Below are 57,229 nucleotides of genomic sequence, written 5' to 3'. Positions count from 1 at the left end.
ACGGTAATCGAATCCTTGCTGACCGCTGTCACCTCGCCACGCTGCGTCGCAACCGTCTGGTACCCGCCGCCGTCCTTCGGTACGACGAACTCGCCGTGCAGCGCGCCGCCCAGCCCGAACTCGCCGTGCCCGAAACCACCCCTTCCTGGTCCGCCCGGCTTCTGCTGACCCGGCGTCGACGGGCTGGACGGCGAGGCCGACGGCGACGGCGACGGCGTCGGGTCTGCGTTGCTGGCCGCCCAGGCGACCCCGCCGGCCGTGGTGGTCACGGCCACGGCGGCGACGGTGCCGAGCAGCCGCCACCGCTTCTGTGAGAGCTTCATCCTGCTGTGCCTTCCGTACTGCGTGCCGGGACGTCACCCGGCACTGCTGCTTTCCACAATGGCCGACCCAGCTTGGATCAACCTCCGGCAGGCCTAAGAAGAAGCTGGCAATCACCTAAGAACCGCTGTGCGCACGAGCTGACGGCGCGGTCGGGCCTCCTGGCAGTTCAGACGACGAAGAGGACCGCGGCCAGCCAGACGGCCGCGGCGAGCGATGTGCCGATGAGCTCGATGAGGATCGAGACACCGGTCTGGCGCAGGGCGTGCTTGGTGGAGGTCCACGCCGCGGCGTGCGTACGCTGACGCTGGAGCTCGGACAGGTACACGCCGATCGGGAAGCCGACGAACATGCCGACCACCGGGATCACGAAGAACCCGACGATGCCGAGCAGCACGCCTACGACCATCGATCGCCGCGGTACGCCGGCCTCCCGGAGCCGGCGCTCCGGTACGACGTACTTGACCACCTGACTGGCACCGATCAGCACCGCGGCGATCGCGAACACCACCCACCCGGTCGCGCTGCGCTCGACGATCGCCCACACCAGGATCGCCGCGAGGCTGAGGATCGCCCCGGGCAGGATCGGTACGACGATGCCCGCGATCCCGACGAAGATCGCGATGCCGACCAGAAGGTTCACGCCAGTCTCCACAGTCCTACTTAACCGCATCGCGGCGCCGTTTAGGGTGGAGACATGTCGTCCCCACTGCATGAACTGGTCACCGCGCTCGCTGCTCCGTGGGTGGTGCTGTCACCGCGTTCCGGGCAGCTCACCGGATCCGGCGCCGAGGGCGTGTACGCCCGGGACCGCCGGATCCTGTCCCGGCTCAGCGTGACGGTCGACGGGCACGAGCCGCTCCCGGTGCACGTCGACGAGCAGGACGCGGCCACCCATCAGTACGTCGCGATGCTCGAGGGCCTCGGCGACACCCGGCACGACCCGACCGTGATGCTGTACCGGACCCGCACCGTCGACTCCGAGGGTATGACCGAGCGGATCACGCTCGTCAACCGCTCCCGGGCGGCCGTCGACTGCCGCCTGGAGGTTGCTCTCGGCACCGATCTCGCGGGGACCGCCGCGGTGCGCAGCGGCGCGGCCGCGACCCTGCCGCAGCTCGCGCCGCTTCCCGACGGCCCCGAGCGGACGCGCTGGGAGAACGACGACACCCGCGTCGTGGTCACCGCCGACCCGGCGATCGCGGCGACGCCGCACGTCGAGCCGGGGGAGGAGTTCACGATCACCCTGCGCGTGACCGCGGACTTCCCGAAGTCCAACACCGGCTTCTCGATCGAGCCGCCGGCCGAGCGCGCGCCGTACGACGTCAGCGTCCGCTGTGACGACAAGCGCGTCGGGCGCTGGCTCGACCGTTCCCTGGACGACGTTCGCGCACTCCAACTGGCCGCGGACGACGACCGCTACCTCGGCGCCGGCCCGCCCTGGTACCTGACGCTCTTCGGCCGCGACTCGCTGATCTCGTCCGGCATGATGATTCCGGTCGATCCCACGCTCGCCGCGGGCACGCTGCGCGCGCTGGCCGCCAGGCAGGGCACGAAGGTCGACGCCGGGACCGCGGAACAGCCGGGCAAGATCCCGCACGAGTTGCGCGCCGAGGTCGCGGATCACGGCGGCGGCCTCGTCCTCCCGCCGGTGTACTACGGCACGCACGACGCCACCCAGCTGTGGGTCATGACGCTGCACAAGGCGTGGCGCTGGGGCATGCCCGCCGACGAGGTCCGTGACCTGCTGCCGAACCTGCGGCACGCCCTCGCCTGGATGAAGGAGTACGCCGACCCGGACGGCGACGGCTTCCTCGAGTACATCGACGAGTCGGGCCACGGTCTGGCGAACCAGGGCTGGAAGGACTCGAACGACGCGGTGCAGTGGCCCGACGGGACGCTGGCGGTCGCGCCGATCGCGCTCTGCGAGGTCCAGGGATATGCGTACGCGGCCGCGATCAAGGGCGCCGAGCTGCTCGAGGCGCACGGCGAGTCCGGCGACGAGTGGCGCGCCTGGGCAGCCGCGCTGCAGGAGCGCTTCCGCGCCGCGTTCTGGGTCGACGGCTACCCGGCGATCGCCCTCGACGGTGCGAAGAACCCGGTCATCGGCCGCGCGTCGAACATGGGTCACCTGCTCGGCACCGGACTGCTCGACGCGGACGAGGAGCAGACGGTCGCCGACGTCCTCGCCGGTGCCGACCTGAACAGCGGCTTCGGGTTGCGAACGTTGTCGACGGCAATGACCCGCTTCAACCCGCTCGGCTATCACACCGGCAGCGTCTGGCCGCACGACACCGCGATGACGGTGCAAGGCCTGTTCGCGAGCGGGCAGTCCGAGGTGGCGTCGTCGTACGTCGAAGGGCTGGTGCGCGCCGCCGAGGCGTTCGGGTACCGCCTGCCGGAGCTGTACGGCGGCCGCGGGACGACCGCGGAGAGCACGCCGACGCCGTACCCGCTCTCGTGCCGCCCGCAGGCCTGGGCCGCGGCCTCGGCCGTCGCGGTGCTCGTGGCCGCACTCGGTATCGAGCCCGACGTGCCGGGGGGCACGCTCGCGGTCAACCCTGCGGAGTCGGTGCCGTGGGACAAGCTCGAGCTCGACGGACTGCTGGTCGGCGGCGAGCGGTTGTCCGTGCGGTGGGAGGGCGGCGAGGCGACCGTCGTCAGAGGGCAGTGACCAGCGCGAACGCGGACAGCCCGAGGTAGATCGCCGCGACGGTCAGGTTCCGCCAGCGGCTCGTCGTACGGACCGAGCGGAAGCGCCGACCGATGGCGTCGGCGCCCACCGCGTAGCAAAGGTCGAAGACCAACCCGATCAGCAGCGCGCCGACGCCGAGCAGCAACAGCTCGGTGCGCAGCTGGTCCGCGCTCGCGCCGCGGGTCGCGAACTGCGGAAGGAATGCGAGGAAGAACAGCGCGGCCTTCGGATTGAGCAGGTTCACCACGACACCGTCACGGAACACCCGCCCGAGCGGCGCCACCTCGAGGCCGGCCGAGTGGTCGCCGACTGACGCCCTGAGCATCTTGATGCCGAGGTACGCCAGGTAGAGCGCGCCCGCGACGGTGATCGCGGCGAACGACGTCGGTGACGTCTGCACGAGGGTCGCGAGGCCGAGCGCGGTGACGACGATGTAGACCAGCGTGCCGGTCTCGATCGCCAGCGCCGAGACGACACCGGCCCGGCGGCCCTGGGTGAGACTGCGCAGCGAGATGTACAGGTTGTTCGGCCCGGGCATCCCGACCAGCACCGCCGTTGCGCCCGCGAATCCCGCCAGCTGACCGATACCCATCGTCTTCTCCTCGAACTGGACTGCCTGCCCGTACTAGCCTGGCGGCGTCGGAAGCAGTCCACCCGAGCCAATCCGAGGAGAAGTGGACCGTTCTGGAGACCCGGCCGCGCTGGCTGACCTGATCGGTCACCGGCTGAGCGGCCGCACGGGCGGCCTGTACCGGCGGCTCGCCGACGAGATCGCGGCGCTGATCGGCTCGGCCGAGCTTCCGGTCGGCGCCCGGCTCCCGGCCGAGCGGCGGCTGGCCGACGCGCTCGCGATCAGCCGCTCCACGGTCGTCGCGGCGTACGACGAACTACGCGCCCGCGGCCTGGTCGAGAGCCGGCGCGGCAGCGGCACGACGGTCGCACGCGCGGCGGGTCGTGGCCGTTCACGAGCGGACAAGCGGATGCCGGCCGGGTACGGCGAGTCGCTGTTCCACCGGATCACGGTCGGGCCGGGCGAGGTCATCTCGCTCACGTACGCCGTGGATCCCGGGCTGCCCGAGCTGGCGTCGGAGCTGATCGACCTGGCGGCCACCGACCTGCCGGACCTGCTCGGCGACGTCGGCTATCACCCGCGTGGCCTGCCCGTGCTGCGCGAGCGGATCGCGGAGCACTTCACCGAGTCCGGACTGCCGACGTCGGCGGACGAGATCGTGGTGACGACCGGCGCGCATCAGGCGATCGCGCTGGTGACGCAGATGTACCTGCGCACCGGCGCCGCGGTCGCCATCGAGCAGCCGAGCTGGCCGGGGTGCTTCGACCTGTTCGGGGCGGCCGGCGGGCGGGTGGCCGGCGTACCGCTGGACGACGCCGGGATCCGGCCGGACCTGCTGGCGACCGCGTTCGCGGAGCACCAGCCGGCGATGCTGTTCGTGATGCCGACGTTCCACAACCCGACCGGCCGGCTGATGTCGGCGAACCGGCGCCGCCAGGTCGCCGAGCTGGCCGCGCGGCACGGGGTCGTGGTGGTCGAAGACAACGCGTACTCGGCCTGGGACCCGGCGGGGCCCGACATCCCGCCGCCGCTCGCCGCGTACGCGCCGGACGACGCGGAGGTCCTGACGATCGGATCGGTGTCGAAGGCGGTCTGGGGCGGGCTGCGGATCGGATGGATCCGGGCGTCCCGGCCGGTCGCCGAGCGGCTGGCCCGGCACAAGGCGCTGGCCGACCTCGGCAGTCCGGTCATCGACCAGGCGCTCACGGCCAGGCTGCTGCCGCGGCTCGGCGAGCTGACCGCGGCCCGGGCGCGGGTCGCGACCACGCGTAAGAAGCTGATGGGGGAGTTGCTGACCGAGCGGCTACCGGAGTGGGAGTGGTCGCTGCCGACCGGTGGATCGGCGCTGTGGATCCGCCTGCCGGACACCGACGCCCGGGTCTTCGCGCAGGTGGCGTTGCGGCACGGCGTGGAGGTGGTCGCCGGACAGGCGATGGATCCGTCGGGTGCGCACGACGATTACCTACGGCTGCCGTTCGCCTACTCGGAGCAAGTCCTCGAGGATGCAGTCGGCAGGCTGTCGCGGGCCTGGCAGGAATTGCGGCGGCACGGCCCCGGCCCCGAAGTACCTGTTGTGTAAGGGACTGTCCGCGCACAAAAGGATGGCGGTCACCCTCCCGGGTGAACCGCCATCGAAGCCTGTCTGACTTTGGCGCCGCCGTTGGCGCGTTTAGAACAGCCTGTGGGTCACCGCTCGTCTTCAGTGGCGATCGCGGGGGTGGCGTCGAGCCGGCCGGTCTCGTCGTGGATCGTGATCGCGATGTCGCGCAGCTTCTCCGAGTGCTCCCGGCTGTGGTGGGCGCAGAAGAGCAGCTCCCCACCGCTGGTCAGGGTGACTCGGACGTAGGCCTGCGCACCGCAGCGGTCACAACGATCCGCGGCCGACAGGGCCGAACTCGGGGCGAGTGCTGTAGTCATTGAGGCCTCATCTCATCTAGTTCCGTACTCACCAGATAGCAACATCCTGACATGCGGATCGCTTCCCGGTGGGGACAACGTGTCCGTATGTGAGACGAACCACCTGTCCTCGTATGACGCTTGCTGACGCGGAATCGTTTCGGGTAGTGGCGGATTTCTGGTGAGTCACGCAGGAGCAGTGCTTCTTCTCTCACTGTGCGCCATGGAATCGTCACCGTCTGCTCGGGATCGGAGTGTCGTACACCACTTCGAATCGAGTCCGGATCGATACCTGCCGCGACACGTACGTCCGGTACCCAGCCGCATGTCACCGGAGGGCATGCCTGCGGCGTTTTGGGGGTGCGGCCGCATAGGCTGTACGCCGTCAGTGTGTGAACCAGTGAAGGAGCCCTGTGGCCGCCCCGACGCCTCGCAGTACCGAGATCGACCCGACGTACAACGCTCGCCACCTGCTCGTCCTCGAAGGCCTCGAGGCGGTCCGGAAGCGGCCGGGGATGTACATCGGGTCCACCGACAGTCGCGGCCTGATGCACTGCCTGTGGGAGATCATCGACAACGCCGTCGACGAGGCCCTGGCCGGGCACGGCGAGCGGATCGACGTCGTGCTCCACAACGACGGTTCGGTCGAGGTGATCGACCGGGCGCGCGGCATCCCGGTCGACGTCGAGCCGAAGACCAAGCTCAGCGGTGTCGAGGTCGTCTTCACCAAGCTGCACGCCGGCGGCAAGTTCGGCGGCGGGTCATACAACGCGTCCGGCGGTCTGCACGGCGTCGGCGCCTCGGTGGTGAACGCGCTGTCCGCGCGGCTGGATGTCGAGGTGGACCGTGGCGGCACGGTCTGGACCACTTCGTTCCGGCGCGGCGTGTCCGGCGAGTTCGACGGCGACGGGGCGAACGCGTCGTTCACGCCGGCCAAGGGCCTGCGGAAGGCCGGCCGGGCCAAGAAGGGCGTCACCGGCACCCGGATCCGCTACTGGGCGGACCGGCAGATCTTCACCAAGGACGCGACCTTCAACTACGACGAGCTGGTCACCCGCGCGCGGCAGACCTCGTTCCTGGTGCCGGGCCTGGAGCTGGTGATCCGCGACGAGCGCGGCGCCGAGGTCACCGAGGAGAAGTTCAAGCACGACGGCGGCATCTCGGAGTTCTGCGAGTTCCTGGCCACCGACCAGAAGGTGACCGACGTCGTCCGGCTGACCGGGACGGGCCACTTCACCGAGACCGTGCCGATGCTCGACGACGCCGGCCACATGACCCCGACCGACGTCGAGCGGGACCTGGACGTCGACGTCGCGGTGCGCTGGGGCGACGGGTACGAGACCGAGCTGCGCTCGTTCGTGAACATCGTCGCGACGCCCAAGGGCGGCACCCACGTCCACGGCTTCGAGCGGGCGCTGTCGAAGAGTTTCACGAGCGCGCTCGACGGCACCCGCCTGCTGAAGAGCGGCGAGGAGATCATCAAGGACGACGTCCTCGAGGGTCTGACCGCGGTCGTCACGGTGCGGCTGGCCGAGCCGCAGTTCGACGGGCAGACGAAGGAAGTGCTGGGCACGCCGGCGGCCTCGCGGATCGTCGCGAAGGTCGTGCAGACCGAGCTCGAGTCGTTCCTGACCTCGACCAAACGGGAACACAAGGCGCAGGCCCGCGCGGTGCTGGAGAAGATCGTCGCCGCGTCCCGGACGCGGGTGGCCGCGCGTCAGCACCGCGAGCTGCAGCGGCGCAAGACCGCGCTGGAGTCGTCGGCGCTGCCGGCCAAGCTCGCGGACTGCCGCAGCAACGACGTCGACCGGTCGGAGCTGTTCATCGTCGAGGGTGATTCGGCGCTCGGTACGGCGAAGCTGGCGCGCAGCTCGGAGTTCCAGGCGCTGCTGCCGATCCGCGGCAAGATCCTGAACGTGCAGAAGGCGTCCGTCGGCGACATGCTGAAGAACGCCGAGTGCGCGTCGATCATCCAGGTGGTCGGCGCCGGGTCGGGGCGGACGTTCGACCTCGAGCAGGCGCGCTACGGCAAGATCATCTTCATGGCGGACGCCGACTCCGACGGTGCGCACATCCGCTGCCTGCTCGCGACGCTGTTCTTCCGGTACATGCGGCCGCTGGTGGAGGCAGGGCGGGTCTACACCGCCGTACCGCCGCTGCACCGGTTCGAGCTGACGAACCCGAAGAAGGGCCAGGACAAGTACCTGTACACCTACAGCGACGCGGAGTACCAGCGGAAGACGGCCGAGCTGATGAAGAAGGGCGTCCGCTGGAAGGAGCCGCCGCAGCGTTACAAGGGTCTCGGTGAGATGGACGCCGACCAGCTGGCCGAAACCACCATGGACCCGCGACACCGCACCCTGCGCCGGATCACCGTCGACGACGCCGAGGCCGCCGCCCAGGTCTTCGACCTGCTGATGGGCAACGACGTGGCCCCGCGCAAGGAGTTCCTCGTCCAGGGCGCCTACGAGCTCGACGAGAACCGCATCGACGTGTGACGCCGTGACCCTGGTCTGCTTCGATCTCGACAACACGCTGATCGATCGGGACGGCGCGTTCCTGGCGTGGGCCCGGTGGTTCGTGGCGCGCGCCGGGTTGGCGACTGACGCGGTCGAGTGGCTGGTTGCTCATGACAACGGCGGGTTCCGGCCGCGGCCGGAGTTGTTCGCCTGTTTCGCGGAGCGGTTCGGCGTGGAGATCTCGGTGGAAGAGTACGACCGGGACCATCCGTTGTTCACCTGGGTGGAGCCCGCGGTGCTGGACGGACTGGCCCGGCTGCGGGCAGCCGGGTGGCGCGTCGCAGTGGTGACGAACGGGACCGTGGTGCAGCAGACCGGCAAGTTGCAGCACACCGGGATCGCTCAGGCCGTCGACTACTGCTGCATCTCGGCCGCGGTCGGCGTGCGCAAACCGCAGCGGGAGATCTTCGAGCGAGCGGCGGCCGGTGCGGGCGCCGAGCTCGACGGCGGATGGATGGTGGGCGACCACCCGGCGTACGACGTGGCGGGCGGGATCGCGGCCGGCCTGCGAACCATCCGCGTAGGGAACCACCACGCCGCCGATCCACCGGTCGCGGATCACCACGTCGGCTCCGTCGTGGAGGCGTTCGCGGTGATTCTCGGGTGATCCTCGCCGAGAACGCCTAGGCCCTGCGCGTTCTGCCGTTCGGCTTCGGTTCGCTCGGTCGGCGTGACGCAGATGTGGTCGGCCGACGTGGCGGGCGTCCCCAATGTCCGGGAGACGCGGGCCCGCAGGCCAGGTCGGCTCGGTGTGGCCGTCGGGGCCTGAACGCGTGGCGGGAGGCGCCGTTCAGCCGGTACTCATGAACACAATTCTGATCACCTTCGCGGTGGTGATTACTTTTCTAGTCACTTCCTGGGGTGCGGGTTCTGTGGCTCGGCTCGGAACCGCGAACGGTGTACGCGCAGGCACGTACTCGCCGGCGAGGGTTTTCGCGTGATGGTCAACGGATCCGGCGGCCGGCTCGGACTGATTGTAGAAGAGTCGACATTTACCAGCATCACGCTGCGGCCGTTGTGGTCCGAGCCGATCGACCACATCGTCGACCACGATCACGAGGCGCACGGCGGCTCTGCTGGACGGTGAGGAGACCGAAGTAGCGAGGTCGCGGACGCGCGTCAGCAGCCCTCGCCCTGGTGACCGGCCTGGCTGCGAACCGCTCCTTGGGGACAGGCCTGCTCGTCACCACGTCCGACCTGCTCAACCGGTGCTCAGAATAGTGATCACATGACAACTATTCTGAGCATCACAAAGCGCTGCGGAGGATCGCGTGGGCACCGGCGACGATCGCGTCCCGGTTGGCCTCGTACGTCGGGTCGGTGATCGCGGTCTTGTTGGTGAGATCGAAGGACAGCACCGGGACGTGCAGGTGGCCGGCCGGCATCGACGGGTCGAGCAGATCGCGCTGCAGAGTGTTGCGGTAGGCAACTTCATTGGAGAGGTACCCGCCGCCGGCCCCTTCCGACGCGATCGAGCCGTCGGTCGGGCCGTCCGGCCGACGGACCGGCGTCGTCTGGCCGGCGGGGATCTCGAGGACGGACGTGTTGACGCGTGTGCGGAACGGGGCGACGTCGGTCTGCGCCATTCGCGCGAGCGGAAGACTGGAGGTGATCCACTCCGGTCCCGCCGGCATGCTGGGGGAGACGACCGGAGCGCTGATCGTGCCGCCGCCCCAGACGTTGTTGTTGTCGCCGATCGAGCTGACCGAGCGCCGGCGCCCGTTGAAGACCTCGAGGTCGAAGATGCCCACCCGGCCCTGACTCGCGGTCATCACGAGATCCGCGTGCTGCGGACCGGGGCGGTAGTGCGGCGCGAGCGCGTTCTCGACCATGCTCTCGTCGAAGTCGGTGTACCGGACCGGGAAGACCACGGTCTGGATCTCGTACGTCGTACCGTTCACGGTCCAGCGCCGGCCGTCGAGGGTGAGCGCGTTGGCGCCGGACGGGTTGCCGATCCGGATGTCCGCGTCGAGCGTGAACGGGTCGAATCCGGTGACCAGGATCTTTCGGACGCCTGGGGCGAAGCGGGTGCTCGTGATGCCGCGGGAGGCGTACTCGAACGAGCGGATCAGGCTGTCGCGTTCCGCCGTACCGAGACCGAAGGAGGGTTGCCACTGGCGGAGGGCGAGGGCCATCGAGATGCGCGCCCAGTACAGCCCGCGGTCATCGGTGGGTGGTAGCGCGTCGGAGCCCTGTGGCGCCTGCTGCGCGCGGCGGGTCGCCGCACGCCAGAGGGCCTCGCCGTGGGTGCGCACGAGAACCGTGGCGGCCTGGTGGTTGGGGACCCGGCACAGGAGCTGTGTGAACAGGTCGACCTGACGGTCGAACCCCGAGCGGCGGAGGATCTCGGCGGGTACTGAAGGGCCGCCGTTGACGCCCCGGCTGAGCCGCTGCTCCTCGACGGTGCCGACGATCGACTGATCCAGGCACCCGGTGACCGGCCCGCCGCGATACGCCGGCGCGACGTCCGGGAATGTCGCGTGGGCAACCGGTGCGCCGGACAAGACAGCGGTCAACGCCAGGGCGCCGGCGACCAGGGAACGGTGGAATGAGCTGGGGCGGAGTCTCATAAGGGCTGTCTATCAGATTTTCGCCCGCGATCCGAGAGATCCTCACCGGTCCTGGGTACTGCAGACTGTATGCAATCTGTTACGGTCGAACCGACGGCACCGTCCCGCCGTCCGCGCGTGAGGAGACCCGATGAGCGAGCAGCCCCGCCCTCACACCTCACGGCCCGCTTCGCCGCCGGTTTCCCGGAACTTTTCTGGCGGCAGGTGGCAGTTGAGTTCCGGAGAACCCGCTGGCGCCGACTCCGACCGGTTGGCTGTGACCCCTGGCCGATCGGGCTGGTCGCGGCGACGAGTTCTGGCAGCGCTGCTGGGCACAGCACTCCCGACCGCGCTAGGGGCCGGGGCGCTTGCCGGCTGTGCCGCGGCGGGGGACGGCGCGGCACCGGGTCGGACCCTCTCGGCAGAGCCCGGCGGCGGGCCGGAGGCGAGCAGCGCAGATGCAGGTGCAGGAGCGTCCCTCAGCGGGGCGACCGCGGAGGTGATTGCTGATGGCAAGCAGGCGCTCGAGCGGCTACTGGCGGGGAATGCGCGGTTCGTGGCTGCGCAGGAGCAGGCGCTGGACGAGGGGATCGCCCGCCGGATCGCCGTGAGCAAAGGACAGCACCCGTTCGCGACGATCCTCGGCTGCATCGACTCCCGGGTGCCGATCGAGCTCGTCTTCGATCAGGGCCTCGGCGATCTGGTCGTCGTACGGAGCGCCGGTGAGGCCCTGGACCACTCCGTCGTCGGCAGTGTGGAGTTCGGAGTCGCCGAGCTGCACACGCCGCTCCTGATGGTCCTGGGCCACCAACGGTGCGGCGCCCTCACCGCCGCGATGAACGCCGTCGACTCGGCCCACCGCACAGCCGACCACGGCGAGATCGACTACGTCGTCGAGGCCCTCGCACCGGCGGTCCAGGGCGCCACCGGCAAACCGGGCGACCGATTGACGAACGCGATCCGGACCAACGTCGACCTGACACTGGCCAAGCTCCGTCAGTCAGCTGTCATCGCCCCGCTCGTGAAGGCAGGCAAGCTCGAGCTCGCCGGCGCATACTACGAGCTCGACACCGGCAGAGTCGTGCTGAGTTGATCAGTCGATCTGGGTGAGGCGGCCGGTGTCGACGTCGTACATGAATCCGCCGACCAGGATTTCGTCGCCGATCAGAGGGTGTTCGCGGACCGCGGCGACGTCGCGGCGGAGGGCCTCGTGCTGGTCGGGGATGACCGAGATCGGCAGGTAACCGGCTGGTTTGCCGGCGGCGAGCTCGACCTTGGCGCGCAGGTCGTCCTCGGACATCGCGGCCATCGCGCAGCGGGTGTGCGGGACGATCATGATCCGGCGGACCCCGAGCAGCTGGACGCCGAGCACCAGGCCGGTCATCGTGACCTCGGTGACCCGGCCGCCGGCGGACCGCAGGACCTTCGCGTCGCCGGGCTTCAGGCCGAGCATCTCCAGCGGCGGGATCCGCGAGTCCATACAGGTGACCACGCCGATTCCCGCATGAGCGATCCCGTCGAACCCGCCGTAGTGGAAGTCGGCGGCGTACTCGGCGTTGGCGGCGAGGATGTCGTCGAAGCCGCCGCTCATCGCGCGGATCCTGACACGGGGGTACCGGCTTGCAGGACAGACATGGCGAAGGCTTCCTTTCCGCAGGAGTCAGGTCGGGGTGGATCAACTAATGCGCTCGTGACCGGCACGGTCCACGACCGGCCGTCGACGTGCTGGACAGTGACTGTGTCGGCGTGTTCACCGACGACTCGCAACGCGTCCAGGGCGAGCTCCCCGGTGAGTTCACGCACTGCGACCTCGGCGACCTGGCCGCGCTTGGTCCACGTGGACCGGCCGCGCAACCCGGTCAGCACCGTCCGGCCGCGGTCGGCCGCGGCGAGCACCTCGACCGCCGTCTCGACCGTGAGGTGCCCGTGCATGGTGCCGGCCGGGAGGTACGTCGCAGTCGGCGCGAACCGATGCCCGCCGAGGTGATTGGCTTCCCACACCCTCCCCGGTGCCCGCTCGGCCAGCCCGGAGACGAGCGGCCGGCCGAGAATCGCGCAGCATTCGTCGCGCTTGCCGTTGGTGCAGACCAGCACGATCGGCTCGTCGACCGGCGCCAGCGCGGGCAGTGACGCGGCGACCGCCGTACGGTCACCGCGTGCGACCGCGCCGAGGTCGAGCGCCGCGAGCTCCGACGGGTCCGCGACCTGTCCGCCGAGCAGCCAGGTCCTGCCGGGGATCGTCGAGGCCACGAAGACCTGGTGCGACCGCTCGACCGAGTCCGCGTGCCGGCCGGGGGAGCGGATCAGGCCGAACCGGACGTCGACCTTCTTGCACTTGTCGTCGAAGGATCCACCGAAAACGGGATCGAGGTGACTCTGCGTCGGCGCCTTCGCGCCCCACGGGCCGGGCTGCTCGACGACGACCCATCCGGTCGCCACCACCGCGGTGCCGGGCAACGGCTCCTGCAGCACCCGACAGTACGTCGAGCACAGGTCGGCGGCAGGGGCAGGGGTCACGGCTTTACGGTACGCGACCTGAGACGCCTGTCCCTCATGATGATCATCATGTGTGCGCTGCACCACGCCGGGCGCCGTGCCCGGCGCCGCGCCGGCCGAGCAGCACGACCCCGAGGCCGGCGGCGAGGAACGCACAGACGGCGGCGCCGGCGAAGATCGCGTGAACTTGTGAAACGGCGGCGTCGCGCAGCGCGTCCACGAACGGCCGGCAGTTGCCGGGGGAGTCCGGGCACAGCTCGTTCGGCGATTTGATGCCCTCGGCAATCGCGTAGTACCGGCGCAGGCCGATGGCGGTGAGGGCCGAGACGCCGACGAGCATGCCGACCATCCGTGCGACCACCACGAGCGCGCTGACCAGTCCGTGGCTGTCGGCGGGCGTCGCGCCGAGCATCGCGGTGTTGACCGGCGACAACGCGAGCCCGAACCCGAAACCGCAGACGAGCAGGACGACGGTCGCCGGCCAGTGATCGAGCGCCGTACGGCTCCAGAACGCCATCACCACGAACATGGCGCCGGACAGCCCGAGCCCGGCGCCCGTGATCAGCCCGAGCCCGTACCGCCGGGTCAGCCATCCGCCGACGACCGCGCCGACCGGCAGCGCGATCAGGAACCGCAGCAGCACCAGCGCAGCCGCCAACTGCCCGCCGCCCTGGGTCGTGCGAGCGAACACCGGTACGTCGACCAGCGCCGCGATCAACGCGCACCCGATCAGAAAGCTGACCACCAGCGCACCCCACGCGGGACGACCACCCAACAACCCACGCGGCACGATCGCAGCTGCCGTACGTCGTTGCCACCCAGCGAATCCGGCCGCGAACAGCACGGCCGCGACGAGCAACCACGGCCCGGCGGGCGACATCAGCTCCCGCTCGGGATCGGCTGTCGCGAACGCCAGCACGACACCGGCCAGTGCGAGCGCGAGCAGCACCGCGCCGACCAGATCGACCTGCGAGAGCACCTCCGCCAGGTGGCCGCGAGCCCGCCGCAGCACGAGGCCGAGCCAGATCAGCGCCAGCACCAGCGCGGCGACTCCGATCGGCGTGAGCAGGCGGGACGTCCCGGTGAACGGCACGAAGGGCAGTCCGAGCGTGACGCCGGAGGCGAGTCGATCAGGCGCGGTGAGCGTGAGGCCGAGTGCGATGCAGGCGAGCAGGCCGACCGCCTCCGAGACCCTGGGGCGCCAGCGCCCGCGGAGCAGGAGCGCGAGGACGACGGCCACCACCAGGTTCAGCCAGAAGATGTAGCGCCAGTCGGCCACCGCGAGGACCGCGGCACCCAGCAGCGGACCCAGCACCGAGCCCAGCTCCTGCACCGCCCCGACGACGCCGAGCGGCAAGCCGCGCCGCTCCGCCGGCCAGAGGTCGGCGACCAGCGCCAACGTGGCCGGAACCAGCCCGCCACCGCCGACGCCCTGGAGAAACCGACCGGTTACCACCAGGGACAGGTCGTAGGCGCCGGCCGTGATCAAGGACCCGACCGCGAACAGCAACAGCGACCCGACGAGCACCGGCGTCCGCCCGGCGACGTCCGCGATCCGGCCGATCAGCGGCAGGACGGCGATGTACCCGAGCAGGAACCCCGAGATGATCGGCGCCGCCCGCTGCAGCTCGTCGGCCGACAACCCGACCCCGGCCATCATGTCCGGCAGCGCGAGGACGACGACGTACGTGTCCGCCGCCGCGAACGCAACGGCGACCGACGCCAGCGTGAGACGGGTCCTCGCCGTGCTCACGGCGCGGTGATCTCGACCTTCTCGCCGTACTTGTCCAGGGTGACGTCGTAGCTGCTGGTCGCGCCGGAGTAGAACGGGCCGGTGATGGTGGCCGAGACCAGTTCCTTGGTGTCCTTGTCGATCTTGAAGGTGCTCGGGAAGTCCTGGTCGGCCGGCGCCTTCGGGAAGATGCCCTGCAGGGACTTGCCCTGGACGGAGCCGGTGACCTCGGTGAGGACCTTCGAGCCCTCGCGGGTCTCGCCCTTCACCTTCGGGTCCTTCAGGCCCGGCAGGACCGCGGTCAGGCCCTTCGCGGGATCGAGCAGGACCGCCGGATCCGGTGCGCCGAGCCCGGCCAGCTGCGACGGCGTGAGCTCGATGAAGGCCGGTGCGAACGACACCTTCGCGTAGACCTTGCTCCCGACCGCCACCACCTCGGCGTCGATCGGCGAACCCGACGAGCGGACCGTCAGCTTGCCCTTGAACGCCGGTGCGTGCGTCGCGACGCCGTCACCGCTGCCGAGTGTCTGCGCGTTGTCCGGCAGGTCGCGCCCGGTCAGCACGATGTGCACGCTGGAGGCCTCGTCGATGGTCTTCTTGGCGTCCGTCAGCAGCGCGACCGCGTCACCGCCGGACTGGCCTCCGCCACCCGAGTCCTTCTTGTCGGTGCAGCCAGCCACCGCGAGTACGACGATCGCGCCGAGCGCGAGCACTCTCTTCACGGAGTCAGCCTGCCAGATCGGAAGCGCACGCAGCGATGGGCTGCGCCACGGGCACGCCGGAGCCGTCCCGCCGCGGGTCGACAGGCGGCAGCTCCACCGGTGCGCCGCTGCTCGCGCTGGCCTTCACCGGCGCGGTGCCGACGTACCCGAGCAGGAGCCCGTCCTCGCCCTTCAGCAGCCGCTGGCAGCGCACACCGCCGGTCCCGCGGCCCTTGCCCGGGTACTCGCTGAACGGCGTCACCTTCACGGCGCCGACCTCGGTCCCCGGCAGCGCCGACGACGAGCCGGCGATCGTCACCACCTGCGCCTCGCGTGCGGTGTCGACGGCGCCGAAGAAGACCACCTTCGCCGTCGCGGCGAGCCGGACGCCGGCCATACCGCCCGCGGTCCGGCCCTGCGGCCGCACGGCCGACGCCGGGAAGTGCAGCAGCTGGGCATCCGACGTGATGAAGCAGAGCTCCTCCTCGCCGGTGGTCAGCTCGATCGCCCCGACGACCTCGTCGCCGTCCTTGAGCCCGACGATCTCCCACGAGTCGCGGTTGCTCAGGTGGTCCGGCACGACGCGCTTCACGACGCCGCCCGCGGTCCCGAGCGCGACACCGACCGAGTCCGGGTCCATCGTGGTCAGCGCCAGCGCCCGCTCACCCGGCTCCAGCGACACGAACTCGGCGATCGGCGCACCGCCCTGCAGGTTCGGCGCGTTCGCGGTCGTCGGCACGGCGGGCAGGTCGAGCGACTCGAGCCGGATCAACCGGCCGGCGCTGGTGATCAGGCCGTACTGCCCGCGGGCAGTGCTCTTGATCGCGGACACGATCGCGTCGTGCTTCGCGCGCGACTCGCTGGGACCGAACGGCTCCACGCCGTTGGTCCGGGCGAGCAGCCCGGTCGAGCTCATCAGGATCCAGCACGGGTCGTCGCTGACCTCGAGCGGCACGGCGGCCGTCTTGGCCGCACCGGAGGACTCCAGCAGCACGGTCCGGCGCGGCGTCCCGTACGTCTTCGCGACCTCGGCGAGCTCGTCGGACACCGTCTTGCGGAGCAGCTTCGGGTCCTCGATGATCGCGGTCAGCGCCTCGATCTCGCGCTCCAGCTCGCCCTTCTCGGTCTCCAGTTCGAGCTTGGAGTACTTCGTCAGCCGGCGCAGCGGCATGTCCAGGATGTAGTTCGCCTGGATCTCGGACAGGTCGTAGATCTCGATCAGCCGGGACCGCGCCTCGGCCGAGTCCTCGCTGCTGCGGATCACCTGGATGACCTCGTCGATGTCCAGGATCGCGATCAGCAGGCCGTCGACGATGTGCAGCCGGTCCTGCGCTTTCTTCCGGCGGAACTCGCTGCGCCGCCGGGTCACGTCGTACCGGTGCTCGAGGTAGACCTCGAGCAGCTCCTTGAGACCGAGCGTCCGCGGCTGGCCCTCGACCAGGCAGACGTTGTTGACGTGGAACGCGTCCTCGAGCGGGGTCAGTTTGTAGAGCTGCTCGAGCAGCGCCTCCGGGACGAACCCGTTCTTGACCTCGATCACCAGCTGGGTGCCGTGAGTGCGGTCGGTGAGGTCCTTGATGTCGGCGATGCCCTGGAGCTTCTTGCTCTGCACCAGGGTCTTGATCTTCTCGATCACCTTCTCCGGGCCGACCGAGTACGGCAGCTCGGTGACCACGATGCCCTTGCGGCGCGGGGTGACGTTCTCGATCCGGGCGGTGGCGCGCATCTTGAAGCTGCCGCGGCCGCTCGCGTAGGCGTCCTTGATGCCGTCCAGGCCGACGATCTTGCCGCCGGTCGGCAGGTCCGGTCCGGGGACGAACCGCATCAGGTCGTCGAGGTCGGCCTCCGGCGTCTTGATCAGGTGCCGCAGCGCCTGGATCACCTCGACCAGGTTGTGCGGGGCCATGTTGGTGGCCATCCCGACCGCGATCCCGGCGGCGCCGTTGACGAGCAGGTTCGGGAAGGCGGCCGGCAGTACGTACGGCTCGGTCTCCTGGCCGTCGTAGTTCGGCTTGAAGTCGACGACGTCCTCGTCCAGCCCGGTGGTCATCGCCATCGCGGGCGGCGCCATCCGGCACTCGGTGTTGTGGTTGACGAAGCCACCGGCGAGGAAGGAGTGGTCCTCGCTGTCCACTCTGATCGAGTACACGGCTTCAGGCGCACAATCCTCGACAGCGGCGACCTCGACGAAGCGATAGCCGGAGTCCATGATCGGCGCGACGACGCCGAGGATCTCGGCGTCTTTGAATTTGCTCACCAGCAGGCTGCGGTCCGTCTGCCAGCGCTCGAAGCGATCGAAGTTGTGATTCAGAAGCCAGCTTTTTCCGGTACCCCGGCCGTCGCCAAGCGAATCCCGCACGAAGTCCGCGACGTACGGCGCGTGGTCGCGGGTCAGCCGATGAGTGTACCGGGGGGCCTCGCGCAACAGCTCTTGAAGCTTGTGCCGCTTGGCCGCCAGGAAGCCGACCCGCTCGCCGAACGCATGGATGTTGTGCCGGCCGGAGATCACCAAACGGTACTCGCCGCGCTCGTAGTGGGTCAGGTTGCTGTGGATGCCGAACTCGAGGAGAAGCTCCTGCAGTTCGCCGGCCAAGGTTCGGCTGTAGGTCGAGTACTGAATGGTCATCGAGGCGTCGTTGGCCTGGCGGACTCCACCATCACCTTCGTACAACGCCATGAGGAAGGCCCGCTTCAGGCCTACCGTGCCGCTCCAAACGGCCTCTGGCACGTGCTTCTCAGCCGCCTTGAACCCGATCAGCTGAGCGAGCGGGCTTTCCCGGAACGCGGTCATGTTCTGGATGTCGAGCTCGTGGATCGTGCGCTCTGATCGGCGTGTCTTCCTCGAGTACACGTAGCGGGGGCCGCCGACCACAGCGTCGTACGCGGCGAGAACGTACTCGAAGTACTCCGGGTCGGTGTTGTTGAATCCGGCCCGCTCCGTGGAAGCGAATCCTTCGGACACCCAGGCGCCGAACAATGTGCCGAGCGTCATCTCATGAGCCATCGGAACGGCTGTGGTCCAGGCGTTGCGCGCGAGGCAGACCACGGTGCCGGGCTGTATTTCGTCCAGACGCAGCCATTGGAACATTGGCACGCCGGCTACCGGCACCAGGCACAGCACGGGGTGGTTGTGACTGCCACTGAGCGAATGGCCGCTCTTCGTCACCAGTCTCTTCACCGGGTGAACACCGGAGTTGAAGAACTTGGTCGCACGGACCGGCTTGCCGTCCTTGTCGAGGACCTCGAGGTCAAGGTACGCCTCAGAGTTCTCCGGCAGGTTCATCAACTCGGCGATTCTGGGCGAACTGCCGTCCGCGAGTCGCACGCGGGTGTTGCCAGTCAGGCAATACCGCATGGCGGCCGGGCCGTCGTCGAGCGAGCCGAAGTTGCCGTGGCCGTCGATCAGCGGCACCCGCATGGACCACGGCTGCGCGGTCCGGACCAGGGCGTCGTAGATCGCGCCGTCGCCGTGCGGGTGGTACTTACCCATCACCTCGCCGACGACGCGGGCCGACTTCACGTGGCCGCGGTCGGGGCGGATGTTGTTCTCCGCCATCGAGAACAGGATCCGCCGCTGGACCGGCTTCAGCCCGTCCCGCGCGTCCGGCAGCGCCCGGGAGTAGATCACCGAGTAGGCGTACTCCAGGTAGCTGGTGCGCATCTCGTCGGAGACGTCGATGTCGAGGATGTGCTCCTCGAAGTCCTCGGGTTCGGCGGTGCTGGTACGGCGTGCCATGCGGGTCTACGAACTCCTCGATCAAGCGGTCCGGCGCCGCGACGGTCGGCGCCGTGCCCATTGTCCCTGGTGAACGGCGGTTTGCCCGGCCACGACCCGCCCGGCGTCCGATCTCCGGCCGCCGAGCGGTCTGGTCCATCATGACTCGACCGCTGCAGCGGGCTGTGACCGGCGCAGGATGTACGTCGTCGGGGCCAGGGCGGACCCTACCGCCAGGGTCAGACAAAGCGCGCCGATCCCCAGCAGCACGCCCCACGGCACCGTGACGGGTACGTCGGCCACGCCCGCCGTCATCGCGTGCCGGATCAGGATCCCGACGGCGACGGTGATCGCGGTTCCGAGACTCAGCGCGACCGCGCCGACCAGGGCGGACTCCCAGAGCACCATCCGCCGGATCTGCGCCGGCGTCGCTCCGAGCAACCGGGACGTGACGAATTCCTGCCGGCGCTGCAGGCTGCCCATGAGCAGCGTGTTGGCGATCGCGATCGCGCTGTAGAGCGCGGCCGGGCCGAGGAGCATGACCAGGCCGAGCTGGTTTCCTTTCCGTACGCCGACCGCCTGGTCCGCCTCCCAGCCGGTCGCCAGTTCCGCGCCGGGGATCCGGTGGACGAGCTCGGCGGGATCGGTGCCGTCGGCCGGCAGCACGAAGCTGCGCTCGACCTGCGTGCCCGGCGAGTGCTGACGCGCCACGTCGAGCGGGATCAGGAACGACGGGTTCACCCCGAACGCGTCCTTCACGACCGCGACCACCCGCAGCTCGACCGCCGCCCGGTCCAGGAACACCACCGAGACCTCGTCCCCGACCCGGTACCCCTCGAACCCCGACATCTCCTTGCTGACGGCAACAGTGTTCCCGGAGAGCTTCCCGAGGTCACCGGACAGCACCCGCAGATCCCGCGTCTGCGAGGCGATCGCCGGATCGATCCCCTCCGCGTCCTCCAGCTCCGCGTAATCGGCCGCAACCCGCACCAGCTGAACAGGCAGCCCGGCATCCACCGCCTTCACTCCGGGGGCGTCAGCAGGTGGCGCTCCAGTCACTACGATCGGGGCGCGAACAGCATCACGGATCGTCGCCTCGGCACTGTCCGCGGCGAAGCTCAGGCTGAGCACCATCGAGCCGGCGATCGCTGAGATCGCCAGGATGGGGGCTGCCAGGGACGCGCTGCGGCGCGGTGCGGCGAGCACGTTGCTGCGCGCCAACCGGCCCGACGCCTGGGTCCACGCGACGACGGGGACTGCCCACAGGCGCGCCACTGGCGGCACCACAAGGGGCGCGAGCAGCGTCAGCGCGATCACCAGCACCATCGGCGTGAACATCGCGAGCGGTACGGCGCCCTCGCCGCTCGACGGCCTGATCAGCGTCAGCATCGCGATCGCGCCGGCCAGGAACACCACCCCGAACACGATCCGCACCGGCCCGATCCGCGGCGGCTCCAGCGCGGCCTCGCGGAGTGCGTCGACCGGTGCGACCCGCGCCGCGCGCCGCGCCGCCGAACGGGCGCCGAGCATCGCCACGAGCAACCCGGCCCCGACCGCGATGGCGAGCGGAACCCAGGGCGACGCCGGCTCCAGCTTCACCGGCGCCAGCTCGGTGTACGACGCCTTGCGCAGCAGCAACGGCGTCGCGAACTGGGCGAAGAACGCCCCGGCGAGCGAAGCGGCGAGCGCGACGACGAGTGCCTCGCCGAGCACCATCCGCCGGATCTGCCGCGGCGTGGCGCCGATCAGCCGCAGCAGTCCGAGCTCGCGCCGCCGCGACGCCACGGCGAACGCGAACGTGCTGGCGATCACGAAGATCGTGATGAAACCGCAGAGCGTGCCGACCATGCTGAGCACGGTCTGCAGGCCGGACACGTCCGCGTCGGACAGCGGCACCGTGACCCGCTCGGGCGGCGTACCGTCGCCGCCGAGCGTGGTGACGGCGATACTGGCCGAGGCCGGACCGTGGTACGCGATCGTCGCGGCCGTCGCGGTCGCGGCCAGCCCGAGCAGGAACACCCCGACCGCCAGCGCGACGAACGATCCGGCGTACAGGGACCAGTTCCGGCGGACGGTCTGCCGGCTGAGCGAGCACATCACCGCTCCAGCTCGCTCATCGCCGCCGCGATCTGCGCGGGCGTGGCACGGTCGAGGTGGCCGGCGAGGAGTCCGTCGGACAGGAACAGCACCCGCTCGGCGTACCCCGCCGCGACCGGGTCGTGGGTGACCATCACCACGGTCTGCCCGGCTCGGTCGGTTGCCTCTCTCAACAGTCCGAGGACCTGGCGGCTGGTGCCGCTGTCCAGCGCGCCGGTCGGCTCGTCGGCGAAGAACACCGACGGCCGGGTGATCAGCGCCCGCGCGATCGCGACCCGCTGCTGCTGCCCGCCGGACAACTCGGCCGGCCGCCGCTTCGCCTTCCCGTCCAGACCGACCTGCTCCAGCACACGTAGTACGTCGCTGCGCGCCGGGCGACGACCGGTGAGCCGCAGCGGCAGCGCCACGTTGTCGTACACGGTCAGCGACGGCAGCAGGTTGTACGCCTGGAACACGAACCCCATCTCGGCCCGGCGCAGCTTCGTGAGCTCGACCTCGTTCAGCCCCAGCAGGGTGACTCCGTTGAGTACGACGGTCCCCGTGGTCGGGTGGTCGAGCCCCGCCGCGCACTGCAGCAGCGTCGACTTGCCGGAGCCCGACGGACCCATCACCGCGGTGAATGAGCCCCGCGCAAAGTGATAGGTCACCCCGCGCAGCGCGTCGACCGCTCCGGCCTTGGAACGGTACGTCTTGGTGATTCCGTCCAGCACCAGAGCAGGCGGCTCGATCGGCGCGGCGGAGGTGGACATGGGCGCGGCAGCGGTCATGGTGCCAGCCAACCGCCGTACGACGGTTCGCGCCCTGGCCTGCGCGGGAGACCTGGAGTAGCGCGCACGCTACCGCCCGGCGGACGGCCGCCGCCCTAGGGTTGAGGCATGACCGTGTGGGCCGCGTTGGCGTCGCCGCGCTACCTGATCTCCTCGTGGCCGTGGCGGAGCTATGCGTACCTGTTCACGTCCGTGCCGATCGGTGTGATGTCGATCGTGGTCCTGGTCGGACTGGCCGGGCTGAGCGCGCTGCTGAGCCCGATCCTGATCGGGATTCTGATGCTGACGGCGTTCCCGCTGATCGGCGCGGGGATCGGCTCGGTGGAGCGGCGGCGGGCCGGGCTGATGCTGGTCGACGGCATCAAGAGCCCGCACGCGAAGCTGCCGGCCGGGTTGACGACCCGGGCGAGGCTCACGTTCCGCAGGCGCGAGCAGGCGTCGATGCGGGCGCTGGGGTACGGGTTCGTGCTCGGCACCGTCGTCTGGCCGCTGAGTGCCCTCTTCGCCGGGATCAGCGCGACCGTGCTGGTGACGACGCTTGCGGCGCCGGTCATCGCGGACGGGGACGAGATGGGGATGGGGCCGTGGACGATGGACACGGCGCGGGAAGGGCTGCTGTTCCTGCTGCTGTTCGGACCGGTGTTCTACGTCGTCAGCTCGTACCTGATCGGGGTCGTCGCCGGCGCCCAGGCTTCACTCGCGAAGGCCATGCTCGGACCGCGGCAGGAGGAGCTGCAACGCAATCTCGCCGAGCTGCGCCGGTCCCGGCTGGATCTGGTCGACGCGTTCGAGACCGAGCGGGTGCGGATCGAGCGGCACCTGCACGACGGCGTCCAGCAGCGGCTGGTCGGGCTCACTATGACGCTGGGGCTGGCCGAGCTGGATCTGCCGGACGGCGAGGGGCGGCGCCTGGTGGTGAAGGCGCACGCCGAGGCGGAAGCGGCGCTGGCGGACCTGCGGGCCGCGGTTCGAGGCATTCATCCGCGGGTGCTGGTCGATCACGGGCTCGAGGCGGCTGTCCAGGAGGTGGCTGACCGGATGCCGCTGCCGGTCACGCTGCAACTGTCGATCCCGGCCCGGCTGCCGGGCCCGATCGAGGCCGCGGCGTACTTCGTCGTCAGCGAAGCACTGGCGAACGTCGCGAAGCACGCCCAGGCGTCCACGTGCGAAGTGTCCGGCCGGGTGGACCGCGACCGGCTCGTCATCACGATCCAGGACAACGGCGTGGGAGGCGCGCGACTCGGTGCCGGGACCGGTCTGACCGGGCTCGTGACCCGGTTGGACGCCCTGGGAGGCACACTCGACGTCGACAGCCCACCCGGTGGACCGACCCGACTGCGAATGGAGTGCCCGTGCCGACTCGGCGATTGAGCATCGTGCTGGCCGAAGACTCGCTGCTCCTCCGCGAGGGCCTGGCCAGCATCCTGGATCGCGCCGGGCACGACGTACGGGACACCGTGGGGGACGCGGACACGCTGCTGGCCGTCGTCCGCAAGGATCCGCCCGACGTCGTGATCACCGACGTCCGGATGCCGCCCGGGCACAGCGACGAAGGGCTGCGCGCGGCCGCGGCGATCCGGGCCGAGCTGCCCGCGATCGGCATCCTGGTGCTCTCCCAGTACGTCGCCGACGCCTACCTCTCGTCGTTGCTCGAGACAACGACCGGCGGTATCGGGTACCTGCTGAAGGACCGGGTCGGCCATGTCGCGGAGTTCCTCGAGTCGCTCGACCGGGTCGCGGACGGCGGAACCGTGGTCGATCCCGAGGTGGTCCGGCAGCTGCTGGCCCGGCGGCGCAACGACGGGCCGCTGACGGCGCTCACACCGCGCGAGCTGGAGGTGCTCGCGCTGATGGCCGAGGGGGGGTGAACGCGTCGATCGCCGAGCAGCTCGTGGTGAGCGAGGCCGCCGTCCGCAAACACGTCGGCAACATCTTCGCGAAGCTGCAGCTGGATGATGGACTGGACCGGCGCGTGTCCGCGGTACTGACCTACCTGAGGGGCTAGTGATGGACGAGGCGATCCGCAGGATCCTGGCCGAGTGCGACACCTGGGCCGTGGTCGGGCTCTCGAACAACACCAGCCGGGCGGCGTACGGCGTGGCGCGGTTCCTGCAGGGGCACGGGAAGCGGATCGTGCCGGTGCATCCCGCGGCGGAGACGGTGCACGGCGAGCAGGGGTACGCGACGCTCGCGGAGATCCCGTTCGCGGTGGACTGTGTGGACGTGTTCGTGCGCTCCGAGCTGGCCGGGGCGATCGCGGACCAGGCGGTGGGAATCAACGCCCGGGCCGTGTGGTTCCAGCTCGATGTAGTGGATCAGGACGCCTACGCACGGACGACGGCCGCGGGTCTCATGATGGTGATGGATCGCTGCCCGGCGATCGAGTGGGGCCGTCTCGGCCCTACCTGACACCGACCTCCTGAAGGGCACCGATGTTCACGATCGACACTTCGACCGGGTTCGGCCGGCGGATCGCACGGCAGCTGGGTGACGAGCGGGTGATCTGGCTGACCACCGTGGCGCCGTCGGGGACGCCGGCGCCGACACCGGTGTGGTTCCTCTGGCACGACGACGAGTTGCTGATCAGCAGTCAGCCCGGCACGGCGAAGCTGCGCAACATCGCCGCCCATCCGCAGGTCGCCGTCCATTTCAACGCGACGCACACCGGGGGAGACGTGGGCGTGATCTCCGGTACGGCGGTGATCGACGCGAAGCCGATCGACGGCGCGGCGCTGACGGCGTACAACACGAAGTACGCCGCGGACATCGCCGGCCTCGGAATGACTCCGGACCAGTTCCACCAGGACTACTCGGTGCTGGTCCGGATCACTCCCGGGAAACTGAGGGGTTTCTAGTTCAGGTAGCCCTCGACGGTGTCGCTCGAGCGGGCCTGCGCGTCGTCGGGGTTCTCGCCGAACTCGCGCTTGGCGCGGCGCTGGCGGAGCAGGTCCCAGCACTGGTCCAGCTCGACCTCGAGCGCCCGGAGCCGGGTCTGCTCGTCGGCGTTGTCGACCTGTCCCGCGGCGTGCTTGGAGCGCAGCTCGTGCTCCTCGGACACCAGCTCGTCGATCCGGCTGAAGATGCTCTTGTCGTCGTTCATGGGGAAACGGTACGCCCGTCCGGAAGGGCCGCGCGCGACAGCAGCTCGGTGAGCACCAGGATCGCCAGCGCCTCGGCGGCCACCAGCCCGATCAGGACGACCAGCTGGAGCGCGGCCGCCTGCGTCGGTGAGGCGCCGCCGAGGACCATGCCGACGAACGCGCCGGGCAGCGTGACGAGGCCGACGGTGCGGGTCTGGTCGAGCGCGGGCAGCAACGCGTCACCGGCGACCGGCCCGGCGACGAGCTTGAACGCGTCCGGCTGCAGCAGCCCGATCGACAGCCCCGCCTCGAACTCGCCGTAGCGGTTGCGGTACTCACTGAGCACCCGGCGGCCGGCGAGGGTGGTCGCGGTCATCGCCCCGCCGACGATGATTCCGCCCATCGGCAGGATGCTCGCCGGGTTCCGCGGGACGACACCGGGCAGGATCAGGAGCAGCAGTACGACGAACGCGCCGCTGCCGATCGATGCCGCGCAGTACGCCCACTGGCGGGGGATCCGTAGGGTGTGCTGGATCCGCCGGGTGCTCGTCACCGTCGCGACCACGAACATCAGCAGGACGAACGCGATCGCCCCGAGGGTGTGCTGCAGCGCGACCCCGACGACGGCCCCGACCGCCGCAAGCTGCACGACAGCGCGCAACGCCGCCGTGACGATGCCCTTGTCGTGCCGGAGCCCGGCGTATCGCGAAGCCCCGACTCCGAGCGCGATCAGCAGCGGCAGGACGACGACGGCGGCCCAGCCGAGCCCGGTGTGAAAGGACACTTACCGGAAGTCGGACTCGTCGTACGTCTGGCCGCCGGTCCCGCTCTGCACCTTCGCCGCCTCGTCCGCGCGCAGCTCGACCCGGCGGATCTTGCCCGAGATCGTTTTCGGCAGCTCGGCGAACTCGAGCCGCCGGATCCGCTTGTACGGCGCCAGGTGCTCGCGGCAGAACGCGAGGATCTCGCCGGCCAGCTCCCGGGACGGCTCGTGCCCGGCCGCGAGCACGACGTACGCCTTCGGCACCGCGAGGCGCACCGGGTCGGGCGACGGCACGACGGCGGCCTCGGCCACCGCCGGGTGCTCGATCAGCACCGACTCCAGCTCGAACGGCGAGATGCGGTAGTCGCTGGCCTTGAACACGTCGTCGGAGCGGCCGACGTAGGTGATGTAGCCGTCCTCGTCGCGGCTCGCGACGTCGCCGGTGTGGTAGTACCCGTTCCGCATCACTTCGGCGGTCATCTCGTCGGCGTCCCGGTAGCCGCGCATCAGCGGGACCGGCGGGGGCGCGAGCTCGATGCAGATCTCGCCGTCGTCGCCGATCTCGTCGGTCGCCGGGTCGATCAGCGCGATGCTGTACCCGGGCAGCGGGCGGCCCATCGAGCCGAGCTTCACCGGCTGGCCGGGCGGGTTGCCGATCTGTGCGGTCGTCTCGGTCTGGCCGTAGCCGTCCCGGATCGTGACGCCCCAGGCGGCCCGGACCTGCTCGATCACCTCGGGATTCAACGGCTCACCGGCCGAGATGCACTCGCGGATCTGGACCTCGACCGCGGACAGGTCGGCCTGGATCAGCATCCGCCACACCGTCGGCGGTGCGCAGAACGTGGTGACGACGTACTCCTGCAGCACCTGCAGCATCTTCTCGGCGTCGAACCGCGTGTAGTTGTAGAGGAAGACGGTGGCACCGGCGTTCCACGGGGCGAACACGTTGCTCCACGAGTGCTTCGCCCAGCCGGGCGACGACACGTTCAGGTGGACGTCGCCGGGCTGCAGACCGATCCAGTACATCGTCGAGAGGTGGCCGACCGGGTAGCTGACCTGCGTGTGCTCGACGAGCTTCGGCTGGCTCGTCGTACCGGAGGTGAAGTACAGCAGCAGCGAGTCGTCGGCCGCGGTGTCGACCTCAGGAACGGGGCCGTTGTAGATCATCGAGTCGGCGTAGGCCATCCAGCCTTCCACCGGCTCCCCGACGGCCACCCGGATGCAGTGGTCCGCGATCCCGGCGTACCGGCCGGCGTCGGCGCCGCTGGTGACGACCGCGCGGACGTTGCCGCGGGTGATGCGGTCCGCGAGGTCGGCGTCGGTGAGCAGCGTGGTCGCGGGGATCATGACGGCCCCCGCCCGGATGCAGCCGAGCATGGTCTCCCACAGCTCGACCTGGTTGCCCAGCACGATGAGTACGCGGTCGCCCGGTCGCAAGCCGGCCTCGGTCAGCCAGCCGGCCACCTGGCGGGACCGCTCGGCCATCTCGGCGTACGTCCGCCGGTTGACCTCGCCGTCCTCCTCAACGATCGTCAGCGCGGCCACCTCGGGCTGCTCGACGGCGAGCGCGTCGAACCAGTCGCGCGCCCAGTTGAACCGCTCGAACGCCGGCCAGCGGAAGTCCCGGTACGCCGTCTCGTAGTCGTCGCGATGCGCCACCAGGAAGTCCCGGGCGGCCCGGAACTCCCGGGTGACCTCCGAAGTGCTCTGCTCCGTCGCCATGAGTCGCACACTACCCATTCAGGGCGAGAACGGCTCCGGTCACCACGAGTGGCGTGAGGATCAGTCCGCGCCACAGGAACGACCACCACGAGATGTCGACCCGGGCGGCGTCACAGCGCGCCCGCCACAGGAGGGTGGCGAGGGAACCCCACAGGGTCAGCAGGCAGCCGCAGTTGACGCCGATGAGCAGCGCGAGCATGCGGTGCGGGGTGTCCGAGGCGACCGGCTCCATGGCGAGGTACGCCGGGAGGTTGTCGAAGAGGTTCGCACCGAGCGCGGCGGTCGCGCTCAGCCGCAGCTCGGAGGTGGTCCCGGCGATGCGGCGCAGGATGTCCTCGAGCCCGTGCGAACTCAGGAAGCCGACGACGGTGAACAGCACCACGACGGTGCCGACGAGCTTGAACGGGATCAGCGACCACCTGAGCACGCTGCGCCGCCGGACGGCGAACAGCACGACCAGGACGACCGCCCCGATGCTCGCCGGCCAGGCGACCTCGATACCCGAGACGAACGCCGGGCCGAGCAGCAGGCAGACGGCCGCGGAGCCCCAGAACAGGACCTTGTCGTCGACCGCCGGTGTCGGCGGGACGAGGTACCGGCGCGGGAGGTCGCGGCGGAACAGCACCGCCAGCACCGCGACCGTGATCACGATCGCCGCGATCGCCGGGCGCCAGCTCACCGACAGGTAGCTGACGTCCAGCCGGCGGAACGGATGCACAGCGAGCAGGTTCGTGAGGTTGGACACCGGAAGCAGGAGCGACGCCGTCCCGGCCAGCCAGACGGTCGTGAACGCGAAGAGCTTCGGCGGGATGTCGAGCTGGCGGGCCATCGAGAGCACGACCGGGGTCAGCAGCACCGCGCAGGTGTCGAGCGACAGCACGATCGTGAGGCCGGTGGCGAGCGCGACGACGAGCAGCCAGAGCCGCCACACCCGGCCGCGCGCCAGGTGCGCCGCCTCGCGAGCCGCGACGTCGAAGACCTTGGCCTGGTCGGCCAGCTCGGCGATGACGGTCACCGCGATCAGGAACACCAGCACGGGCGCGATCCGCTCGACCAAATTCATCACCTCCACCGGGTGGGTTTGAGTACGCTTGCCAGGTGCCGGACCAGTATGACCAGCAGCTGCCGGACGGCTATCCGGCGGAGTACGAGGCCGACGTCGTCCTGCGGGACGGCGCAACCGCGCATCTGCGCCCGATCACCCCGGCCGATGCGGGCCTGCTGGTGGCGTTCTACGCCCGGGTGTCCGAACAGTCGAAGTACTACCGCTTCTTCGCCCCGTATCCCGAATTGTCCGAGCAGGATGTGGCGAGGTTCACGCAGGTCGACTACCACCAGCGCCTGGCGCTGATCGTGACCGTCGGTGACGAGATGATCGGCGTCGGCCGCTACGAGGGCACCGGCCGCCGGACGGCGGAGGTCGCGTTCCTGATCGAGGACGCGCACCAGGGCCGCGGGCTCGGCCAGTTGCTTCTCGAGCACCTCGCCCAGGCCGCCCGCGAGAACGGCATCCACCGCTTCGTCGCCGAGGTGCTGCCGGACAACCGGAAGATGATCACGGTCTTCACCGAGGCCGGCTACAAGGTCGCCCGGGAGTTCGAGGACGGCGTGATCATGGTCGAGTTCGACATCGCGCCGACCGACACGTCGTTCGGGGTGATGCAGGCCCGCGAGCAGCGCTCCGAGGCGTTGTCGATCGCGCGGCTGCTGACGCCGCAGAGCGTCGCGGTGATCGGCGCGAGCCGCCGCGAGGGCACGATCGGCAACGCGCTGCTGCGCAACCTCCGCGACGGCGGGTTCCCGGGCCGGTTGTACGCCGTGAACACCGATACGAAGGCCGATGAGATCGAGGGCGTTCCGGCGTATCCGACGATCCGGGAGGTCGACGGCACGGTCGACCTCGCGGTGGTCGCGGTCAAGGCGGAGATGGTTGCCGACGTCGTTCTGGACTGTGCCGCCAAGGGGGTGCGCGGGCTCGTCGTGGTCTCCAGCGGTTTCGCCGAGATCGGCGACGAGGGGCGTAAGCGGCAGCGGTATCTGGTCGGCCTCGCCCGCTCGTACGGCATGCGGGTGATCGGGCCGAACGCGCTCGGGCTGATCAACACCGCGAGCGGCGTCTCGCTGAACGCGACGCTGTCGCCGCTGATGCCGAGCAAGGGCCGGGTGGCGTTCTTCTGCCAGTCCGGCGCGCTCGGGGTGCCGATCCTGGCCGACATGGTCGGTCGCGGTCTGGGCCTGTCCACTTTCGTCTCGGCCGGTAACCGGGCCGACGTGTCCGGCAACGACCTGATGCAGTTCTGGTACTCCGACGAGGCCACCGAGGTCGTCCTGCTGTACCTGGAGTCGCTCGGCAACCCGCGCAAGTTCAGCCGGGTGTCGCGGCGGCTGGCCGGCCGCAAGCCGGTGATCGCGCTGAAGTCGGGCCGCGCGACGCAGGGTGTGCCGGTCGGGCAGCTGGTCCGGCGCAGCCAGTTGCCGCCGGCCACGATCGAGTCGATGTTCCGGCAGAGCGGCCTGATCGGGGTGGACACCACCGGCGAGCTGTTCGACGTCGCCCAGCTGCTCGCGCACCAGCCGCTGCCGAAGGGCCGCCGGGTCGCGATCGTCTCGAACTCCGACGCGCTGACGCTGCTCGCGCTCGACACCATGGCCGGCTGCGGCCTGGACGTGGCAGGCGAGCCGCGGAACCTGAGCCCCGACGCGACCGCGTCGGACTTCGGGCTCGCGCTGTCGGAGGTGTTCGCCGACGACAAGGTGCACTCGGTCGTGGTGATCTACACGCCGCCGGTGCAGTCGAACGGCGGCGAGGTCGCACAGGTGCTCGCCGCGGCCGCCGCGGGCTCGGACAAGCCGGTGGTGTCGACGTTCCTCGCCTCCCGAAGCGTGCCCGAACAGCTGCGGGTGCCGGACGAGGACGGCGGCGCGGCCCGCGGTTCGATCCCGTCGTTCCTCAACCCGCAGTACGCCGTGGGAGCGCTGGCGAAGGCGACGCAGTACGCCGAGTGGCGGCGCCACGCGGACAGCCGGATCCCGGACCTGCCGGACATCGACACCGCCGGGGGAGAGGACTTCGTCGCGGAGTTCCTGCAGCGGCACCCGGGCGGCGCGGACCTGGGTGACGCCGATCGGCAGCGGCTGCTGAGCTTCTACGGCATCTCGGTGCTGCCGGCGTTTCCGGTGCTGAGCGCCGACGAGGCCGTCGACCGGGCCGCGGACCTCGGGTTCGAGGTGATCCTGAAGGCGACCGCGGAGCAGTGGCGGATGCGGCCGGACCTCGCCGACATCTGGCGGCACATCCACGACGAGGACGACATGCGCGCGGCGTGGGCCGAGATGACCCGCACCTTCGGGGTCGCGTCGGACCCGGGGCGGGCGCAGTTCGTCGTCCAGAAGATGGCGCCGCCCGGCGTGCCGGTGGTGATCTCGACGATCGAGGACGTGTCGTTCGGGCCGGTCGTCACCTTCGGTCTGTCCGGCGTGGCCACCGACCTGCTCGGCGACCGCTCGTACCGGATGCCGCCGCTGACCACGCGGGACGCGGCCGAGATGGTCCGCGAGGTGAAGGCGGCCCCGCTGCTGTACGGCTACCGCGGCTCCGACCCGGTGGACATCTCCGCCATCGAGAACCTCTTGCACCGTGTCTCGAGGCTCACCCTCGACCTCGAGGAGGTTGTCCGCCTGGACCTCCGCTCGGTCCTGGTCTCCGCCCAGGGCGCCACCGTGCTGGACACCCGGGTCCGGATCGCGCCGAACGAGAAGCCGCGGCAGGACACGCCCGCCCGCCGCCTCACCTGATGTGGCAGCTCGACAGGACGTGTCCGGCCGGCCTGCCCGAGTTCACGCTCAGCGGCACCGGCGATCAGGCGTCGTGGGCGGATACGTCCTGTCGAGCTGGCACCCAGCTCAGGCCGAGCGGGTGTAGATACTGTTGTTCCGGCTGAGAAGCCGGGCGTCGACGAGACCGCGGCGGAGGGCTGCGTGGTCGGGGTGCCGGCGGTTGAGGATCTCGTTGACCTCGGGCTCGGGGTACGCGCGGCCGGTCTCGAAGTCCTGCACGATGTACTCGAGCACGACCCGGTACTTGTCCGGGAACGTCGGGAAATGCGTCAACCGCCCGTCGCGGATGAACGACTTCAGCACGTTGTCCCGCGCCGGGTCGGGATCGAGTGGCACCCACTCCGGCCGGCTGTCCCGCACGGCGTCCTTGAACGCGCCCTCGTCGGCCGTGAACCCGTCCCGGCTCGCCGCGATCAGCCCGCCCTTGGTCAGCCGCTGCAACGCCTTCGCCACGACCGGCGCGGCGAGCCCCGTGCTCCCGGCGACCTGCTCGGGAGTGGAGGCGCCGAGGACGATCGCGGAGTACGTCCGCAACCTCGACGGTTCGGCCAGCAGACCACAGAGCTGATCGGCGTTCATGCTTTCACGCTAGTGCGGCCCGCAACCGGATTTGGAGGTCGCGCCTCTAGGATCGTCGGCATGCAATCTGGCCCGCACAACGCGATCACCGATGTCCCCGGAATCCTGGTCGGCCAGGTCGAGCGTGTCGACCCGCCGTACCTGACCGGTACGACGGTCGTCCACGCCCCCGGGACAGCCGTCGCCGGCGTCGACGTCCGCGGCGGCGCGCCCGGCACCCGCGAGACCGACCTGCTCGCACCGGTGAACTCCAACGGCGGTGTGAACGCGGTCGTCCTGACCGGCGGCAGCGCGTACGGGCTCGACACCGCCGGCAGCGTGATGCGCCGACTCGAGGAGCGCGGCGAAGGCGTCCGCGTCGGCCAGGGCGAGTACGACGTGGTGCCGATCGTGCCGGCCGCGGTGATCTTCGACCTCGCCCGCGGCGGCGACTTCAGGGCCCGTCCGGAGCCGTCCTGGGGAGCGGACGCGTTCGACGCCGCCACCGACGGACCTGTTGCCCTCGGCAATCACGGCGCGGGGGCCGGCGCCCGGGCCCGGTCCCTGAAGGGCGGCGTCGGTTCCGCCAGTGTCCGGCTCGACGACGGGACGACGGTCGGCGCGCTGGTGATCGTGAACGCGGCCGGCTCCACGGTGGATGCCGACGGCAACCTGTACGGCGCCCGCCTCGGCCTCGGCGCCGAGTTCGGTCAGCTGCGGACGCCGGTCGAGCCGGCACCGCCCGCCGCGCCCGGGCGCAACCTGATCCCCGGGCCCTCGATGAACACCGTGATCGCGGTCGTGGCCACCGACGTAGGGCTGGACAAGGCCGCCGCCCAACGGATGGCGATGGTCGCGCACGACGGTCTGGCCCGGGCGATCGACCCGATCCACACGCTGGTCGACGGCGACAGCATCTTCGCGCTGTCGACCGGACCGGCCGGCGAGCCGCGGCTGAGCGTGACCGATCCGGCCGCGATCGGTCAGCTGGAGACCGTGTTCGCCGCCGGCGCGCGGACTCTGTCGCGGGCGATCGTGCACGCGATGCTCAACGCCGAGTCGGTGCAGACCCCGGCGGGCGCGATCCTGAGCTACCGCGACGCGTATCCGTCGGCGTTCCGGACCGACTGACGTACGACCTGGGTCGTACGCCGCACAGTCGAAAGGCGCCGGAAGGCGACGGCAAGACCGGTCCGCGGGCCGACGATCGCCGTCGCCGTTCCCGGAAGGCTCTGCGGTATGAACTTTCAGAGTCCCCAGCCCCAGGTCGTGCTCAGCGGTCACGGCCTGGTCAAGTACTACGGCAGCGTGGTCGGCCTGGCCGGTGTCGACGTCGCCGTCCGTTCCGGCGAAGCGCTCGCGGTCATGGGCCCGAGCGGTAACGGCAAGACCACCCTGCTGCATCTGCTCGCCGGCATCCTCACGCCGGACCAGGGCGAGGTGTGGCTGGGCGGTGAACGTGTCGACCAGTTGAACGACGCGGCCCGGACGGTCCTGCGCCGCCGTCGTCTCGGCTTCGTGTTCCAGGACAACCAGTTGCTCGCCGAGCTCCCCGCGGACGAGAACGTCGCCCTTCCGCTCATGGTCGACGGTCTGAGCCGGCACGAGGCGATCGGACGGGCGCGTACGACGCTGGCCCAGGTCGGGCTTGCTGCCGAGGTGGGCCGTCGTCCCGGTGAGCTGTCCGGCGGGCAGGCCCAGCGGGTCGCCATCGCGCGGGCTCTGGTCGGGGAGCCGCAGGTGGTGTTCGCCGACGAGCCGACGGGCGCACTGGACGCCGCCACCGGCTCCCAGGTCATCGACCTGCTCGTCGGCGCGGCCACGTACCGCGGCGCCGCGGTAGTCGTCGTCACCCACGACAACGCAGTTGCCGCTCGCTGCCACCGAGCCCTCCACATCGTCGACGGCCGCGTCAGCGACGGGACCGGCTTCGCTCCGACGGCCGGACCGCTCGGGCCGGGGGTGCGGCCGTGAACCCCATGACTGATCTGGGGCTGCGGTTCGTGCGGCGGCCGGGGCCGGGTGGGCGGGCGGCGAACCTGGCAGCGTTCGGTGCGACCGCGGTGGTCGCGCTGCTCGTCACGTTCCTGATCGCCGGATCGCTCGGCTTGTCGCAGCGTTCCGAGCGGATCGGGTGGCGCAGCGGCGACAAGGCCGATCCGGGGACTGCCATCGGAACGATGAAGCTCGACGACGACCAGCGCGTCGACGGCCACCACCTCACAGTCCTCGAACTGGCCACGCTCAAGCCCAACGAGCTGGCGCCGCCGCCCGGCCTCGACCACACACCCAAAGCCGGAGAGGTCTTCGTGTCCCCGGAGGTCGCGAAGCACTGGTCCAGCCTCAGCAAGGAGTACGGCGTCGACAAGCCGACCGGCGTGATCAGCGACAAGGGACTGTCGTCGCCGGAGGAGTTCATCGTCATCCGCGGCGTCGAAACCATCCCTGCCGACGAGCACCCGCAGTACGTGAGCACCTGGCACGAGAAGGTCTGGGACAGTCGCATGCTCGGCCTGCTCATCGCAGTGGCGTTCGGCATCACCCTCGTGCTGTTCCCGATCCTCAGCCTCGTCGGACAGGCCGCTGGTGTCGCGGCGAAGCGTCGCGAGCACCGGTTGGCCGCACTGCGCCTCGCCGGCGCCACCCGGACCCAGGTGCTCTGGCTGAGCGCAGTAGAACAAGCCGTGCTCGCTCTGGCCGGTGCAGTCGTCGGTCTGGTCGGCTACACGGTTCTGAGTCCGCTGATCGCGCGGATCCCGCTCGGCGGCGGCCGTTGGTACGTCGGCGACATCACGGTCCAGTGGTGGACAGTGCTCGTCGTACTCGCCGCCGTACCCGTTCTGTCCGTGATCAGCGCGCTGATCGGGCTCGGGCGCGTCAGCATCACGCCGCTGGGCGTCGTACGCGGCCAGACTCGCAAGGGCCTCAGCGTGCTGCGGCTGGGGCTCCTGGTCATCGGTCCGGTGATCCTGGCGTACTACGGGATGCAGGCGGCCGTGCTGCCGTTGCTGATCGGGGTCGGGTTCGCCGCACTCGCCATACGGATCATCGGACCGTGGGCGGTGCAACTGGTCGGCAAGGCAATGGCGAAGGCGGCGAACGGTCCGGTGATGTTGCTGGCCGGCCGGCGACTGGTCGACGACCCGAAGGGCGCCTTCCGGCCCGTGGCCGCACTCGTGCTGTCCGGCTTCGTCACCGGCTTCATCTCGGTGTTCATGCCGCCCGGCAAGGACGACCCGAGCTTCAACGACATGCGGATCGGTGTGGCATTGCTGTTGTCGCTGGTGTTCCTCACCGTGGCCGCCTCGACCGCCGCGGGCGCAGTCGGTACGGCGCTGGACCAGGCAGCTCCCGCACGGGCGTTGCGGCGCTCGGGTGTGCCGCTGTCGGTGATCGAACGGGCCGCGCGGCTGGCTGCCGTCGTGCCTGTCGTGGGGGTCGGCCTGCCCGTCGTCGGGTTCGGCGCGTTGTGCGGGCTGGCGTTGAGCGGCGGAAAGGTGATGACCGACGGGAGTTCCGGGGTGTTGCTGCTGCTCGGACAGGTCGTCGCGGGCCTCGTCCTGGTCACGCTCGCCGGTACGGCCGGTGCGCCCGTGCTGCGGAAGGCAAGTGCGAACTGATCGCGGTTGTCCACAGGTGCAGGTGTTGGGTGGGCCGCTCCGGGGCGCGGTCGTGCAAGGATGAGGGCATGCGTGACCTGAATGCACCGGAGCTCACCGATGCGTCCGCCGACCTGCGCGCGGCGATCGATCGGTGCGGCTACTACCCCGACGTGGTGACCGACTCGCTCGAGGTGGCGATCGCCGGCGAGCCGATCCGGGCCTACGTGCTGCAGCACGAGCCGACGTTCGACCGGGACGAGGTCCGGCGGCACATCACGATCCTGGCGCTCACCCCGACCCGGCTGATCGTCGGCCACACCGACGAGCACGCCGCCGACGAGCTGATCCGCGCGCCGTATGCGTCGACCTCGACCGAGGCGATCCCGCTGCACCGGGTGAACGCCGTTGTCGTCAACCGCGTCGTGCCGAACCCGGCCGGCTACGCCACCGGCAAGGCCGATCCCGCGGTGGCGGGCAGCGGCGAGGTCGTGCTGACCATCGGCTGGGGCATGGTGAACCGGATCGACCTGGAGCCGGCCGTCTGCGCCGACCCGAACTGCGAGGCCGACCACGGCTACACCGGGTCCGTCGCCGCCGACGACATCTCGCTGCGAATCAGCGCCGCGGCCGACGGCCCGGCGGGCATCCAGCAGGTGCTCGAGTTCGCGAAGGCCCTCTCCTTCGCGACCAGCAGGTAGCGCCGTGATCCTGCCGGTTGCCCCGCAGTACGGCGGTGGCGCGCTCGCCGACGTCCTGCCCTCGGTGGCCGGCGCGCTGTCGGTGCCGGGCGAGACGAACCTGCTCGACCTGCCACCCGCCTCGCGGTATGCCGTCCTGCTGCTGGACGGCCTCGGCTGGAACCTCCTGCAGCGCTACAGCGAAGCCGCGCCGTACCTGTCGTCGCTGATGCCGGCGAGCCGCAGCCTGACCGCCGGCGTGCCGTCGACGACCGCTGTCAGCCTGACAAGCCTCGGCACCGGGCTGCCGCCGGGCGCGCACGGCATCGTCGGCTACACGTCCATCGTCCCGGAGACCGGCGCGCTGCTGAACGCGCTGGCCTGGGACGCCCCGGTGGATCCCCGCCGCTGGCAGCCGCACGGGACGGTCTTCGACCGCGCCGCGGCGGCGGGCGTCGCCACGCGCAACGTGAGCAAGGCGCGGTTCGACAGCTCAGGGCTGACCGCCGCCGCGTTCCGGGGGAGTGCGCACCGCGGGGCCGACACGGTCGAGGACCGCCTGGACGCGACCCGATTCGCGAGCCGGGAAGGCAAATCGTCGCTGGTGTACGTGTATGACTCACAGCTGGACTACATCGGCCACCAGCAGGGCTGCGACTCCTGGCAGTGGCAGAAGGAGCTGACCGCGGCCGACACCTTCGCGCAGCAGGTGCGGTCGGCGTTGCCCCGGGACGCAGTGCTGATCGTCGTCGCCGACCACGGCATGGTCGATGTCGCGCCCGAGCACCGCGTGGACCTGGACCTGGAGCCCGCGCTGACCGAGGGCGTGTCCCTCGTCGGCGGCGAGTCGAGGTTCCGGCACCTGTACTGCGTGCCCGGTGCCGAGGCCGATGTCCTCGCCGTCTACCGGGAGCGGCTCGGCGCGAAGGCGCTGGTGCTTCCGCGGTCGGAGGCGATCGCGCGCGGGTGGTTCGGCCCGCTCGTCGAGGACCGGGTGACGCCACGACTCGGAGATGTCATCGTGGCGACGCTCGGACCGGTCGCACTGGTCGCGAGCAAGCGCGCCGCGCAAGAGGCCGGGCTGATCGGCCTGCACGGCTCGCTGACCGCGGACGAGATGGAGATCCCGCTCCTCGTCGACGCGGGCTCCTAGAAGCTCCAGACGTCCCAGAAGAAGCTCGTGCTGGCGGTCTTCGCCTCGCCGTCGCGGGCGGTGACGGTGACCTTGTAGCGACCGGCGCCAGGGGTCAGCACGCCGGTGATCCAGCCGCGCTCCGGGTCGATCGTCAGGCCGGGCGGCAGGCCGGTCGCGGAGTAGCTGATGTCGCCGGTGCCGCCGGTGCCCTTCATCAGCAGCGGGATCGCCGGGATGCCGCCGACACCGAGCTGCTCGGACGGTTCGGTGATCGAGATCGCGCCCTGCGGCTGGGCCTCCGCGGCGCCGACCGCCTCGGCCGCGTCGACGAGCCCCTCGCCGTAGTACGAGTTGTTGCCCGCGGACCCAGTGCACTCGCCGGAGGCGGCCGGCGGGCAGGCCAGGTCGTTGGCCTGCTGGGCGAGCCGCGCGCGGACCTGGGCCGGCGACAGCTTCGGGTCGGCGCTGCGGATCAGGGCCGCGACGCCCGCGACGTGCGGCGACGCCATCGACGTACCCTCGAGGATCTTGTAGCCGCCGCCGGGCACCGTCGAGTACACGGCCTGGCCCGGGGCGGCGAGGTTGATCTTGTTCTCGCCGAAGTTCGAGAACGGCGACTTCGCGCTGGTCGGGTCGACCGAGGCGACCACAGTCACATTCGGCAGCTCGGTCGGCAGGCTGATGCAGTCGTTGGTGACCTGGCGGTCGGTCGCGGTCGAGTCGTCGGGGCTGGACACGTCGTCGGTCTTGTTCGCGAGGTCGTAGTCCTCGTTGCCGGCCGCGGCGACGTTCACCACCCCCTTGCTGTCGGAGTAGGCGACGGAGCGGCGGACCGCCTCCGCGATCGCGTCCTGGTCCTTGTCGCTCGGGCAGTTGAACAGCCACGGGTCGACGTAGTAGCTGTTGTTGGTCACCGACACGCCCTTGTCGGCGGCGAACATGAACGCGCACACCGTGTTCTCCGGGAAGAACAACTGGCTGCCGGCCTCGGCCACCCGGATCGAGGACACCTTCACACCGGGCGCGACCCCGACCATGCCGATCCCGTTCTTCGCACCGGCGATCGTGCCGGCCACGTGCGTCCCGTGCTCGCCGACCGGCCGCCACGAGCCGGGCCGGGTGTCGACCTTGCCGTACGCGCACGACGCCGACCGGGTGGCGTCGAAGTTCGGCTTCAGATCCGGGTGCAGGTCGTCGACGCCGGTGTCGAGCACGCCGACGGTGATGTTCTTCGAGCCGGGGTTCTTCGCCCAGGCGCGGTCCGCCCCGATCTGGGACATGTCGGAACGGTCGGTCTCGACCTGCGTCGTCTGGGTCTCCGGGACCGCCTGCGGGATCGCCGGGTTCGCGACGTCCGCGGGCAGGTCCGACGTCCGGGTGGCGCCGGCCTTCTCGACGCCGTCGACACCGCGCAGCTGGTCCGCGAAACCGGCCGTCGCCGAGTGCGCGACGATCACGCCGATCGCGTCGTACGTCGCGTAGACCGTGCCGCCGTTCTGCGTGATCGCGCCGGTGACCTTGCCGGTCTGCCCGGGAGCGGTGATCACGAAGTACGCCCGCAGACCCGCCTCGGACCGGACCGGCGCGGCACCGGCCGGAAGGGTAGCGGAGGCGACCGTCAGGACGGCCGCGAGGACGACGAGCAGAGCTTTGCGCACGATCCATTCAAGCTGAACCGGGGCTCAGAACCCAAGCCACCCCTCCGACACACCCCGGAGTGCCCCCGACGTGCACAGCGGACCTCTGACTTGGCAGGATGTTCGCCCGTGGCGGAGCTCCTGTATTTCACCGGGACGATGGACTGTGGGAAATCGACCCTGGCACTCCAGATGGATCACAACCACAAGGCACGCGGGAGGCTCGGCAGGATCTTCACCAGCCACGACCGGGCGGGGGAGTCGGTGCTCTCGTCGCGGCTCGGGCTGTCCGCGGACGCGGTCGAGGTGCGGACCGAGTTCGACTTCTGGGACTACGTCGTCGGCGAGCTGACCCACGGCGGCCGGATCGACTACGTGGTGTGCGACGAGGCGCAGTTCTACAGCCCGCTGCAGATCGAGCAGCTCGCGCGGCTGGTCGACGAGCTGCAGATCGACGTGTTCTGCTTCGGCATCCTGACCGACTTCCGGGCGTCGCTGTTCCCGGGGTCGGCGCGGCTCGTCGAGCTCGCCGACCGGATGGAACTGCTCCAGGTCGAGGCACTGTGCTGGTGCGGTGAACGGGCCACGCACAACGCCCGTACGATCGGTGGGGAGATGGTGACCGAGGGCGAGCAGCTGGTGGTGGGCGACATCGAGACACGGGACCACGAGGTCGCGTACGAAGTGCTCTGCCGCCGGCACCACCGCCGGCGCCTCACCCAGGCCCGCGCCCGGGCCACACTGTCACCCGAAGTCCTGCCGTTCGGAGGAGCTGCTTCATGAGTCCGTTGATCAGTGTCGACGAACTGCGCGCCTTGGACCCTCGTCCGGTGCTGGTCGACGTCACCTGGAACCTGGCCGGTCCGCCCGGCAAGGAGGCGTACGACGCCGGTCACCTGCCCGGGGCGTACTTCGTCGACCTCGACACCGAGCTCGCCGCCCCGCCCGGCCCCGGCCGCCACCCGTTGCCCACCGCAACCACCGTGACCGCCACCTTCGCCCGGCTCGGCATCGCCTCCGCCGACACCCCCGTCGTCGTCTACGACGCGAACAACGCCATGTCGGCCGCCCGCGGCTGGTGGACCTTCCGCTACTTCGGCCTCACCGACGTCCGAGTCCTCGACGGCGGCCGCGCCGCCTGGCAATCCGCCGGCGGACAACTGACGACCGAGGTCCCGCCAGGTGGTGTGTCAGGTGGGTTCGTGGCGACTGCTGGGCATATTCCTGTTCTGGATGCCGAAGGGGCGGCCGCGGTGGCTGCGAAGGGGATTCTGCTGGATGCGCGGGCTCCGGAGCGGTTTGCGGGGGAGGTGGAGCCGATGGATCCGGTGGCCGGGCACATCCCGGGGGCGGTGAACGCGCCGACCGGCGCCAATGTCACCGAGAGCGGGCATTTCCGGACGCCCGCCGAGCTCCGCGAGCGGTTCACCGCGCTGGGCGTCACGGACGGCGCCGACGTGGCCGTGTACTGCGGCTCCGGCGTCACCGCCGCCCACGAGGCCCTCGCACTGGAATCCGCCGGCATCCCAGCCACCGTCTACATCGGCAGCTGGTCCGAGTGGATCACCGACCCCGCCCGCCCGGTTGCGACCGGCAAGGACTGATCACCAGGCGATCGGTCCCAGGCGGTCCTCGAAGGTTCCGGTCGGGCCGTCGGGGCCGATCGTCGCCAGCCGGATGATCGAGTCGGTGCCTTCGGTGACGGTCAGCTGACCCTTGTGCTGGTTCATGTCCGTGGCGGCGAAGGTCTGCTTCTCGACCTCGCCCGGGGTGATGGCGTTGAACTTGATGCCCGGCAGCGCCTGCGCGTACCGGACGGTGAGCATGTTGAGCGCCGCCTTGGAGGAGCTGTAGGCGAGCTCGTGCATCTTCGAGACCGGCTGCTCCGGGTCCAGTACGACGCTGAAGGCGCCGCCGGCGCTAGACACCATCACCACCCGCGGGTTGTCCGCCGCTTCGAGCAACGGCAGGAACGCCCGCGTCACCCGCACCGGTCCGTAGACGTTCGCGTCGTACACGGCATGCAGCTCGTCGGCGGAAGCCTCCGACGGGTGGATCACCTGTCCGGGTGCGCCGGCGTTGTTGACCAGTACGTCGAGGTGCTCGGTGTGCCGCCGTACGGCGTCCAGCGCGCCGGCCACCGAGGCATCGGAAGTGACGTCGAGCTGGACGAAGACGACGTCGATGCCGTCAGCGGCAAGCTTCCCGGCAGCCTCTTGCCCGCGGTGCTCGTCGCGTGCGCCGAGGAAGACCTTCCATCCCATCTCGCCGAGTCGGCGAGCCGTTTCGTAACCCAGTCCCTTGTTCGCGCCGGTGATCAGCGCTGTCGTGTTCGTCATGCCCAAGAGATGCCGGCGCCTTGCTTCGTGTGACCGTGAGCTGCACCACGCCTTTCGGCGCCCGGTTCAAGGGTTGACTTCGGATCGGACCTGCGGGAAGGTAACCAGAAATCGATTTCCCATCCACCGCCCCGCTGGGAGTCATGATGATGAAGCGATCCACGTTCCTCCGCGGCGCGCTCGGCGCCGGCGTGCTGGCCACCGCCACGGGCCGGGCTTTCGCGAGCAGCCAGGCCGTGCTGACCAGCAAGGTTGCCCATCTGACCGGTCCGGGCCTCACCGACCGGTTCCGGATGGCGGCTACCGACCTCGGGATCCCGGCACGGACGCCGGACGGGCGCCTGCTGTTCATGTTCGGCGACACGTTCGAGGAGGCCTGGGTCGGCGGCGGTTGGTGGCGCTCGCCGGTCGCGCTCTGGTCGACGACCTCGGACCTCAGCACCGGGGTGAGGTGGTCCGGCGCGGTCGGCGGGGACGCCGCGCAGCAGCTGTGGGACTACCCGCACGACAACCCGACGTTCTCGACCGTGCTGCCGTCGGACGTGATCACGATCGGCGGGTCGATGTACCTGCACGCGATGGTCAACAAAGGTCTCGGTAACGTGGTCTGGACGGAGATCTGGCGGTCGGACAACTCCGGCGCGAGCTGGTACCACACCGGCGCGAAGTTCGACCCGAACATCGACGGCGGCATGTTCCAGCTGCTGACCTGGGGTCTCGGGAACGACGGGTACGTGTACGTCTACTCGACCGGTTTCCAGCGCAACAAGCCGATCATCCTGAAGCGCGTCCGCCAGGAGCAGATCGCGAACCCGGCGGCGTACGAGCCGTGGGGTTATCGCGACGGCGCCTGGGCGTGGGGCAACCCCGCGACGCCGATCCTGACCGGGAGCTTCGGCGAGATGAGTCTGCGGCCGCTTGGCGGCAAGTGGGTGCTGACCTGGTTCAACGCGGGCGACTACCGGATCGACGGCATGATCATGGACACGCCGACCTCCAACCTCTACACGGCATACCGGCAGACCCTGATCTACGGCGGCGCCTGGGGTTCCGAGGACGACAACCACGTCGCGCAGTTGTACGGCGGGTACGTCATCCCCGGATCGACGCTCTCCGACATGCACCTGTCCGTCAGCCAGTGGAACACCGCGAACGGCTGGCCCTACCGAGTCATGCAGTTCCGCGTCCGCGGCTTCGGCTAGTGCCCTCTCGAAGGAACGTTCACTTCCCGCCTGGCCCGGCCCGCCCGTCGAATCGCGCCGGCCATCCGAGAGGTTGGCCCCTGAGTTTGCAGGTTGACCCCCCGGTATGCCAGGGGTCAACCCGCCAACTGAGGGGTCAACCCCGACGCCATATTTAGAGGTTGAGCGTCATGGTGTCGGACGTGCCGACGACGCCGACCTTCCGGAAGCCGAGGGACTCGTAGAGGCCGCGGGCCGGGTTGTCAGGGTCGACGCTGAGTGCGAGGCGCTTGTACGACGCTGCGCGCGCCTGGGTGATCAGCTCGGCGAGGACGGCGCGCGCGACACCGCGCCGGCGAAAGGCGGGGGAGACGCCGAGGGTGAGCTCGGGAACGTCGTCGGCGACGTACCCGTAGCCGGGGCGGTCCGCGGTGAGCTGACGGGCCCACGTGGCACCCGCGGGGGAGCCGTCGAGTTCCGCGATCACGCCGAAGTCGGTCTCACGCGGCCAGCCGTCGAGGTACCGCCACGCATGGTCGTCGGCCCGCGCCTTCGCCTCGTCGTACCAGGGGGTCCCGTCCCAGTTGCACGCCTCGATCAACATCTCGAGCAGGAACGGAAGGTCGGCAGCGGTCGCCGGTCGCAGCTTCATGCGCCCATCCTTCCCGCCGGCGCCATCGACCTGCACCCGATTTAGTGCGCCCCGGCGACCCCGATCAGGTTGCCCTCGGGGTCGGTGAACTGCCCGACCACCAGCTTCCCGGGTACGCCCTCCGGCCCGAACACCCGCTGCCCGCCAAGCTCCTCGGCCCGCCCCAGCGCCGCCTCCACGTCATCCACCCCTATGTAGAACAGGACCTTCGCCCGGAGTGACGCTCCGCCTCCCACACCTGCGTTGAGCCCGGCGACCCCGGCGTCGACGAACCCGTACCGCCCCGGCTCCGAAACCTTCCCGGACACGGTGTCGCCGAGCTCGAAGCTCCACCCGAAGAGGCTCCGGTAATAGGCCTGCAACCGGCCGGGATCGGTACCGGTGATCTCGAAGTGCACGATCTGGTTGGCCATGTCTGGCTCCTTTCGTCCCTGGTACGTCGGTGTCCGGGCCGGCGGCTCGACATGTTGCGAAAGCGTTGTGGCAAAAGCTGGGCGTCAGGTCTTGAGTTAGTAACACGCTTGGTTTAACTTACTCGGGACCTGGCCGGTGTGTGGCTCAGAGCACATCGGCGGCATCCGGAAACCTGAGGAGTTCCGATGACGAGAGTGAGCAGGTGGGGCCGGTACGGGACTGCCCTGGGGGTGGCCGGGCTGCTGCTCGCGGCGGCCGGCTGCGCGAAGGCGACGGACCCGTCGTCCGGCGGCGCTGGTGCGGCCGGCGGCGAGATCGACGAGAAGGCGCCGGTCACCATCACGATCGGCGACCGCCCGACCCCTGACAAGCCGAACGACATCAAGGCGTTCGAGCAGAAGATCAAGGACTTCACGGCGAAGTACCCGAACATCACGGTGAAGTCGACCGAGACCAAGTGGGAGGCGCAGACCTTCCAGGCCCAGGTGGCCGGCGGCACGCTGCCGACGGTGATGAACATCAGCTTCACCGAGCCGGCCAACATGATCCCGAACAAGCAGCTCCCGGACATCACCGACGAGCTGAAGCTGGTCGACCTGACCAAGGACCTGAACCCGAACGTGCTGAAGATCGTCCAGGACGCGAACGGGCGGATCTACGGCGTCCCGATCGACGTGTTCTCGGTCGGCCTGGCGTACAACCGGGCGCTGTTCACGCAGGCCGGTCTCGACCCGGACAAGCCGCCGACGACTTGGGACGAGGTGCGGCAGTACGCCAAGCAGATCGCCGAGAAGACCGGTAAGGCCGGCTACGCGCAGCTGACCACGAACAACACCGGCGGCTGGATGCTGACCACGATGACGTACAGCATGGGCGGCACCGTCGAGAGCCAGGACGGCAAGAAGAGCACCTTCAACGACGCGCCGACCAAGAAGGCGCTGCAGCTGCTCAAGGACATGCGCTGGACCGACAACTCGATGGGCAGCAACTTCCTCTACAACCAGGAGGAGATCCGGCAGGACTTCGCGGCCGGGAAGATCGGGATGGTCCTGCAGGCGCCGGACGCGTACGACATGAGCGTCAAGAACTTCGGCATGAAGCCCGCCGACTTCGGTGAGGGCGCCTTGCCGCAGGACGGCGGCCCGCACGGCACGCTGACCGGCGGTTCGCTGAAGATGATCAGCCCGAAGGCGACCAAGAACGAGATCGTCGCGGCGCTGAAATGGATCAAGTTCGACCAGTTCGACAAGTACACGACCGAGGCGCTCGCGGTGCAGGACGCGAAGACCACGATCGCGGACAAGGGCTTCGTCGGGCGGCCGGGCATCACGCCGCTGAGCCAGGAGACCTACGACCAGTACAACAAGTGGCGCGAGCCGTACGTGAACGTCCCGGTCAAGCAGTTCCAGGGCTACATCGACTCGACCACGAGCCTGAAGCTGCTGCCCGAGCCGTCGAACAAGGGCCAGGAGGTCTACTCGCTGCTCGATCCGGTCGTCCAGCAGGTGCTGACGAAGAAGGACGCGGACATCGACAAGCTGGTGAGCGACGCCGCCTCGAAGATCGACGCCCGCCTGGCGCGGTAGCCCATGTTCCAGCAAAGAACGCAGAAGTCCGGCCGGAGCGTTGCAACTTGGTACCGCTCCGGCGGGCTCAGCGCCGTCCTGTTCGCCGTGCCCCTGGTACTGATCTTCCTGTACTTCTCCTGGGGCCCGATCGTCCGCGGCCTGGTGCTCAGCTTCCAGAAGAACAACCTCGTCCAGGCCCCGGAGTGGGTCGGGATGGCGAACTTCAGCTACGTGCTGACCGACCCGCAGCTTCCGCAGGCCGCGCTCAACACGCTGTACTTCGCCTTCCTGGCTCTGGTCTTCGGTTTCCCGGTGCCCTTGTTCCTGGCCGTGTTCATCAGCGAGTTGCGCCGCACCGGCTGGCTCTACAACGTGCTGTCGTACCTGCCGGCCGTCGTACCGCCGGTGGCCGCGATCCTGTTGTGGAAGTTCTTCTACGACCCGAGTACGACGGGCGTGTTCAACTCGATCCTCGGCTGGTTCGGGATCGGGCCGTTCGCCTGGCTGAACTCGCAGTCGCTGGCGATGCCCGCGATCGTGCTCGAGGCGACCTGGGCCGGCGCCGGCGCGACCTCGATCATCTACCTGGCGGCGCTGACCGGCGTCCGTACGGAGCTGTACGAGGCGGCCGAGCTGGACGGGTCCGGGATCTGGAGCCGGGTCTGGCACGTCACGCTGCCGCAGATCCGAGGAATCATCCTGATCATGATGCTGCTGCAGCTGATCGGCACGTTCCAGGTGTTCACCGAGCCGTTCCTGTTCACCGGCGGCGGCCCGAACAACGCCACCCTGTCGATCCTGCTGCTGATCTACCGGTACGCGTTCATCAACGGCGACTTCGGCGCCGCGACCGCGCTCAGCGTGCTGCTCGCCGGGGTGCTGTGCGTGCTGTCGGTCGTCTACCACTTCGTCACCCGCCGCTGGAGTACGACATGACCCGTGACAATTCCTCGGAACGCGGAATCATCTCCTTCGCCGACCGGAAAGTTCCGGCGGTCCGGTACGGGTTGCCGGCGATCCAGGTGCTGCTGTTCATCGGCGTGGTGATCGCCGGTGTCGGACCTCTGCTGTGGCTGCTGAAGTCCGGAGTCTCGACGAGTCAGGACATCCTGCGCGGTCCGATGCAGCTGTGGCCGTCGGGCGTCCAGTTGCAGAACATCCCCGACGCCTGGAACCGCGTACAGATCGGCGCGTACCTGGGCAACACCGCGTTCATCGCGATCGGCTCGATGATCTCGACGCTGTTCGTGTGTACGACGGGCGCCTTCGTGCTGAGCATCCTGCGGCCGAAGTGGGGGCCGATCATCACCGGCGCGGTGCTGGCGACGCTGTTCCTGCCCGGTGTCATCTCGCTGGTGCCGCTCTACATGACGGTGCTGAAGCTGCCGCTGCTCGGGATCAGCCTGCAGAACACCTTCTGGGCGGTCTGGTTGCCGTCGGCGGCCGGCGCGTTCAACGTGCTGGTGATGAAGCGGTACTTCGACTCGATCCCGCGCGAGCTGATCGAGGCCGCCCGGATCGACGGCGCGAGCAACCTGCGGCTCTTCACGGCACTGATCCTGCCGCTGTCGAAGCCGATCGTCGGAGTGGTCGCCCTGCTCACCGTCATCGGCTCGTGGAAGGATTACCTCTGGCCGCTGCTGGTGCTGCCGGATCCACGGCTGCAACCGATCTCGGTGGCGCTGCCGCGGGTGCAGAAAACCACAGAGATCTCGCTGCAGATGAGCGCCCTGTTCCTCGCGGTGCTGATCCCTGTGGTGCTGTTCTTGTTGTTCCAGAAACAGTTCCTGCGCGGGGTGGGAATGGCCGGAGGAATCAAGGAGTGAGTGAACTGAACGGGCGGCGCGTGCTGGTCACGGGGGCCGCCGGGCGGATCGGGATGACGACGGTCGAGCACCTGAACGCACTGGGTGCGAAGGTGACCGCGTTGAGCAATGTCGAGCACCCGGACCTGAAGGCGGACCGGGTGCTGATCGGCGACACCCGGTCCGAGACCGACGTCGCGCGTGCGCTGGAGGGTGCGGAGTACGTCGTACACCTGGCGGCGCTCCCGCACCCGTCCGCCGGCACGCCGTACGAGGTGTACACGATCAACGTGGTGTCGACGTTCAACGTGCTGGCCCAGGCCGGTGCCCTCGGCATCGACCGGGCGGTGATCGCGAGCAGCATCAACGCGACCGGCGTACCGTTCAACCCGCACGAGATCCGGCCGCCGTACTTCCCGTGGGACGAGCAGGCGGCCGGCGACGTCGGCGACGCGTACTCGCTGTCGAAGCAGAACGACGAGAACACCGCGCGGATGGCGTGGCGGCGGTGGGGGATCGACGTGGTCGCGTTCCGCTTCCCGCACGTGAACTCGCCGGACGTGCTGCAGGAGATGTCCGAGCACGTCCGCAAGCATCCGGCCGGCGGGTTGCGGGAGGCGTGGAGCTACCTGGACACGCGGGACGCGGCGTACGCCGTCGAGCTCGGGCTGACGGCGCCGCTGACCGGCGCCCACACCTTCTTCGTCACCGCGAGCACCACGATCGCGCCGTATCCGACCGAGGACCTGCTCGACGCGTACGCGCCGGACGTGCCGCGGTCGCGCTCGTTCACCGGGCGCGAGGTGCCGATCGACCTGACCGCCGTACGGACCGTGCTGGGCTTCGAGGCCCGGCACGAACTGGACCTGCCAACACTGACTCTGGAGCACTGAATGGCTGTGCACAGTCCGAGTAACTTCGACCAGCCGTGGATTCCGCGGGACGACATCCGGATCCGCGAGGTGAAGGCGATCGTCACAGCACCGCAAGGCATCCCCTTGGTGGTCGTGAAGATCGACACCACCGAACCGGGGCTGTACGGGCTCGGCTGCGCGACGTTCACGCAGCGCTGGAAGGCGGTCCAGACGTTCGTCGACGAGCACCTGGCGCGGCTGCTCGTCGGCCGCTACCCGGGGGACATCGGCGACCTCACGCGGCTCGCGTCGTACTCGGGCTACTGGCGCGGCGGTCCGGTCACCAACAACGCGATCTCCGGCATCGACCAGGCGCTGTGGGACATCGCCGGCAAGCGCGCCGGGATGCCGGTGTACGAGCTGCTCGGCGGCAAGGTCCGCGCCGCCGCCGACACCTACATCCACGCCAGCGGGAAGTCGATCGAGGACACGATCGACCACGCGCAGAAGCTGATCGCCCAGGGCTGGCGGCACATCCGGCTGCAGGTCTCCACCCCGGGCGGCGGCGGGTACGGCGCTCCGCAGGTGCCGACGCTCTACCCCGACTCGCCGTACCGCAACGGCTGGTCGGCCCGCGACTACCTGCGCACCACGCCGGAGCTGTTCGCGGAGGCGCGGCGGGTGCTGCCGGACAACATCGAGCTGCTGCACGACGTGCACTCGCGGCTGACCCCGAAGGAAGCAGTCCTGCTGGCGCGCTCTCTCGAGCCGTACGGCCTGTTCTTCCTCGAGGACGTGCTGCCGCCGGAGCACTGGGACCGGCTGCCCGAGGTACGCGCGGCGTCGCCGGTGCCGCTGGCGGTCGGCGAGCTGACCACGTCGATGACGGACGCGGTCCGGCTGGTCCGCGAGCACGGCGTCGACTTCATCCGCTCGCACGTGTCCGACATCGGCGGTCTCACCCCGGCGCGGAAGCTGGCCGATCTCGCCGAGCTGTGCGGCGTCCGGACGGCCTGGCACGGACCGGGCGACACCTCGCCGATCGGCGCCGCGGCGAACGTGGCGCTGGACGTCACCTCTGTTGCCTTCGGCATCCAGGAGGGGCACCTCTACAACGAGGCGACGTACGAGGTGTTCCCCGGCTCACTGCGGATCGAGGACGGCTGGCTGCGGCCGAACGAGGCGCCCGGCTGGGGCATCGACGTCGACCTGGAGGCGGCGGCCCGTTATCCGGCGGAGTTGTCCGGTCACGACGAGTGGGCGGCCGGCGTCCGGCGGATCGACGGAGCGCTCGAGGCACCGTGATCCGGGCGGTCCGGCAGTACGATCACGGCCAGTGAGGGACCAGACGGGGAGGTGGCGATGAGCGATTCGGCCGAGGGCCTCGCGGAGCTGCGGCGCGCGGGCGCGAACCAGTACGACCTGGGCTCGTTCAACGAGGCCGTGATCATCGAGACGATCCGGCTGGCCGGCATCATCAGCCGGACCGAGATCTCCCGCCGGACCGGTCTCACCCAGCAGTCGGTGTCGCGGATCCTGCGCATCCTCCTCCAGCAGGGCCTGCTGGTCGAGGAGGCGCAGGAGCGCGCCGAACGGCTCGGCAAACCGCGGACGCCGGTCCGGCTGCGGTCGAACGCCGCGCACGCGGTCGGCATCCACATCGATCCCGAGCTGCTCACCGTCGCCGTGGTCGACCTGGACGGCACGATCGTGCGCCGCGAGACGGTCGACCTCGCCGACGGCCTCGCGGCCGACAAGCTGATCGACCTGACCGCGGCGACGGTCACGGCGGCGCTCAGCATCAGCCAGATCGACCTCGCCTCGATGCTCGGCGTCGGGGTCGCGGTGCCGGGCCCGATCGACGCTGAAGGGACCCTGCTCGCGCTGCCGTTGCAGCCGGCCTGGCGCGGGCTGAAGATCCGCGAGTTGCTGCAGCAGAAGCTGAACCACCCGGTGCTGGTGGAGAAGGACGGCACGGCGGCCGCGATCGGCGAGCGCTGGATCGGGCGGTCGGCGCGGGCCCGCGACTTCGCCTACCTCTATCTCGGCACCGGCGTCGGCAGCGGCCTGATCCTGAACGGCTCGATCTATCGCGGCCGGACCGCGAACGCGGGCGAGTTCGGGCAGATCGCGGCGCTCCGGATGGGGGAGTGGGATCCGGAGAACGGCCCGCGGATGGTGCCGGAGTGCAACCCGACGGCGTCCCTGCCGGTGATCGCGGGCGAGTTCGGGTACGTCGAGACCGATGCCGGAGCCACCGACGAGGCCAAGCGGTACCGCGCCGTGTGCAAGGCGGCGGCCGACGGGAACGAGGCCGCGGTGAAGGCGGTCGCGCAGGTCGCGCGGGTGATCGGGCAAGGCGCGGTCGGCCTCGTGGACCTGCTCGACATCGACCTGATCGTCCTCGGCGGACCGGCGTTCGGCCCGGAGATCTCGGAGATCTTCCTGACCGAGATCGGGCGCGCGGTGAACGCGCACCCGGTGGCGCGGGAGACCCGGCCGGTGATGGTCGAGGAGTCCATGCTGCAGACCGACGCGGCCGCGGTCGGCGCGGCGTCGACGATCTTCCACGACGCGTTCACGCCGCGGGTGTCGGGCTCCAGCCAGGCGCGGCGACTGCCGAAATAGCGATCACCCGGCGCCGATCTAGGATGCCCGGGTGGATCCGACCCTCACCGATGCCCTGACCGCTCCGCTCACCGACACGGTCACCCTCCGCCCGGTCCGTCCCGAGGACGCGGCCTCGTACTGCGAGGCGATCTGGCGCAGCCGCGAGCAGGTCGCTCCGTACGAGCCCCGGCGGCCGGAGCATTGGTACACGCCGGAGTTCCAGGCGACGCGTTTCGCCGATCAACTGAAGCTCGACAACGCTGTCCCGTGGGTGCTGGCCGAGGGCGATCGCGTGATCGGGACGGCGACGCTGACCAACATCGTGCACGGCGCCTGGCGCAACGGCGACATCGGCTACTGGGTCGACGTCGCGGAGGCCGGCAAGGGCCTGGCAACGGCGGCGCTCACCGAGGTGTGCCGGCTCGCCGACGAGGTGCTGCTGCTGCACCGGATCGCGGCCAGCACCAACCACGACAACACCCGGTCGCAGCGGGTCCTGCAGAAGTGCGGGTTCGAGCAGTTCGGCTTCGCGCCGGAGTACCTTCACATCAACGGCCAATGGCGCGACAGCAAGCTCTACCACCGGATCCTCAACAAGCGCGCGCCGGGCGAGCCGCCGGCCTGAGACGGCTCGCCCGGTCCCGGGTCAGTTCGGCGGTAGGCCGATGCCTCGCGACACGTCCACGTCGTCGTACCGGCCCTCGAGGACGTCGACGAACTTCACCGGGCGCTGGAGGGTGGAGGCGATGTAGACCGCTCGCACCGTCGCCAGCGCGTCGATTGCGTCCTGGACGGTGATCGCGGGCTGCGAGCCCTCCGTGATGGCCGTGAGGATGTCGTCGTACTGCGCCTTGTGGCCGCCCGGGTCACCGGCGTCGGTGGGGGCGTCGTTCTTGTCGCCGTCCACGTTCAGGCGGCGAAGGCGGTCGTCCTCCACCTCGGCGCCGCCTTCGGTGCCGTGGACGGAGACGCGGGTGCGGCCGCCGGGGAAGGCCGCCGTGGTGGCGTGCAGCGTGCCGACGGCGCCGTTCTCGAAGGTCAGCGTCGCGACGACGGTGTCCTCGACCTCGATCGCGTGGTGCGCCGCCCGCAGCGCCTGGGCCTGGATGCTCACCGGGCGGCCCATGAACCACAGCATCAGGTCGACGGTGTGGACACCCTGGTTCATCAGCGCGCCGCCGCCGTCCTGCTCCCACGTCCCACGCCAGCCGGCCGACGCGTAGTACTCGTCGCTGCGCCACCAGGCCACTGTCGCGACCGACGACGTCAACTGCCCGAACCGGCCGGCATCGATCGCCTGCTTGACCACTGCGCTCCCGGCGTCGAACCGGTGTTGACTGATCACCGACGACACCACGCCGTGGTTCGCGGCCCGGGTGGCCGCCGCGCCGAGGCGGCGGGCCCGGACCAGGTCGACGTCGAGGGGCTTCTCGATCACGACGTGCTTCTTCTCGTTCAGGGCCTGCTCGGCCAGCGCCGCGTGCGTGCCGCTGGGCGTGCAGATCGCCACCAGCGAGACGTCCGACCCACTCAGCGCCGCGGTCAGGTCGTCATACACCTTCGGCTCGGGCTCGCCGAGGTCGACCAGGTACGCCCGGAGTGCCTCCCGGGCGGCGGCGTCACCGTCCACCAGGGCGGTGACGATCGCGTCCGGCCGTTCCGCGACGGTCTGGGCGTGGGTGCGGCCGATGATGCCGCACCCGACGATCGCGACCTGCTGTTGTGTGTCAGCCATCTCGCTCCTACTTCGGGGTGAAGTTAGCGGTCAGAATCTGGTCCGTGCCGACCGTGAAGGTGTACGACGGCGCTGTCGACACCACGGTCCCGTCCACGGTCCAATCCTGGAAAACGCTATCCGATCCTGGCGCCGCCGTCACGGTGACCTGCGCGCCGACCTCGTACGTCCCCGGCTCGGACTCGTTGCCCGCGATCGCCACGGTGCCGTTGCCGGCCACCCGGACGGACACGCTGCGTTGTACGACGTTGATCACCATCACGTTGTGCAGCGTGGCCGGCCCGCTCAGCGTGGAGCCGTTGTAGCGGGCGAGGTTCGTCGCCTCGACGTCACCGCTCGCCACCCGGATCGTGTGCCCGTCGCTGCCGAGGTTGTCGGTGCCGAGGTTGAACGCGTCGACCTGGCCGGAGTTCACCACGAGACCGTCGTGGAACCCGTACGCGAACACGTTCAGCAGGGTCAGCCCGCGGGCTCCGTCGACGGTGACGATCTTCGCGGTCTTGCGCATGTACTTGTCGATGACGAGCTCGAAGATGCGGCCCTCGTTCATCCAGTACGGCTGCTGGTAGCCGACCCGGGTGACCGCGTTCCCGTTCGACAGCACGCCCTCGACACGGCCGTTGCGGCCCGGGCCGATCGTGATCGCGTGGTCGAAGAACGCGCCCGCGACCTTGCGGACGACCACGTCGTCACCGCTCAGGTCGATGCCGTTCCAGGCGTTCGGGAAGCCGGAGTTGACGACGTAGTTGGCCCCGGCATGCCCGCGGATCGCATACGGGTAGGGCAGCACGCCCTCGGCCCGGCCGGGGTTGTTCTCCGGGTAGAAGACCCGCAGTCCACGCACACCGGCGCGGTTCTGCAGCGTGATCAGCGCGGTGTCGGTGTTCCGCTCGAAGGCGTGCAGCACGGTTCCGCCGCTCGCACCGCCCTGGTCCCGGTTCGGTACGGCGGAAGCGCCGCGCAACTCGACCTTCGCCGGGACGCTCAGGTGCGTGCTGATCCGGTACCACCCGGCGGGCAGGTAGACGATCCCGCCGCCCTCACGCCCGGCCCGGTCGAGAACTTTCTGCACCGCACGCGTGGCGTCCGCGGCCGGCAGGTAGCCGACTCCGTGCGGCGCGTCCACGACGTACAAGTCCTGCACCGGCTTGGGCAAGGGTTTCTGCGTGTATGTCGGGGCGGTGCCGGACATGTGGTGGATGATCCCGGTCTCCGCGCCGGTGACCTCGGTGCCGGTGATCTTGACGTAGCCACGGGAGTTGTTCGTGATGCCGCCGTCGACGTGACCGCCGGCCAGGGTCAGGCCCCAGCGGTCGTCCATCACGTCGACCTTGAGGCCGAGCGCGGTCCGGCGTACGTCGGGTTCGAGGAAGCTGCCGGTGAACTGAGCCCGCTGGCCCGCGACCACGTGGATGCCGACCGCGTAGTCGGACAGTGCGATCCGGTAGAACTGGTCCCATTCGAGGTCGCCGAGCACCAGACCGGTGCCGTGTGCCCGGGTCCAGGCGTCCAGTGCCGCGCGGTCCGGTGGGTGGAACGCCGCCGGCGCGGACGACCAGTACGAGTTGCTGAACGTCACGTTCTCCCAGGTGCCGACGTCGGCGCCGTTGTAGGCGCGCGCACCCTCGAACAGCGCCGTACCGCGGACGTTGCGGATCGTCGTGGACTCGTGCACCTGCCCCGAGCTCGGGGCGTTGCCGCGGTCGTTCGGCATCGTGCTGACGCCGATACCGCGGTACGAGTTCAGCATCGTGACGTCGGAGACCGTCGCCATCATGTAGTTCTCGTTGCCGATCCAGGCGCCGCCGGGGATCTCGAACGTGTAGTTGTACGGGACCGGCGCGGTCGCGTTCTGGTTCGGGTAGTACGTCGTCACGCCGAGAACGCCGGCGCTGCCGCCGATCCGGAACAGGCTCGGCCCGTCGTCACCGGATCGCAGGTCGGCAACGATCACCGTGCCCGTGCCGAGTTTCTGGCCGTGGTCGCCACGGAGGCTGCAGAACGCGTGGACCTCGATCGTGTCGGTGACCTTGTACCGCCCGGCCGGCAGCCAGACCGTGCCACCGCCCGCGTCCTGACAGGCGTAGATCGCCTGCTGGATCGCCTGCGTGGAGTCGCGGCGGCCGCTGCGGTCGGCGCCGTACTGCGTGGCGTCGAAGTCCGCGACCACACCGTCCTCGGTCGGGTTGCCGGTGGCCACAAGCCGCGGCGCCGGCGTCACGACAGGCACGAGCCGCAGCTGCAGCTCCTTGACGCCGAAGGACTCGGCGCCGGTCATCGCGACCCGCACGTAGCGGGCGCTCAGCGTCGCGAACCGCGTGCGGCTGAACTGGTTGCCGCCGGGCGACCCCGTCCGTCCGACGTCGATGAAGTTCTTGCCGTCGTTCGAGACCCGCACGGTGTAGTCGGGGGAGTACGCCTCGGCCCATTCGACGCGTACGTCGTTGACCGGTCGCGGGGCACCGAGATCGACCTGCAACCACGAGTCGGCTCCACCGGTCCAGGCCGTCTCGTGGTTGTTGTCGTTCACGGTCGCAGCGCCGGTTCCGCCGCTTGCGGTCGCCGTGCCGTCGTCGGCGAAGTTCGTGTCGACGACAGACGCAGTGAAGGTGTCGAGGGCGGCCTGCAACGCCTTGAGCGCGTCCTTGACCTGTCCGTCGGTGACGCCCGGAGTGGACGCGATCGCCTGAGCGTTGTCGATCGCGTCCTGCAGTGTCGCGCGGCTGCCGGCCGGGTACTGGCCGTCGCGTGTCCCCTCGCGGGCCGCCTTCTCGGTCCGGGTGGCCTGGGCGATCAAGTCGACGAGCCCTTCGGTGACGTCGAGCGTGGTGGCGACCTTGGCGACCCGGACCGCGGCGACCTTGAGGTCGACCGCGCCGTCGCCGTTGTGGATCCGGAAGTCGCCGCCGTTGGAGCGATTCGTCAGCACGGCGTCGGGCAGCGCGAAGGTGTAGGTCTTCCAGGTCTTCGTGTCGCCGTACCGGACCACCTCGGAGTTCTTGAACTTCTCCGGGATCGTCTCGCCGGGGGAGTCGTAGTGCAGCCCGAACTGCCCGTTGCCCTCGTCGAAGTAGTCGATGCTCACCAGGACGAGAGCGCGGTTGTCGTACAGGTACGTGTCGGCGACGTTCATGTAGAAGAAGTTCGTGCCGGGCGACGGCGCGGTGCGGTCGGTCTGCCAGTACGAGCGACCGTCCTGGACGCCGGTGATCAGGTGCGAGGCGTCGTCGCCGGCCCGCGGGCTGATCCCGTTCTGTACGGGTGCCGCGCCGAGCTGCACGGAGGCGCCCGCCGTACTGATCCGCAGGCCGGCGACCGTGATGTCGCTGCTGCCCCCGAACAGCCGGACGTCGGCGTCACCGAGCCGGTCGGTGAACGCGATACCGGTGAGCGCGAAGACGCCGGTCTTCCACAGACCGGTGTCGGTGAGCTGGACGCCGGTTGCGTCCTGCTGCGGATCGGTCGCGGCGTCGTACTGCAGCTCGAGGGTGCCGGAGCCGCTGTCGAGATAGGTCACCGTCACCAGGACGTCGTCGGTGCCGATCTCGTCCACGTAGTCCACATAGTCACTGTCGACGTCGAATTCCAGGTAGGAGGTGCCGGCCGCCCGGTCGGTCTGCCAGTAGGTACGGCCTTGTTCGGTGCCGGTACGCAGCCCGGCCGGGTCGTCCCCGGCGGCGGGTTGCACGCCGAGCGTTGTTGGCGTCGGTCCGAGGTCGGCGCCGACTCCGCTGGGATACATGACGGCGGCGTGTGCCGCCGGGACGACGAGGAAGGTGCCGAGAAGGACGGCAGGGAGAACCCGCGCGAGCAGGCGTCTGGACATGTCGAAACCTCCAGGTGGCGGACCGGAAGTACACGCGTCTGCAGCTGCGCGGATAAGTTAAACCAAGCGTGTTACTAATTCAAGAGCGGGGAAGGAGAGGCCCACCCCACTGAATCCGACGGCGGACACGAAGCTGTGCCGGGAGGCGATCCCGGGTGCAGCCGGCCGGGTCTGCAGGATGATGGCCGGCCGCGCCGCTCCGCCGGGCTACATCCACTCGTCGGTCCCGTTGTCGACCAGCAGCGACGTGTTCCTGCGGTTCGTCGGGGTCAGCCGGGGGACTTGAGGTGGCGGGGGACGGCTGTCATGACGCGGCCGAGGTCGTCGGTGAGGGCGGCGACCCGCTCGGCGCGTCCGTCGTCGTCGATGTAGATCATGACCGTGCGGACGTCGGCGTGACCGGACAGCTCTTGGAGCTCCTCGGCGCCGTGGCCGCGGCGTTTCTGGTCGGTGATCGCGGTGGCGCGTAGTGCGTGCGGACCGACGGTCTCCGGGCGCGGGATACCGGCTGCCCGGGCCAGCCGGCGCAGCAGTCGGGTGACGTCGTGCCGGTCGAGCCGACCACCATCGGCGTCGGCGACAAGGGGAGCAGGTCCCGTGCCGGTCCAGGCCGGGCGGATCGCGCGATACAGATCGAGGAGCTCGGCGACGGTGGTCTCGAGCGGAACCCGAACCGCCTTTCCGCCCTTGCGCGTGACGACCAGCCACGTCCTCCTGCCTTCGTCGTGGCGGTCGGTGTCATCGGCCCCGCACAGCTCGGAGACTCGCAGGGCTCCGGTGTAGAGCAGGCCGACGATCAGCGCGTCGCGGACATCTCCCGCTGCCGCGATCAAGGCCTCGACCTGGTCGGCGTCCAGCACCCGCGCGGATGTGGCGCGCCGGCCGCGGTGGAACTTCGGCCGGTGGTCGTCGTCGGAGATCGGGCAGACCGCCGGCAGACCCCAGCCCGCGGCGTACCGGTACAGGCTGGACAGCGTCGACAGCCGGCGGGAGATCGAGGACGCGGCCGCCCCCGCATCCTGCTGACAGGTCAGCCACATCGTCACCTCGCCGCGATGCAGATCCAGGCCGAACCGCTCCCGGCCGAGCTCGCGACGGGCCCAGTCGGCCCACAGCAGCAGGTCGTCGGCATACCCGATCCGGGTGTCGTGGCTGGCCCGCCGGGAGCCGCCGAG

General features: G+C 69.9%; 48 protein-coding genes and 4 pseudogenes (2 of these 52 only partly in view). 26 read left to right on the top strand and 26 right to left on the bottom strand.

The annotated features are described in order from the left end of the window. Nucleotides 1–323: the 5' portion of a hypothetical protein gene (locus ABZX12_RS39640; protein WP_355700625.1), read on the bottom strand. It extends 214 nt beyond the left edge of the window; 323 of the gene's 537 nt are visible here — the first part of the coding sequence; its start codon is at nt 321–323; the stop codon falls past the left edge of the window. 167 nt (nt 324–490) lie between these two features. Then, on the bottom strand, nt 491–964 hold the full coding sequence (locus ABZX12_RS39635) for a DUF456 domain-containing protein (protein WP_355700624.1): 474 nt from the start codon (nt 962–964) through the stop codon (nt 491–493). Nucleotides 965–1,018: 54 nt separating this feature from the next. On the opposite strand from ABZX12_RS39635, the gene ABZX12_RS39630 reads away from it, so the two are divergent. Next, the gene (locus tag ABZX12_RS39630; RefSeq protein ID WP_355700623.1) at nt 1,019–2,995 is read left to right on the top strand and encodes a glycogen debranching N-terminal domain-containing protein; all 1,977 of its coding nucleotides are present in this window, start codon (nt 1,019–1,021) and stop codon (nt 2,993–2,995) included. On the opposite strand, the gene ABZX12_RS39625 is transcribed toward ABZX12_RS39630, so the two are convergent. After that, the gene (locus ABZX12_RS39625; protein ID WP_355700622.1) at nt 2,982–3,608 is read right to left on the bottom strand and encodes a LysE family translocator; all 627 of its coding nucleotides are present in this window, start codon (nt 3,606–3,608) and stop codon (nt 2,982–2,984) included. The two genes, ABZX12_RS39630 and ABZX12_RS39625, sit on opposite strands and share 14 nt — an antisense overlap. Nucleotides 3,609–3,690: 82 nt before the next feature. Here ABZX12_RS39625 and ABZX12_RS39620 point away from each other — a divergent pair, with 82 nt between their 5' ends. Next, the gene (locus ABZX12_RS39620) at nt 3,691–5,166 is read left to right on the top strand and encodes a PLP-dependent aminotransferase family protein (protein WP_355700621.1); all 1,476 of its coding nucleotides are present in this window, start codon (nt 3,691–3,693) and stop codon (nt 5,164–5,166) included. A 107-nt stretch (nt 5,167–5,273) separates the two neighbouring features. On the opposite strand, the gene ABZX12_RS39615 is transcribed toward ABZX12_RS39620, so the two are convergent. Next, nucleotides 5,274–5,504, bottom strand: coding sequence for a hypothetical protein (locus ABZX12_RS39615; RefSeq protein WP_355700620.1), 231 nt, complete (start codon nt 5,502–5,504; stop codon nt 5,274–5,276). Nucleotides 5,505–5,896: 392 nt separating this feature from the next. Here ABZX12_RS39615 and ABZX12_RS39610 point away from each other — a divergent pair, with 392 nt between their 5' ends. The 3 genes from ABZX12_RS39610 (at nt 5,897) to ABZX12_RS39600 (ending at nt 9,089) form a co-directional block, all read left to right on the top strand. Next, the gene (locus ABZX12_RS39610) at nt 5,897–7,981 is read left to right on the top strand and encodes a DNA topoisomerase IV subunit B (protein ID WP_355700619.1); all 2,085 of its coding nucleotides are present in this window, start codon (nt 5,897–5,899) and stop codon (nt 7,979–7,981) included. Nucleotides 7,982–7,985: 4 nt separating this feature from the next. Beyond that, entirely contained in the window at nt 7,986–8,609 is a 624-nt protein-coding gene (locus tag ABZX12_RS39605) for an HAD family hydrolase (RefSeq protein ID WP_355700618.1), read from the top strand. 330 nt (nt 8,610–8,939) lie between these two features. Next, nucleotides 8,940–9,089: a hypothetical protein gene (locus ABZX12_RS39600; RefSeq protein ID WP_355700617.1), complete on the top strand. Its 150-nt coding sequence runs from the start codon at nt 8,940–8,942 to the stop codon at nt 9,087–9,089. A gap of 160 nt (nt 9,090–9,249) precedes the next feature. Here the strand turns inward: ABZX12_RS39600 and ABZX12_RS39595 are convergent, their stop codons facing one another. Continuing rightward, on the bottom strand, nt 9,250–10,572 hold the full coding sequence (locus ABZX12_RS39595; protein ID WP_355700616.1) for a hypothetical protein: 1,323 nt from the start codon (nt 10,570–10,572) through the stop codon (nt 9,250–9,252). 478 nt (nt 10,573–11,050) lie between these two features. On the opposite strand from ABZX12_RS39595, the gene ABZX12_RS39590 reads away from it, so the two are divergent. After that, nucleotides 11,051–11,644: a carbonic anhydrase gene (locus ABZX12_RS39590; protein WP_355700615.1), complete on the top strand. Its 594-nt coding sequence runs from the start codon at nt 11,051–11,053 to the stop codon at nt 11,642–11,644. Here the strand turns inward: ABZX12_RS39590 and ABZX12_RS39585 are convergent, their stop codons facing one another. The 9 genes and pseudogenes from ABZX12_RS39585 to ABZX12_RS39545 form a co-directional block, all read right to left on the bottom strand. Continuing rightward, on the bottom strand, nt 11,645–12,142 hold the full coding sequence (locus tag ABZX12_RS39585; RefSeq protein WP_355700614.1) for a carbonic anhydrase: 498 nt from the start codon (nt 12,140–12,142) through the stop codon (nt 11,645–11,647). Then, entirely contained in the window at nt 12,139–13,068 is a 930-nt protein-coding gene (locus tag ABZX12_RS39580; protein WP_355700613.1) for a sucrase ferredoxin, read from the bottom strand. Before ABZX12_RS39580 ends, ABZX12_RS39585 begins: the two co-directional genes overlap by 4 nt. Nucleotides 13,069–13,114: 46 nt before the next feature. Next, a complete protein-coding gene (locus tag ABZX12_RS39575; RefSeq protein ID WP_355700612.1) occupies nt 13,115–14,800 on the bottom strand; it encodes an MFS transporter in 1,686 nt (561 codons plus the stop codon). Further along, nucleotides 14,797–15,501 carry an LppX_LprAFG lipoprotein gene (locus ABZX12_RS39570; RefSeq protein ID WP_355700611.1) on the bottom strand — a complete coding sequence of 235 codons (705 nt, stop codon included), beginning with the start codon at nt 15,499–15,501 and terminating at the stop codon, nt 14,797–14,799. The genes ABZX12_RS39575 and ABZX12_RS39570 overlap by 4 nt, the downstream gene beginning before the upstream one ends. A gap of 4 nt (nt 15,502–15,505) precedes the next feature. Further along, nucleotides 15,506–17,563, bottom strand: a pseudogene (locus tag ABZX12_RS39565) (DNA gyrase subunit A); the annotation flags it as partial. A gap of 390 nt (nt 17,564–17,953) precedes the next feature. Continuing rightward, nucleotides 17,954–18,568, bottom strand: a pseudogene (locus ABZX12_RS39560) (LAGLIDADG family homing endonuclease); the annotation flags it as partial. Nucleotides 18,569–18,607: 39 nt separating this feature from the next. Then, a pseudogene (locus ABZX12_RS39555) lies at nt 18,608–19,216 on the bottom strand (DNA gyrase subunit A); the annotation flags it as partial. A gap of 138 nt (nt 19,217–19,354) precedes the next feature. Next, nucleotides 19,355–21,292 (bottom strand): FtsX-like permease family protein, encoded by a 1,938-nt coding sequence (locus tag ABZX12_RS39550; RefSeq protein WP_355700610.1) that lies wholly within the window; start codon nt 21,290–21,292, stop codon nt 19,355–19,357. Then, nucleotides 21,292–22,059, bottom strand: coding sequence for an ABC transporter ATP-binding protein (locus ABZX12_RS39545; protein WP_355700609.1), 768 nt, complete (start codon nt 22,057–22,059; stop codon nt 21,292–21,294). Before ABZX12_RS39545 ends, ABZX12_RS39550 begins: the two co-directional genes overlap by 1 nt. 108 nt (nt 22,060–22,167) lie before the next feature. Between ABZX12_RS39545 and ABZX12_RS39540 the strand changes: the two genes are divergently transcribed. From ABZX12_RS39540 to ABZX12_RS39525, 4 genes and pseudogenes are all read left to right on the top strand, one after another. Further along, nucleotides 22,168–23,430 (top strand): sensor domain-containing protein, encoded by a 1,263-nt coding sequence (locus ABZX12_RS39540; RefSeq protein ID WP_355700608.1) that lies wholly within the window; start codon nt 22,168–22,170, stop codon nt 23,428–23,430. Next, nucleotides 23,427–24,064 (top strand): annotated as a pseudogene (locus ABZX12_RS39535) (response regulator transcription factor). The gene ABZX12_RS39540 and the pseudogene ABZX12_RS39535 overlap by 4 nt, the downstream one beginning before the upstream one ends. 2 nt (nt 24,065–24,066) lie before the next feature. Further along, nucleotides 24,067–24,468 (top strand): CoA-binding protein, encoded by a 402-nt coding sequence (locus ABZX12_RS39530; RefSeq protein ID WP_355700607.1) that lies wholly within the window; start codon nt 24,067–24,069, stop codon nt 24,466–24,468. A 23-nt stretch (nt 24,469–24,491) separates the two neighbouring features. Then, nucleotides 24,492–24,914, top strand: coding sequence for a TIGR03667 family PPOX class F420-dependent oxidoreductase (locus tag ABZX12_RS39525; RefSeq protein ID WP_355700606.1), 423 nt, complete (start codon nt 24,492–24,494; stop codon nt 24,912–24,914). On the opposite strand, the gene ABZX12_RS39520 is transcribed toward ABZX12_RS39525, so the two are convergent. The 4 genes from ABZX12_RS39520 to ABZX12_RS39505 are packed head-to-tail and all read right to left on the bottom strand — an operon-like array spanning nt 24,911 to nt 28,687. After that, nucleotides 24,911–25,159: a DUF2630 family protein gene (locus ABZX12_RS39520; RefSeq protein ID WP_355700605.1), complete on the bottom strand. Its 249-nt coding sequence runs from the start codon at nt 25,157–25,159 to the stop codon at nt 24,911–24,913. The two genes, ABZX12_RS39525 and ABZX12_RS39520, sit on opposite strands and share 4 nt — an antisense overlap. Further along, nucleotides 25,156–25,923, bottom strand: coding sequence for an ABC transporter permease (locus ABZX12_RS39515; RefSeq protein WP_355700604.1), 768 nt, complete (start codon nt 25,921–25,923; stop codon nt 25,156–25,158). Before ABZX12_RS39515 ends, ABZX12_RS39520 begins: the two co-directional genes overlap by 4 nt. Further along, nucleotides 25,924–27,624 (bottom strand): AMP-binding protein, encoded by a 1,701-nt coding sequence (locus ABZX12_RS39510; RefSeq protein WP_355700603.1) that lies wholly within the window; start codon nt 27,622–27,624, stop codon nt 25,924–25,926. It abuts the gene before it with no gap. A 10-nt stretch (nt 27,625–27,634) separates the two neighbouring features. Continuing rightward, nucleotides 27,635–28,687, bottom strand: a complete 1,053-nt coding sequence (locus ABZX12_RS39505) for an SLC13 family permease (protein WP_355700602.1) — start codon at nt 28,685–28,687, stop codon at nt 27,635–27,637. 35 nt (nt 28,688–28,722) lie between these two features. On the opposite strand from ABZX12_RS39505, the gene ABZX12_RS39500 reads away from it, so the two are divergent. Further along, nucleotides 28,723–31,419, top strand: coding sequence for a GNAT family N-acetyltransferase (locus ABZX12_RS39500; RefSeq protein WP_355700601.1), 2,697 nt, complete (start codon nt 28,723–28,725; stop codon nt 31,417–31,419). A gap of 108 nt (nt 31,420–31,527) precedes the next feature. Here the strand turns inward: ABZX12_RS39500 and ABZX12_RS39495 are convergent, their stop codons facing one another. Further along, nucleotides 31,528–32,040, bottom strand: a complete 513-nt coding sequence (locus tag ABZX12_RS39495) for a DUF2087 domain-containing protein (protein ID WP_355700600.1) — start codon at nt 32,038–32,040, stop codon at nt 31,528–31,530. 60 nt (nt 32,041–32,100) lie between these two features. Here ABZX12_RS39495 and ABZX12_RS39490 point away from each other — a divergent pair, with 60 nt between their 5' ends. The 5 genes from ABZX12_RS39490 to ABZX12_RS39470 all read left to right on the top strand — a co-directional run bounded on the left by ABZX12_RS39490 (nt 32,101) and on the right by ABZX12_RS39470 (nt 37,451). Next, nucleotides 32,101–33,150 carry a P1 family peptidase gene (locus ABZX12_RS39490; protein ID WP_355700599.1) on the top strand — a complete coding sequence of 350 codons (1,050 nt, stop codon included), beginning with the start codon at nt 32,101–32,103 and terminating at the stop codon, nt 33,148–33,150. Between the two features lie 108 nt (nt 33,151–33,258). Beyond that, nucleotides 33,259–33,993, top strand: a complete 735-nt coding sequence (locus ABZX12_RS39485; protein ID WP_355700598.1) for an ABC transporter ATP-binding protein — start codon at nt 33,259–33,261, stop codon at nt 33,991–33,993. A gap of 5 nt (nt 33,994–33,998) precedes the next feature. Beyond that, nucleotides 33,999–35,639 carry an FtsX-like permease family protein gene (locus tag ABZX12_RS39480; protein WP_355700597.1) on the top strand — a complete coding sequence of 547 codons (1,641 nt, stop codon included), beginning with the start codon at nt 33,999–34,001 and terminating at the stop codon, nt 35,637–35,639. 68 nt (nt 35,640–35,707) lie between these two features. Then, nucleotides 35,708–36,319, top strand: a complete 612-nt coding sequence (locus ABZX12_RS39475) for a DUF5998 family protein (RefSeq protein WP_355700596.1) — start codon at nt 35,708–35,710, stop codon at nt 36,317–36,319. Between the two features lie 4 nt (nt 36,320–36,323). After that, nucleotides 36,324–37,451, top strand: coding sequence for a nucleotide pyrophosphatase/phosphodiesterase family protein (locus ABZX12_RS39470; RefSeq protein ID WP_355700595.1), 1,128 nt, complete (start codon nt 36,324–36,326; stop codon nt 37,449–37,451). Here ABZX12_RS39470 and ABZX12_RS39465 read toward each other — a convergent pair. Continuing rightward, entirely contained in the window at nt 37,448–39,091 is a 1,644-nt protein-coding gene (locus ABZX12_RS39465; RefSeq protein ID WP_355700594.1) for a S8 family serine peptidase, read from the bottom strand. The two genes, ABZX12_RS39470 and ABZX12_RS39465, sit on opposite strands and share 4 nt — an antisense overlap. A 108-nt stretch (nt 39,092–39,199) precedes the next feature. Here ABZX12_RS39465 and ABZX12_RS39460 point away from each other — a divergent pair, with 108 nt between their 5' ends. Further along, nucleotides 39,200–39,853, top strand: a complete 654-nt coding sequence (locus ABZX12_RS39460) for a thymidine kinase (protein WP_355700593.1) — start codon at nt 39,200–39,202, stop codon at nt 39,851–39,853. Next, nucleotides 39,850–40,674, top strand: coding sequence for a sulfurtransferase (locus ABZX12_RS39455; protein WP_355700592.1), 825 nt, complete (start codon nt 39,850–39,852; stop codon nt 40,672–40,674). The genes ABZX12_RS39460 and ABZX12_RS39455 overlap by 4 nt, the downstream gene beginning before the upstream one ends. Here the strand turns inward: ABZX12_RS39455 and ABZX12_RS39450 are convergent, their stop codons facing one another. After that, nucleotides 40,675–41,409 (bottom strand): SDR family oxidoreductase, encoded by a 735-nt coding sequence (locus ABZX12_RS39450; protein ID WP_355700591.1) that lies wholly within the window; start codon nt 41,407–41,409, stop codon nt 40,675–40,677. A gap of 146 nt (nt 41,410–41,555) precedes the next feature. Between ABZX12_RS39450 and ABZX12_RS39445 the strand changes: the two genes are divergently transcribed. Then, nucleotides 41,556–42,611: a DUF4185 domain-containing protein gene (locus tag ABZX12_RS39445; protein WP_355700590.1), complete on the top strand. Its 1,056-nt coding sequence runs from the start codon at nt 41,556–41,558 to the stop codon at nt 42,609–42,611. Nucleotides 42,612–42,765: 154 nt separating this feature from the next. Here the strand turns inward: ABZX12_RS39445 and ABZX12_RS39440 are convergent, their stop codons facing one another. After that, on the bottom strand, nt 42,766–43,242 hold the full coding sequence (locus ABZX12_RS39440; RefSeq protein WP_355700589.1) for a GNAT family N-acetyltransferase: 477 nt from the start codon (nt 43,240–43,242) through the stop codon (nt 42,766–42,768). A gap of 41 nt (nt 43,243–43,283) precedes the next feature. Next, nucleotides 43,284–43,655, bottom strand: a complete 372-nt coding sequence (locus ABZX12_RS39435; protein ID WP_355700588.1) for a VOC family protein — start codon at nt 43,653–43,655, stop codon at nt 43,284–43,286. Between the two features lie 186 nt (nt 43,656–43,841). Between ABZX12_RS39435 and ABZX12_RS39430 the strand changes: the two genes are divergently transcribed. The 7 genes from ABZX12_RS39430 to ABZX12_RS39400 are packed head-to-tail and all read left to right on the top strand — an operon-like array spanning nt 43,842 to nt 51,118. Then, on the top strand, nt 43,842–45,242 hold the full coding sequence (locus ABZX12_RS39430) for an extracellular solute-binding protein (RefSeq protein ID WP_355700587.1): 1,401 nt from the start codon (nt 43,842–43,844) through the stop codon (nt 45,240–45,242). 3 nt (nt 45,243–45,245) lie between these two features. Beyond that, nucleotides 45,246–46,160, top strand: coding sequence for a sugar ABC transporter permease (locus ABZX12_RS39425; protein ID WP_355700586.1), 915 nt, complete (start codon nt 45,246–45,248; stop codon nt 46,158–46,160). Then, complete coding sequence (locus ABZX12_RS39420; protein ID WP_355700585.1) at nt 46,157–47,050, top strand: carbohydrate ABC transporter permease; 894 nt, start codon at nt 46,157–46,159, stop codon at nt 47,048–47,050. Before ABZX12_RS39425 ends, ABZX12_RS39420 begins: the two co-directional genes overlap by 4 nt. Then, on the top strand, nt 47,047–47,922 hold the full coding sequence (locus ABZX12_RS39415) for an NAD(P)-dependent oxidoreductase (protein ID WP_355700584.1): 876 nt from the start codon (nt 47,047–47,049) through the stop codon (nt 47,920–47,922). Before ABZX12_RS39420 ends, ABZX12_RS39415 begins: the two co-directional genes overlap by 4 nt. Beyond that, the gene (locus ABZX12_RS39410; RefSeq protein ID WP_355700583.1) at nt 47,923–49,188 is read left to right on the top strand and encodes an enolase C-terminal domain-like protein; all 1,266 of its coding nucleotides are present in this window, start codon (nt 47,923–47,925) and stop codon (nt 49,186–49,188) included. Nucleotides 49,189–49,245: 57 nt separating this feature from the next. Beyond that, nucleotides 49,246–50,511, top strand: a complete 1,266-nt coding sequence (locus ABZX12_RS39405; protein ID WP_355700582.1) for an ROK family transcriptional regulator — start codon at nt 49,246–49,248, stop codon at nt 50,509–50,511. Nucleotides 50,512–50,542: 31 nt separating this feature from the next. After that, complete coding sequence (locus tag ABZX12_RS39400) at nt 50,543–51,118, top strand: GNAT family protein (RefSeq protein WP_355700581.1); 576 nt, start codon at nt 50,543–50,545, stop codon at nt 51,116–51,118. Between the two features lie 21 nt (nt 51,119–51,139). On the opposite strand, the gene ABZX12_RS39395 is transcribed toward ABZX12_RS39400, so the two are convergent. From ABZX12_RS39395 to ABZX12_RS39385, 3 genes are all read right to left on the bottom strand, one after another. Next, a complete protein-coding gene (locus tag ABZX12_RS39395; protein WP_355700580.1) occupies nt 51,140–52,228 on the bottom strand; it encodes a Gfo/Idh/MocA family oxidoreductase in 1,089 nt (362 codons plus the stop codon). Between the two features lie 7 nt (nt 52,229–52,235). After that, complete coding sequence (locus tag ABZX12_RS39390; RefSeq protein WP_355700579.1) at nt 52,236–56,054, bottom strand: discoidin domain-containing protein; 3,819 nt, start codon at nt 56,052–56,054, stop codon at nt 52,236–52,238. Nucleotides 56,055–56,323: 269 nt separating this feature from the next. After that, nucleotides 56,324–57,229 carry the 3' portion of a tyrosine-type recombinase/integrase gene (locus ABZX12_RS39385; protein ID WP_355700578.1) on the bottom strand. Its footprint extends 207 nt past the window's final position, so only the last 906 of its 1,113 coding nucleotides appear in the window; its start codon lies off the right edge, out of view; it ends in the stop codon at nt 56,324–56,326.

The organism is Kribbella sp. NPDC003505, from assembly GCF_040610875.1.
Lineage (GTDB): Bacteria > Actinomycetota > Actinomycetes > Propionibacteriales > Kribbellaceae > Kribbella.
The sequence above is the reverse complement of the archived record's forward strand: the minus strand, read 5'-3'. Positions and strand labels throughout refer to the sequence as shown.

Excerpts from the sequence above, each read along its gene's own strand:
- ABZX12_RS39630 (WP_355700623.1), top strand. The coding sequence starts at position 1,019 with ATGTCGTCCCCACTGCATGAACTGGTCACCGCGCTCGCTGCTCCGTGG.
- ABZX12_RS39625 (WP_355700622.1), bottom strand. The coding sequence starts at position 3,608 with ATGGGTATCGGTCAGCTGGCGGGATTCGCGGGCGCAACGGCGGTGCTG.
- ABZX12_RS39615 (WP_355700620.1), bottom strand. The coding sequence starts at position 5,504 with ATGACTACAGCACTCGCCCCGAGTTCGGCCCTGTCGGCCGCGGATCGT.
- ABZX12_RS39595 (WP_355700616.1), bottom strand. The coding sequence starts at position 10,572 with ATGAGACTCCGCCCCAGCTCATTCCACCGTTCCCTGGTCGCCGGCGCC.
- ABZX12_RS39585 (WP_355700614.1), bottom strand. The coding sequence starts at position 12,142 with ATGAGCGGCGGCTTCGACGACATCCTCGCCGCCAACGCCGAGTACGCC.
- ABZX12_RS39550 (WP_355700610.1), bottom strand. The coding sequence starts at position 21,292 with ATGTGCTCGCTCAGCCGGCAGACCGTCCGCCGGAACTGGTCCCTGTAC.
- ABZX12_RS39545 (WP_355700609.1), bottom strand. The coding sequence starts at position 22,059 with ATGACCGCTGCCGCGCCCATGTCCACCTCCGCCGCGCCGATCGAGCCG.
- ABZX12_RS39540 (WP_355700608.1), top strand. The coding sequence starts at position 22,168 with ATGACCGTGTGGGCCGCGTTGGCGTCGCCGCGCTACCTGATCTCCTCG.
- ABZX12_RS39530 (WP_355700607.1), top strand. The coding sequence starts at position 24,067 with ATGGACGAGGCGATCCGCAGGATCCTGGCCGAGTGCGACACCTGGGCC.
- ABZX12_RS39525 (WP_355700606.1), top strand. The coding sequence starts at position 24,492 with ATGTTCACGATCGACACTTCGACCGGGTTCGGCCGGCGGATCGCACGG.
- ABZX12_RS39520 (WP_355700605.1), bottom strand. The coding sequence starts at position 25,159 with ATGAACGACGACAAGAGCATCTTCAGCCGGATCGACGAGCTGGTGTCC.
- ABZX12_RS39510 (WP_355700603.1), bottom strand. The coding sequence starts at position 27,624 with ATGGCGACGGAGCAGAGCACTTCGGAGGTCACCCGGGAGTTCCGGGCC.
- ABZX12_RS39505 (WP_355700602.1), bottom strand. The coding sequence starts at position 28,687 with ATGAATTTGGTCGAGCGGATCGCGCCCGTGCTGGTGTTCCTGATCGCG.
- ABZX12_RS39495 (WP_355700600.1), bottom strand. The coding sequence starts at position 32,040 with ATGAACGCCGATCAGCTCTGTGGTCTGCTGGCCGAACCGTCGAGGTTG.
- ABZX12_RS39490 (WP_355700599.1), top strand. The coding sequence starts at position 32,101 with ATGCAATCTGGCCCGCACAACGCGATCACCGATGTCCCCGGAATCCTG.
- ABZX12_RS39485 (WP_355700598.1), top strand. The coding sequence starts at position 33,259 with ATGAACTTTCAGAGTCCCCAGCCCCAGGTCGTGCTCAGCGGTCACGGC.
- ABZX12_RS39480 (WP_355700597.1), top strand. The coding sequence starts at position 33,999 with ATGACTGATCTGGGGCTGCGGTTCGTGCGGCGGCCGGGGCCGGGTGGG.
- ABZX12_RS39475 (WP_355700596.1), top strand. The coding sequence starts at position 35,708 with ATGCGTGACCTGAATGCACCGGAGCTCACCGATGCGTCCGCCGACCTG.
- ABZX12_RS39455 (WP_355700592.1), top strand. The coding sequence starts at position 39,850 with ATGAGTCCGTTGATCAGTGTCGACGAACTGCGCGCCTTGGACCCTCGT.
- ABZX12_RS39450 (WP_355700591.1), bottom strand. The coding sequence starts at position 41,409 with ATGACGAACACGACAGCGCTGATCACCGGCGCGAACAAGGGACTGGGT.
- ABZX12_RS39445 (WP_355700590.1), top strand. The coding sequence starts at position 41,556 with ATGATGAAGCGATCCACGTTCCTCCGCGGCGCGCTCGGCGCCGGCGTG.
- ABZX12_RS39440 (WP_355700589.1), bottom strand. The coding sequence starts at position 43,242 with ATGAAGCTGCGACCGGCGACCGCTGCCGACCTTCCGTTCCTGCTCGAG.
- ABZX12_RS39435 (WP_355700588.1), bottom strand. The coding sequence starts at position 43,655 with ATGGCCAACCAGATCGTGCACTTCGAGATCACCGGTACCGATCCCGGC.
- ABZX12_RS39430 (WP_355700587.1), top strand. The coding sequence starts at position 43,842 with ATGACGAGAGTGAGCAGGTGGGGCCGGTACGGGACTGCCCTGGGGGTG.
- ABZX12_RS39425 (WP_355700586.1), top strand. The coding sequence starts at position 45,246 with ATGTTCCAGCAAAGAACGCAGAAGTCCGGCCGGAGCGTTGCAACTTGG.
- ABZX12_RS39420 (WP_355700585.1), top strand. The coding sequence starts at position 46,157 with ATGACCCGTGACAATTCCTCGGAACGCGGAATCATCTCCTTCGCCGAC.
- ABZX12_RS39410 (WP_355700583.1), top strand. The coding sequence starts at position 47,923 with ATGGCTGTGCACAGTCCGAGTAACTTCGACCAGCCGTGGATTCCGCGG.
- ABZX12_RS39405 (WP_355700582.1), top strand. The coding sequence starts at position 49,246 with ATGAGCGATTCGGCCGAGGGCCTCGCGGAGCTGCGGCGCGCGGGCGCG.
- ABZX12_RS39395 (WP_355700580.1), bottom strand. The coding sequence starts at position 52,228 with ATGGCTGACACACAACAGCAGGTCGCGATCGTCGGGTGCGGCATCATC.
- ABZX12_RS39390 (WP_355700579.1), bottom strand. The coding sequence starts at position 56,054 with ATGTCCAGACGCCTGCTCGCGCGGGTTCTCCCTGCCGTCCTTCTCGGC.